This window comes from Actinomadura sp. NPDC049382 (assembly GCF_040677125.1).
Taxonomy (GTDB): domain Bacteria; phylum Actinomycetota; class Actinomycetes; order Streptosporangiales; family Streptosporangiaceae; genus Spirillospora; species Spirillospora geliboluensis.
Map to the genome: position 1 here is coordinate 56538 of NZ_JBFARO010000014.1, position 55665 is coordinate 112202.

General features: G+C 73.7%; 54 protein-coding genes. 30 read left to right on the plus strand and 24 right to left on the minus strand.

What is annotated here, in order from left to right; all coding sequences use genetic code 11:
* Positions 1 to 231: 231 nt before the first annotated feature.
* A complete protein-coding gene (locus AB0K34_RS12150; protein WP_364547792.1) occupies positions 232 to 1017 on the plus strand; it encodes a lytic polysaccharide monooxygenase in 786 nt (261 codons plus the stop codon).
* A 71-nt stretch (positions 1018 to 1088) separates the two neighbouring features.
* Here the strand turns inward: AB0K34_RS12150 and AB0K34_RS12155 are convergent, their stop codons facing one another.
* Positions 1089 to 2018: an alpha/beta hydrolase gene (locus AB0K34_RS12155; RefSeq protein WP_364547795.1), complete on the minus strand. Its 930-nt coding sequence runs from the start codon at positions 2016 to 2018 to the stop codon at positions 1089 to 1091.
* 7 nt (positions 2019 to 2025) lie between these two features.
* Positions 2026 to 2802, minus strand: a complete 777-nt coding sequence (locus tag AB0K34_RS12160) for a glucose 1-dehydrogenase (RefSeq protein ID WP_240808323.1) — start codon at positions 2800 to 2802, stop codon at positions 2026 to 2028.
* Positions 2803 to 2850: 48 nt separating this feature from the next.
* On the opposite strand from AB0K34_RS12160, the gene AB0K34_RS12165 reads away from it, so the two are divergent.
* A complete protein-coding gene (locus AB0K34_RS12165; protein WP_138639847.1) occupies positions 2851 to 3453 on the plus strand; it encodes a PadR family transcriptional regulator in 603 nt (200 codons plus the stop codon).
* Positions 3454 to 3470: 17 nt separating this feature from the next.
* Here the strand turns inward: AB0K34_RS12165 and AB0K34_RS12170 are convergent, their stop codons facing one another.
* Both AB0K34_RS12170 and AB0K34_RS12175 read right to left on the minus strand, forming a co-directional pair.
* Entirely contained in the window at positions 3471 to 5066 is a 1596-nt protein-coding gene (locus tag AB0K34_RS12170; RefSeq protein WP_138639848.1) for a FadD3 family acyl-CoA ligase, read from the minus strand.
* A 163-nt stretch (positions 5067 to 5229) separates the two neighbouring features.
* On the minus strand, positions 5230 to 5817 hold the full coding sequence (locus AB0K34_RS12175; protein WP_138639849.1) for a PadR family transcriptional regulator: 588 nt from the start codon (positions 5815 to 5817) through the stop codon (positions 5230 to 5232).
* 93 nt (positions 5818 to 5910) lie between these two features.
* Here AB0K34_RS12175 and AB0K34_RS12180 point away from each other — a divergent pair, with 93 nt between their 5' ends.
* Together AB0K34_RS12180 and AB0K34_RS12185 are read left to right on the plus strand one after the other, a co-directional pair.
* A complete protein-coding gene (locus AB0K34_RS12180; protein ID WP_138639850.1) occupies positions 5911 to 7041 on the plus strand; it encodes an LLM class flavin-dependent oxidoreductase in 1131 nt (376 codons plus the stop codon).
* Positions 7038 to 7787, plus strand: coding sequence for a glucose 1-dehydrogenase (locus AB0K34_RS12185; RefSeq protein WP_138639851.1), 750 nt, complete (start codon positions 7038 to 7040; stop codon positions 7785 to 7787). The genes AB0K34_RS12180 and AB0K34_RS12185 overlap by 4 nt, the downstream gene beginning before the upstream one ends.
* Positions 7788 to 7851: 64 nt before the next feature.
* Here the strand turns inward: AB0K34_RS12185 and AB0K34_RS12190 are convergent, their stop codons facing one another.
* Together AB0K34_RS12190 and AB0K34_RS12195 are read right to left on the minus strand one after the other, a co-directional pair.
* The gene (locus AB0K34_RS12190; RefSeq protein WP_301174547.1) at positions 7852 to 8844 is read right to left on the minus strand and encodes a tyrosine-protein phosphatase; all 993 of its coding nucleotides are present in this window, start codon (positions 8842 to 8844) and stop codon (positions 7852 to 7854) included.
* Between the two features lie 118 nt (positions 8845 to 8962).
* Positions 8963 to 9904, minus strand: a complete 942-nt coding sequence (locus AB0K34_RS12195) for an IclR family transcriptional regulator (protein WP_138635419.1) — start codon at positions 9902 to 9904, stop codon at positions 8963 to 8965.
* A 141-nt stretch (positions 9905 to 10045) separates the two neighbouring features.
* Between AB0K34_RS12195 and hsaA the strand changes: the two genes are divergently transcribed.
* The 9 genes from hsaA to AB0K34_RS12240 all read left to right on the plus strand — a co-directional run bounded on the left by hsaA (position 10046) and on the right by AB0K34_RS12240 (position 18666).
* Positions 10046 to 11212, plus strand: coding sequence for a 3-hydroxy-9,10-secoandrosta-1,3,5(10)-triene-9,17-dione monooxygenase oxygenase subunit (gene hsaA / locus AB0K34_RS12200; RefSeq protein ID WP_138635420.1), 1167 nt, complete (start codon positions 10046 to 10048; stop codon positions 11210 to 11212).
* 49 nt (positions 11213 to 11261) lie between these two features.
* The gene (locus tag AB0K34_RS12205) at positions 11262 to 12149 is read left to right on the plus strand and encodes a VOC family protein (protein WP_138635421.1); all 888 of its coding nucleotides are present in this window, start codon (positions 11262 to 11264) and stop codon (positions 12147 to 12149) included.
* Positions 12146 to 12616, plus strand: coding sequence for a flavin reductase family protein (locus AB0K34_RS12210; RefSeq protein WP_240807324.1), 471 nt, complete (start codon positions 12146 to 12148; stop codon positions 12614 to 12616). Before AB0K34_RS12205 ends, AB0K34_RS12210 begins: the two co-directional genes overlap by 4 nt.
* An 11-nt stretch (positions 12617 to 12627) precedes the next feature.
* Positions 12628 to 14307 (plus strand): FAD-dependent oxidoreductase, encoded by a 1680-nt coding sequence (locus tag AB0K34_RS12215; RefSeq protein WP_138635423.1) that lies wholly within the window; start codon positions 12628 to 12630, stop codon positions 14305 to 14307.
* Complete coding sequence (locus tag AB0K34_RS12220; protein WP_138635424.1) at positions 14304 to 15452, plus strand: Rieske 2Fe-2S domain-containing protein; 1149 nt, start codon at positions 14304 to 14306, stop codon at positions 15450 to 15452. The genes AB0K34_RS12215 and AB0K34_RS12220 overlap by 4 nt, the downstream gene beginning before the upstream one ends.
* Positions 15453 to 15457: 5 nt before the next feature.
* Entirely contained in the window at positions 15458 to 15688 is a 231-nt protein-coding gene (locus AB0K34_RS12225; protein WP_138635425.1) for a hypothetical protein, read from the plus strand.
* Entirely contained in the window at positions 15685 to 16461 is a 777-nt protein-coding gene (locus tag AB0K34_RS12230) for a glucose 1-dehydrogenase (RefSeq protein ID WP_338072536.1), read from the plus strand. The genes AB0K34_RS12225 and AB0K34_RS12230 overlap by 4 nt, the downstream gene beginning before the upstream one ends.
* A gap of 115 nt (positions 16462 to 16576) precedes the next feature.
* The gene (locus AB0K34_RS12235; RefSeq protein ID WP_171068895.1) at positions 16577 to 17128 is read left to right on the plus strand and encodes a TetR/AcrR family transcriptional regulator; all 552 of its coding nucleotides are present in this window, start codon (positions 16577 to 16579) and stop codon (positions 17126 to 17128) included.
* Positions 17125 to 18666, plus strand: a complete 1542-nt coding sequence (locus AB0K34_RS12240; RefSeq protein WP_171068896.1) for an MFS transporter — start codon at positions 17125 to 17127, stop codon at positions 18664 to 18666. Before AB0K34_RS12235 ends, AB0K34_RS12240 begins: the two co-directional genes overlap by 4 nt.
* An 11-nt stretch (positions 18667 to 18677) precedes the next feature.
* Here the strand turns inward: AB0K34_RS12240 and AB0K34_RS12245 are convergent, their stop codons facing one another.
* Both AB0K34_RS12245 and AB0K34_RS12250 read right to left on the minus strand, forming a co-directional pair.
* Positions 18678 to 20198: a HEAT repeat domain-containing protein gene (locus AB0K34_RS12245; protein WP_138635427.1), complete on the minus strand. Its 1521-nt coding sequence runs from the start codon at positions 20196 to 20198 to the stop codon at positions 18678 to 18680.
* Positions 20199 to 20275: 77 nt separating this feature from the next.
* Positions 20276 to 20962 (minus strand): YoaK family protein, encoded by a 687-nt coding sequence (locus AB0K34_RS12250; protein WP_138635428.1) that lies wholly within the window; start codon positions 20960 to 20962, stop codon positions 20276 to 20278.
* A 266-nt stretch (positions 20963 to 21228) separates the two neighbouring features.
* Between AB0K34_RS12250 and AB0K34_RS12255 the strand changes: the two genes are divergently transcribed.
* Positions 21229 to 22551, plus strand: coding sequence for a DUF2776 family protein (locus AB0K34_RS12255; protein ID WP_138635429.1), 1323 nt, complete (start codon positions 21229 to 21231; stop codon positions 22549 to 22551).
* Between the two features lie 36 nt (positions 22552 to 22587).
* On the opposite strand, the gene AB0K34_RS12260 is transcribed toward AB0K34_RS12255, so the two are convergent.
* A complete protein-coding gene (locus AB0K34_RS12260; protein WP_138635430.1) occupies positions 22588 to 23376 on the minus strand; it encodes an SAM-dependent methyltransferase in 789 nt (262 codons plus the stop codon).
* 162 nt (positions 23377 to 23538) lie between these two features.
* Between AB0K34_RS12260 and AB0K34_RS12265 the strand changes: the two genes are divergently transcribed.
* The 3 genes from AB0K34_RS12265 (at position 23539) to glgX (ending at position 26874) form a co-directional block, all read left to right on the plus strand.
* Positions 23539 to 24087, plus strand: coding sequence for a DUF4262 domain-containing protein (locus AB0K34_RS12265; protein ID WP_138635431.1), 549 nt, complete (start codon positions 23539 to 23541; stop codon positions 24085 to 24087).
* Positions 24088 to 24126: 39 nt separating this feature from the next.
* On the plus strand, positions 24127 to 24699 hold the full coding sequence (locus AB0K34_RS12270; protein WP_138635432.1) for a GNAT family N-acetyltransferase: 573 nt from the start codon (positions 24127 to 24129) through the stop codon (positions 24697 to 24699).
* Positions 24700 to 24780: 81 nt separating this feature from the next.
* Positions 24781 to 26874 carry a glycogen debranching protein GlgX gene (gene glgX, locus AB0K34_RS12275; protein WP_138635433.1) on the plus strand — a complete coding sequence of 698 codons (2094 nt, stop codon included), beginning with the start codon at positions 24781 to 24783 and terminating at the stop codon, positions 26872 to 26874.
* A 20-nt stretch (positions 26875 to 26894) separates the two neighbouring features.
* On the opposite strand, the gene AB0K34_RS12280 is transcribed toward glgX, so the two are convergent.
* Positions 26895 to 27296 (minus strand): hypothetical protein, encoded by a 402-nt coding sequence (locus tag AB0K34_RS12280; RefSeq protein WP_138635434.1) that lies wholly within the window; start codon positions 27294 to 27296, stop codon positions 26895 to 26897.
* A 148-nt stretch (positions 27297 to 27444) separates the two neighbouring features.
* Between AB0K34_RS12280 and AB0K34_RS12285 the strand changes: the two genes are divergently transcribed.
* Positions 27445 to 28164 carry a pyrimidine reductase family protein gene (locus AB0K34_RS12285; RefSeq protein ID WP_138635435.1) on the plus strand — a complete coding sequence of 240 codons (720 nt, stop codon included), beginning with the start codon at positions 27445 to 27447 and terminating at the stop codon, positions 28162 to 28164.
* Here the strand turns inward: AB0K34_RS12285 and AB0K34_RS12290 are convergent.
* Positions 28146 to 28844, minus strand: coding sequence for a dihydrofolate reductase family protein (locus AB0K34_RS12290; protein ID WP_138635436.1), 699 nt, complete (start codon positions 28842 to 28844; stop codon positions 28146 to 28148). The genes AB0K34_RS12285 and AB0K34_RS12290 overlap by 19 nt on opposite strands.
* A gap of 65 nt (positions 28845 to 28909) precedes the next feature.
* Here AB0K34_RS12290 and AB0K34_RS12295 point away from each other — a divergent pair, with 65 nt between their 5' ends.
* Positions 28910 to 30001 carry an ATP-dependent DNA ligase gene (locus AB0K34_RS12295; protein WP_138635437.1) on the plus strand — a complete coding sequence of 364 codons (1092 nt, stop codon included), beginning with the start codon at positions 28910 to 28912 and terminating at the stop codon, positions 29999 to 30001.
* Between the two features lie 54 nt (positions 30002 to 30055).
* Here AB0K34_RS12295 and AB0K34_RS12300 read toward each other — a convergent pair whose 3' ends face one another.
* The gene (locus AB0K34_RS12300; RefSeq protein ID WP_364547815.1) at positions 30056 to 31741 is read right to left on the minus strand and encodes an alkaline phosphatase D family protein; all 1686 of its coding nucleotides are present in this window, start codon (positions 31739 to 31741) and stop codon (positions 30056 to 30058) included.
* A gap of 218 nt (positions 31742 to 31959) precedes the next feature.
* Here AB0K34_RS12300 and AB0K34_RS12305 point away from each other — a divergent pair, with 218 nt between their 5' ends.
* Positions 31960 to 34353, plus strand: coding sequence for an ATP-binding domain-containing protein (locus AB0K34_RS12305; protein WP_138635439.1), 2394 nt, complete (start codon positions 31960 to 31962; stop codon positions 34351 to 34353).
* On the opposite strand, the gene AB0K34_RS12310 is transcribed toward AB0K34_RS12305, so the two are convergent.
* Entirely contained in the window at positions 34336 to 35031 is a 696-nt protein-coding gene (locus AB0K34_RS12310; RefSeq protein WP_138635440.1) for a FadR/GntR family transcriptional regulator, read from the minus strand. The genes AB0K34_RS12305 and AB0K34_RS12310 overlap by 18 nt on opposite strands.
* A gap of 196 nt (positions 35032 to 35227) precedes the next feature.
* Between AB0K34_RS12310 and leuA the strand changes: the two genes are divergently transcribed.
* Positions 35228 to 36976: a 2-isopropylmalate synthase gene (gene leuA / locus AB0K34_RS12315; protein ID WP_138635441.1), complete on the plus strand. Its 1749-nt coding sequence runs from the start codon at positions 35228 to 35230 to the stop codon at positions 36974 to 36976.
* Here leuA and AB0K34_RS12320 read toward each other — a convergent pair.
* The gene (locus AB0K34_RS12320; RefSeq protein WP_338072537.1) at positions 36973 to 37200 is read right to left on the minus strand and encodes a DUF4236 domain-containing protein; all 228 of its coding nucleotides are present in this window, start codon (positions 37198 to 37200) and stop codon (positions 36973 to 36975) included. The two genes, leuA and AB0K34_RS12320, sit on opposite strands and share 4 nt — an antisense overlap.
* A 213-nt stretch (positions 37201 to 37413) precedes the next feature.
* Between AB0K34_RS12320 and AB0K34_RS12325 the strand changes: the two genes are divergently transcribed.
* Positions 37414 to 39354, plus strand: coding sequence for a Xaa-Pro dipeptidyl-peptidase (locus AB0K34_RS12325; RefSeq protein ID WP_364547821.1), 1941 nt, complete (start codon positions 37414 to 37416; stop codon positions 39352 to 39354).
* A gap of 79 nt (positions 39355 to 39433) precedes the next feature.
* On the opposite strand, the gene AB0K34_RS12330 is transcribed toward AB0K34_RS12325, so the two are convergent.
* Both AB0K34_RS12330 and AB0K34_RS12335 read right to left on the minus strand, forming a co-directional pair.
* Complete coding sequence (locus AB0K34_RS12330) at positions 39434 to 40204, minus strand: MBL fold metallo-hydrolase (protein WP_138635444.1); 771 nt, start codon at positions 40202 to 40204, stop codon at positions 39434 to 39436.
* 71 nt (positions 40205 to 40275) lie between these two features.
* Complete coding sequence (locus AB0K34_RS12335) at positions 40276 to 41361, minus strand: DNA polymerase domain-containing protein (RefSeq protein WP_138635445.1); 1086 nt, start codon at positions 41359 to 41361, stop codon at positions 40276 to 40278.
* 65 nt (positions 41362 to 41426) lie between these two features.
* On the opposite strand from AB0K34_RS12335, the gene msrB reads away from it, so the two are divergent.
* Positions 41427 to 41828 carry a peptide-methionine (R)-S-oxide reductase MsrB gene (msrB, locus tag AB0K34_RS12340; RefSeq protein ID WP_138635446.1) on the plus strand — a complete coding sequence of 134 codons (402 nt, stop codon included), beginning with the start codon at positions 41427 to 41429 and terminating at the stop codon, positions 41826 to 41828.
* A gap of 38 nt (positions 41829 to 41866) precedes the next feature.
* Positions 41867 to 42421 carry a TIGR04222 domain-containing membrane protein gene (locus tag AB0K34_RS12345; RefSeq protein WP_138635447.1) on the plus strand — a complete coding sequence of 185 codons (555 nt, stop codon included), beginning with the start codon at positions 41867 to 41869 and terminating at the stop codon, positions 42419 to 42421.
* A 63-nt stretch (positions 42422 to 42484) separates the two neighbouring features.
* Here AB0K34_RS12345 and hemQ read toward each other — a convergent pair whose 3' ends face one another.
* Together hemQ and hemG are read right to left on the minus strand one after the other, a co-directional pair.
* Entirely contained in the window at positions 42485 to 43183 is a 699-nt protein-coding gene (gene hemQ / locus AB0K34_RS12350; protein WP_138635448.1) for a hydrogen peroxide-dependent heme synthase, read from the minus strand.
* Positions 43140 to 44612, minus strand: a complete 1473-nt coding sequence (hemG, locus tag AB0K34_RS12355; protein ID WP_138635449.1) for a protoporphyrinogen oxidase — start codon at positions 44610 to 44612, stop codon at positions 43140 to 43142. The genes hemQ and hemG overlap by 44 nt, the downstream gene beginning before the upstream one ends.
* Positions 44613 to 44764: 152 nt before the next feature.
* Between hemG and AB0K34_RS12360 the strand changes: the two genes are divergently transcribed.
* The gene (locus AB0K34_RS12360) at positions 44765 to 45871 is read left to right on the plus strand and encodes a hypothetical protein (protein ID WP_138635450.1); all 1107 of its coding nucleotides are present in this window, start codon (positions 44765 to 44767) and stop codon (positions 45869 to 45871) included.
* Positions 45872 to 46048: 177 nt separating this feature from the next.
* Positions 46049 to 47047 carry a DUF4349 domain-containing protein gene (locus tag AB0K34_RS12365; protein ID WP_301177460.1) on the plus strand — a complete coding sequence of 333 codons (999 nt, stop codon included), beginning with the start codon at positions 46049 to 46051 and terminating at the stop codon, positions 47045 to 47047.
* Here AB0K34_RS12365 and hemE read toward each other — a convergent pair.
* Complete coding sequence (hemE, locus tag AB0K34_RS12370; protein ID WP_301177466.1) at positions 47044 to 48057, minus strand: uroporphyrinogen decarboxylase; 1014 nt, start codon at positions 48055 to 48057, stop codon at positions 47044 to 47046. The two genes, AB0K34_RS12365 and hemE, sit on opposite strands and share 4 nt — an antisense overlap.
* A gap of 229 nt (positions 48058 to 48286) precedes the next feature.
* Here hemE and AB0K34_RS12375 point away from each other — a divergent pair, with 229 nt between their 5' ends.
* The 4 genes from AB0K34_RS12375 (at position 48287) to efeU (ending at position 51708) form a co-directional block, all read left to right on the plus strand.
* Complete coding sequence (locus tag AB0K34_RS12375) at positions 48287 to 48562, plus strand: hypothetical protein (protein ID WP_301177461.1); 276 nt, start codon at positions 48287 to 48289, stop codon at positions 48560 to 48562.
* 157 nt (positions 48563 to 48719) lie between these two features.
* Entirely contained in the window at positions 48720 to 49286 is a 567-nt protein-coding gene (locus AB0K34_RS12380; protein WP_138641947.1) for a DUF3000 domain-containing protein, read from the plus strand.
* 220 nt (positions 49287 to 49506) lie between these two features.
* Positions 49507 to 50748 (plus strand): ribonuclease D, encoded by a 1242-nt coding sequence (locus AB0K34_RS12385; RefSeq protein WP_138641949.1) that lies wholly within the window; start codon positions 49507 to 49509, stop codon positions 50746 to 50748.
* Between the two features lie 99 nt (positions 50749 to 50847).
* A complete protein-coding gene (efeU, locus tag AB0K34_RS12390; RefSeq protein WP_138641946.1) occupies positions 50848 to 51708 on the plus strand; it encodes an iron uptake transporter permease EfeU in 861 nt (286 codons plus the stop codon).
* On the opposite strand, the gene AB0K34_RS12395 is transcribed toward efeU, so the two are convergent.
* From AB0K34_RS12395 to AB0K34_RS12415, 5 genes are all read right to left on the minus strand, one after another.
* Entirely contained in the window at positions 51705 to 52067 is a 363-nt protein-coding gene (locus AB0K34_RS12395; RefSeq protein ID WP_138641945.1) for a hypothetical protein, read from the minus strand. The genes efeU and AB0K34_RS12395 overlap by 4 nt on opposite strands.
* Before the next feature lie 77 nt (positions 52068 to 52144).
* Positions 52145 to 53338, minus strand: a complete 1194-nt coding sequence (locus AB0K34_RS12400) for an ABC transporter permease (protein ID WP_138641948.1) — start codon at positions 53336 to 53338, stop codon at positions 52145 to 52147.
* Positions 53335 to 54042, minus strand: coding sequence for an ABC transporter ATP-binding protein (locus tag AB0K34_RS12405; RefSeq protein ID WP_301177462.1), 708 nt, complete (start codon positions 54040 to 54042; stop codon positions 53335 to 53337). Before AB0K34_RS12405 ends, AB0K34_RS12400 begins: the two co-directional genes overlap by 4 nt.
* Positions 54039 to 55070, minus strand: a complete 1032-nt coding sequence (locus AB0K34_RS12410; protein WP_301177463.1) for a peptidoglycan-binding protein — start codon at positions 55068 to 55070, stop codon at positions 54039 to 54041. Before AB0K34_RS12410 ends, AB0K34_RS12405 begins: the two co-directional genes overlap by 4 nt.
* Complete coding sequence (locus AB0K34_RS12415) at positions 55067 to 55498, minus strand: hypothetical protein (RefSeq protein ID WP_301177464.1); 432 nt, start codon at positions 55496 to 55498, stop codon at positions 55067 to 55069. The genes AB0K34_RS12410 and AB0K34_RS12415 overlap by 4 nt, the downstream gene beginning before the upstream one ends.
* Positions 55499 to 55665 lie beyond the last annotated feature (167 nt).

The following is a 55665-nucleotide window of genomic DNA, read 5'->3' on the forward strand; positions in this document are numbered from 1 at the left end:
GTCCTCGCAACAAGCAATATATCCCCCACGGCGCCACGGAATTCGAGTCACTCGGGAAAGTAGCCCCCTAAGCCCGATTTCCGCAAGTCCGAACGACACGGACGACCATTTGCGCGGCGACGTTATATTTCGCTGATGCGTCGCTTAAGAATGCCTGAAGAGGAGTTATGGACTGCCATTCGCGGCGGTAGCGTCTGCCCCCATCGAACAACACTTTCCGATGGGAGCCCGATGAAGACCTGCGCCGCGACCCTCCGTCGCGCCTCGACCGCCGCCGGAGTGACCGCCGTGCCCGTGCAGATCATCCCCGACGGCCGGCTGTGCAGTGCGGGCGTCCCCGCCTTCCGCGGGCTGGACCTCCCCCGGGCCGACTGGCCCGCCACGGAACTGGCGGCGGGCACCGCCCGCACGCTCCGCTACAAGGTGACGGCACCCCACCGGGGAACGTTCCAGCTCTACGTCACGAAGGACGGCTACGATCCCCGCAAGCCGCTCACCTGGGCGGACTTGGAGAGCAAGCCGTTCCTGACCAAGAGCGACCCGGCGGTCGCCGACGGAACCTACCTGCTGCCGGGCCGGCTGCCCGCCGGGAAGAAGGGCCGCCATCTCATCTACGCCATCTGGCAGCGCAGCGACAGCCCGGAGGCGTTCTACTCCTGCTCCGACGTCGTCTTCGGCGGCAAGGGCACCGCGGCCGCCCCCGGCGCCTCCACCCGCTCCAAGCCCGCGACCGGCTCCGCCTCCGGGACCCCCTCGACGCGCCCGTCCGACCCCGCCGCGAAGCTCGGGGCCGACAAGCCGGCTTCCGCCCCGGCCGGCGCACCCGCCGTCCACGACCACCATCGGGCAACCCCGGCCACCACCGTGAAGTCCGCACCGGCGGCGGAGAACTCGTCCGATGGGGACGGGAGCGTCCCCGGCATCGCCATGATCACCGGAACGATCGGGCTCACTCTGGGCGGAGCCGCGGGTCTCCTGCTCACCGGACGCCGCTTCTGGCGCCGCGACTACCGATAAGAGGGGCGCGGCGGGGGCTCGCGCACCACCCACGCGACGAACCCGCCGCCCGACCCGGACGTTCGGCGCCGTCAGGTGAGTGCGTCGCGCAGGGCGGAGGCGGCCAGTTCTCGTGCGCGGGCGGCGGCGGGGAGGGCGTGGTCGAGTCCGTAGAAGCCGTGGAAGGTTCCGGGGAATCGATGCGCCCGCACGGGCACTCCGGCCTCCGACAGCCGTGCGGCGTACGCTTCTCCCTCGTCGCGCAGCGGGTCGCATTCGGCGGTGATGACGCAGGCCGGCGGCAGCCCGGACAGGTCGGCGGCGCGGAGCGGGGACGCGCGGTGGTGCAGGCCGTGCGAGGGGTGGGGCAGGTACTGCTGCCAGTACCAGCGCATGGCCGCCGCGGTGAGGAAGCCTCCCTCCGCGTGCTGCCGGTAGGACGCGGTGTCCTGTGCCGCGTCGGTCACCGGATAGATCAGGAGCTGGAAGGCGATCGGCGGGCCGGCGGCGTCGCGGGCGTCCAGGCAGGTCACCGCGGCCAGTGCCCCGCCCGCGCTGTCCCCCGCCACCGCCAGCCGCTCCGGGTCGCCGCCGAACGCGGCCGCGTGCGCGCGGGCCCACGTCACGGCGGTGCGGGCGTCGTCGGCCGCGGCGGGGAAGCGGTGCTCGGGCGCGAGGCGGTAGTCGACGGAGATCACGATCGCGCCGGTGTCGGCGGCCAGCGCCCGGCACGGCCGGTCGTGGGTGTCCAGCCCGCACAGGGTGAAGCCCCCGCCGTGGAAGAAGACCACGACGGGAGCGGGCGCCGGTGCGTGCGGCCAGTAGATCCGGACGGGCAGCCGATGGGGGCCGGGCAGCAGGAGGTCCTCCGTCGCGGCGACCGGGAGGGGGTCCAGGTCCGGCCGCGGGGCGGCCGCCAGGATCCGCCGGGCCTGCGCCGCGTCGGTCACCCGGGTGCCGAGCTCGGGGAATCCGGCCGTCATCGCGGCCGCGATGACGGCCGCGCGGGGGTCGAGGGCCACGGCGTCCTCAGCCGCCCGCGTTCGCCATCATGACGACCTCGCCGGCGGTCCAGCCGCCGTCCACGGCCAGTTCGGCGCCGGTGACGTACCGGGCGGCGTCGGAGATCAGGAAGGACACCGCCTCGCCGATCTCCCGGGGTTCGCCCACCCGGCCGAGCGCGGCGAGCGGGAAGTTGCCCTCGCCGAGCTCGGCGCCGTGCTCGGCGGTCATCGGCGTGTACGTCATCCCCGGATGCACCGAGTTGACGCGGATCCGGTAGCGGCCCAGCTCGACCGCCGCGATCTTGGTCAGGCCGCGCACGCCCCACTTGGACGCCCCGTAGCCCGAGGTCAGCGGGAGCGCGGTCAGCCCGGCGGCCGAGGAGATGTTGACGATGGAGCCGCCGCCGGCCGCCCTCATCGGCTCGATGACCGCCTTCAGGCCGAGGAACACCCCGGTCAGGTTGATCCTGACGACCCGCTCGAAGTACTCCAGGGTCTCGTTCTCCAGCAGGGAGTTGGAGGCTATCCCGGCGTTGTTGACCAGGCCGTCGATCCGGTCGTAATTGTCCAGGGCGGCGTCGGTGACGGCCCGCCAGCCGTCCGGATCGGTCACGTCGTGCCGGACGAACAGGCCGCCGATCTCCGCGGCGGTCGCGGCGCCCGCGTCCTCCAGCAGGTCCGTCACGACGAGCCGCGCGCCGTCCGCGGCCATGCGCGCGGCGGCCGCCGCGCCGAGGCCGCGGGCGCCGCCCGTGACGATCACGACCTTGTCCTTGAGCTGCGACTCGCGGGAGTCGGGCACCCGGGCCTCCTTGTGTCGAAGGGGATCGATCATGGTTACGCTGGGCTCATGGTGAGCTCCCCCGAACCGCCCGCCGCCCGGCTGCCCGCCACCGCGTGGGCGGTGCTCGGCATCCTGTCGTTCGGCGCGGAGCTGACCGGCTACGAAGTGCGCAAATGGGTCGGGCACATCCTCCGGTTCTTCTACTGGAGCCCGGCCATGAGCCAGATCTATACCGAGCTCAAGCGGCTGGAAACCCTCCGGTACGCCGCGTCGCGGACGGTCACCGCCGAGGACGGCCGGTCCCGCCGCCTCTACCGGATCACCGAGGAGGGGCGCGAGGCCCTCGGGGGCTGGGCAGCGGGCGCTCCGGTCGAGCCGCCGGTGCTCAAGCACGGGCCGATGCTGCGGGTCTGGCTGGGGCATCTGGCGACGGCGGGCCGGCTGCGGCACATCGTGACCGAGCACCGGGACGCCGCGCAGCGGCTGGCCGCCGAGGCGGAGAGCTCCCGGGAGACCGCCGCGGGTGATCCCGCCTGGGCGTATCCGGAGCTGGTGGCGCGCTGGGCGACCCGCTACCACGGCATGGAGCGCGACCTGGCGGAGCAGATGCTGGCCGACCTGGACGCCCTCGCCGCGTCCGGGCGCACGGCGGGCCCCGGGCCGCGCTGACCCGCGCGCACCCGGCCTCACAGCAGCTTCCGGAGCTCGTGCTTGGCGACCTTGCCGCCGGCGTTGCGGGGCAGGGTGCTCAGGACGCGGAAGTGGCGTGGCACCTTGAAGTTGGCGAGCCGTCCGCGGAGCCAATCGCTCAGCCGGTCGGCGTCGATCTCGGCCCGGGTGACCAGGAAGGCCGCGCCGACCTCGCCCAGCCGGGCGTCGGGAACCCCGACCACGGCGGCGTCCACCACCGCGGGGTGCTTCACCAGGACGTTCTCGATCTCGGCGGGGTAGGCGTTGAAGCCGCCCACCACGAACATGTCCTTGATGCGGCCGGTGACGGTGAGGTAGCCGCGTTCGTCGAGTGACCCGACGTCGCCGGTGTGCAGCCACCCGTCGGCGTCGATGGCCCGGGCGGTGGCCTCCGGGTCGTCGAGGTATCCGCGCATCACGTTGTAGCCGCGCACGCAGATCTCGCCCGCCGCGCCGGGGGGCTGCTCCCGTCCGGACGGGTCCACGATCCGGATCCGCGTGCCGGGCAGGGCGGGGCCGGTGGTGCGCGCGACCGTCTCGGCGTCGGCGTGCACCGGGCAGACGGAGACGACGCCGCACGACTCGCTCAGCCCGTAGGCGGTGAACACGTCGGGGATGCCGAGGTCGCGGCGGATGCGGCGGATCAGGTCGACGGGGATGTCGGCCGCGCCGGTGCCCGCCAGGCGCACCCGGTGCGGCGGCCGGCCGGGCAGTTCCAGCAGCGAGGTGAAGAGCGTCGGGGGGCCCATCAGCACGGTGACGCGTTCGGCGGCGAGGCGTTCGGCCGCCCGCCGCGCGTCGAAGACCGGCTCAGGCAGCATCGTGGTGCCGTTGAGCAGGCACGCGAGCACGCCGGCCTTGTATCCGAAGGTGTGGAAGAACGGGTTGACCAGCAGGTAGCGGTCACCGGGCCGCAGGGTGGCCACTCCGCTCCAGGCGGCGAAGACCCGGAGCGTCTGCCCGTGGGTCGCCATGGCGCCCTTCGGCCGCCCCGTCGTGCCGGAGGTGAAGACGATGTCGCAGACGTCGTCGGCGCGGACGGCGGCGGCCCTGTCCCGGGCGGTCTCCGCGCTCACCGCCGCGCCGCCGGCGAGGAAGCCGGCCCAGTCGGACTGGGGCGGGCCCGCCGAGGGGGCGCCGGGCGTCCCCGACAGCAGCACGACGCGCCGGAGGTCGGGGAGGTCGGCGCCGGACGCGGCGAGCATCGCGGGGTAGTCGTTGCCGAGGAAGCCGCGCACGGTGAACAGGGTGCTCGCGCGGCTGCGGCGCAGGATGTCGGCGGCCTCGGGCCCCCGGTACCGGGTGTTGAGCGGGACGAGGACGGCGCCCGCGCCGACCAGGCCGAGCGCGCCGGCGATCCATTCGAGGCCGTTGGGCGCCCAGATCGCCGCCCGGTCGCCCGGCTCGATCCCGCCGGCGATGGCGGCCCGGGTCACCGCCTCGATCTCGGCGTGCAGGCGGCGGAACGTCCAGCGGACCGTGCCCCGCTCCGTCTCGGCCACCACCGCCTCCCGGTCGCCGTGGACGCGCGCGGCGTGCCGGACGAGTGCGGGGACGGTGTCGGGGACGGGGTCGGGCGCGTCTGCCTGCATCGGCTGCTCCTTCGGGCCGTGCCGCGGGGGCGGCGCCCTGACATGGAACCACACCATGCTCCTAATAGGAATATTCCTAACCGAAGTATTTAGGAGCGCAGCGCTCAGCCAGGGCAAGGCACGCGAGGGAGGCGGGGTCGGACGCGGGGGCCCGGTGGCGCGGTCAGCGCGCGGCGGGCGCGTCGCCCCGCCGGTCGGCGAGTTCGTCGAGGTCGGCGAGCATCTGGTCGACGAGGTCGCGCTCGGCCGCGTAGTAGCGCGCCGACCACCGCAGGACCAGCTCGGGGTAGGCCCACTCGGCCACCGTCGCGGCGCCCGCGGCGTCCGCCTCGGCATGGCGGCTCATCTTGTCGGCGTAGTCGCGGTGCTGCTCCAGCACCTCGCGAAGGCGGTCGGGCTCCATCACGTGGCCGAGCCAGACCCGCAGCATCACGCCGTGCTTGAGGACGGGCGGCTCGACCGGCGACTCCCGCGCCCAGCGGGCGACCGCGGCCATCCCGTCCTCGGTGATCGCGTAGACGCGCTTGCCGCGCGTGCTCTCGGTCAGCTCGACCCGGGACGTGGCGTAGCCGACCTTCTCCAGCCGCTTCAGCTCGCCGTAGATCTGGCTGAACGACGGGCTCCAGTAGAAGAACTTCAGGCTCCAGTCGGCCCATTTCTTCAGGTCGTAGCCCGACAGCTCCTCCCCGAACGACAGCAGGCCGAGCACGGCCCAGCTCGTCGGGGGAAGTTTCGGGGGCTCGTCGCTCACCCGGCCAGCCTACCGCCGCACTGCCGGACCGGCATGTGGCGCGACGCCAATATGTCTGTTAGAAATATTCCTATTCGGAATACAGGAGGACCGATGGACTTCTCGATGATCTTCGAGGCCCAGCTCACCGACCCCACCCCCGAGCGCGAGCGGCGGCTCCTGCTGGACAGCGTCGAGCAGGCCGTCTACGGCGAGGAGATGGGCTTCGACCGCGTCTGGGCCGTCGAGCACCACGGGCTGGAGCGCTACGCCCACATGACGGCCTCGGAGATCTTCCTGACCTGGGTCGCCGCGCGGACGTCCCGGATCCGGATCGGGCACGGCGTGGTCTGCATGCCGTTCAAGTACAACCACCCCGTCCGGGTCGCCGAGCGCGCCGGCATGCTGGACACGCTGTCGGGCGGCCGCCTGGACCTCGGCGGCGGACGCGGCTCCACCCGCATGGAGATGGGCATGTACGGGGTCGACCCGTCCGACACCTATCCGCAGCTGGAGGAGTCCCTGCGCTTCCTGGCCGGCGCCTGGCGCGCCGACCAGGTGGACTGGCACACCGATCTGCTGGACGTCGGGCCCGCCAAGATCCTCCCGCGTCCGGTCCAGACACCGCACCCGCCGCTGTACATGGCGTGCAGCAAGCGCGACACCGTCGAGCTCGCCGCGGAACTCGGCGTCGGCGCGCTGGTCATGGGCTTCGCCGGGCCCGAGGAGGTCAAGACGATGTACGACCTCTACCAGCGGACGATCGAGACCCGCGGCGGCGACCGGCTCGTCTCCACCGAGACCAACGACCGGTTCGTGGCGCTGTGCCCCACCATCGTGCTGGACGACGGGGACCGGGCGCTCCGGATCGGCGCGCGCGGCCAGCGCTTCTTCGCCGAGGCCATCGCGCACTGGTACGGCAACGGCCCCGCGCCGAGCGAGGACACCGAGGACGACGACAACATCGCCGCGCTCGCCCGCGACAAGGAGGCGCTGGTCGCCAAGCTCAGCGAGGCGAACATCCCGGCCCGGCCGCAGGACACCGGCGCCTTCAACGCCGAGCACGCCTACGGCACCGCCGACTACGCCATCGAGTACGTGCAGCGGCTCGCCGACATCGGCGTCGACGAGATCATGTGCCTGATCCAGATGGGCACCGTGCCGCAGGAGGCCTGCCTGGAGACGATCCGGCAGTGGGGCGAGAAGGTGATCCCGCACTTCCGCGCGGAGGGCGGGCGGGCGTGAGCGGCGGTCCGGTCCGGCTCGACGGCAAGACGGCGATCATCACGGGGGCAGCGCGCGGGCAGGGCGCGGCCGAGGCGCGGATGTTCGCCGCGGCCGGAGCCCGCGTGGTCGTCGCCGACGTGCTGGAGGAGGAGGGGCGGGCGGTCGCGGCGGCGATCGGCCGCGCGGCCGTGTTCGTCCGGCACGGCGTGACGTCGCAGGAGGACTGGGACCGGGCGGTCCGCACCGCGCACGAGGCGTTCGGCGGCGTGGACGTGCTGGTCAACAATGCCGGGATCTGGAGCACCGCGCCCGTGGAGGAGGAGACGCGCGCCCGGTTCGAGAAGATGCTCCAGGTCAACCTGGTGGGGCCGTTCCTGGGCGTGCGGGCCGTCGCGCCCGCCATGCGCGCCCGCGGGGGCGGCTCGATCGTCAACGTCTCCTCCACCGCCGGGCTGCGCGGCCTTCCCGGGCACTCCGCCTACGGCGCGAGCAAGTTCGGGCTCCGCGGGCTGACCCGGTCGGCGGCGCTCGACCTGGCGGCCGACGGCATCCGGGTCAACTCGGTCCACCCCGGCATGGTGGACACGCCCATGATCGCCGAGATGGGCGTCGCGCGGGGACCGGGCGGAGCGCCGCGCGTCCCGCTCGGCCGCACCGGCGTCCCCGAGGACGTCGCGAGCCTGGTGCTCTTCCTCGCCTCGGACGCCGCGGCCTACATCACCGGCACCGAACTGGCCGTCGACGGCGGGCTCACCACGCGGTGAGGGCCGCCGGGCGAAAGACCCCGGCGGCCCCGACCCCGGCCCCGTCAGACCAGGCCAGACCAGGTCAGCGGGTGAGCAGCCCGCGCCACAGCCGCGCGCGGGTCCCACCGTCCAGGCCGAGCCCGACCCGCAGGTAGCGGTCGACCGACCCGTAGGAGCGCCGCACCTGGTCGAGCGCGGCGTCGAGGTAAGCGGGACGGACCTCATGGACGGGGATCAGCAGATCGGGATCCCGCATGTATCCGCCGGCCTTCAGCCCCTCTCTCGTCCTGGCGTCGGCGGCGGCCCGGTACTGGTTCGACAGCAGGAAGTCCCGCCGGGCCGTGGCCTCGGGGACGCCCAGCGAGCGCAGCAGCAAGTAGCCGAGCCATCCGGTCCGGTCCTTGCCGCTCGTGCAGTGGAAGACCATGGGCCTGGACGGCGCGTCGGCCAGCTCGCGCAGCGTCCCGCCGAACGCCGCCCGGGACTCCGGGTCGGTGACGAAGCTGCGGTAGAGCGTCCGCATGATCTCCTCACCGCGCCCCGCGCCGAGGACGGCCTGCTGCCTGGCCGGGTCCTTGGAGCCGATGGCCGCGGTCACGGCCGCGTACATCCCGGTGTCGCCGATCGGGCGGCGGGTGACGGCGAGGTCGGCGGGCAGCCGGTCCGGGCCGTCCTGCGCGACCTCCAGGGGGGTGCGGAGATCGACGACCCGCTGGACGCCCAAGCCCGCGAACGTCGCGAGGCCGGCGTCGGTGAGGTGGTTGAGCGCCTCGGCCCGGTACACCAGACCGGCCGCGACGCGGGCGCCGGAGAACGTCCGGTAGCCGCCGAGGTCGCGGAAGTTGACCGTGCCCTCGACATCGATGCGGCCGACCGGGCGGTCCGGTAGGCCGTGCGCGGACGGCGGGGCGGGCACGGACGGCGGGGCGGGCACGGACGGCGGGGCGGGCACGGACGGCGGGGCGGGCACGGACGGCGGGGCGGGCGCGGACGGTACGGCGTGCGCCTCCGGCGCGATGAACAGGGCGCCGGCCGTGACGAGCACGGCGGCGCCGACCAGGGGGTGGGAACGCATGGCGTCTCCAGGAAGAGCCGGACAGGGGCCCACAACGTAAGGAGGCGCCCCCGGCCCCGCCCCGGGACCTTCCCGATGAGCGGGAGACCGCGTCGGCCCCGGCCGGTTCCGGTCTCGCTCAGATCCACTCGGTGAACTTGGGCCAGGCCACCATGGTGTCGAGCGTCCCGTCCGGCCAGTCGGCCGGAGCGGATCCGGCGGGCGCCGCCCCTGTCGCAGCACTGGCCGCCGCCCTGGACGCCGCACCGGACGCGGGGGCGGCCGGCGGCGCGGCGGGCTCGGGCCGGGGGCGCGCCGGAGCGACGAACAGCGTCCGCCAGAGGCCGCGCACCGCCGTCAGCAGCGGCGGCACGAGCCGCGACGTCATCTGCTCCGTCGGGCCGGAGACCGAGACGGCCGCGACCGGCCGCCCGGCCCCGTCGCGCACCGGCGCGGCGATGCACACGATGCCCCGGTGGCTCTCCTCACGGTCGAAGGCGACGCCGTGCTCGCGGATCCGCGCCAGTTCGCGCCGCAGCCGGTGGGCGCTGGTGATCGTGTACGGGGTGCGCGGGAGCAGCCCCGCGTCCAGCACCTCGGCCGGGATGTCCGCGCCGGTGAACGCGAGGATCGCCTTGCCCGCGCCCGTGCAGTACGCGGGCTGCCGGTCGCCGAGCCGGGAGGGGACCCTGCCGCCGCGGCGCCCGCCGATCTTCTCCAGGTAGACGATCTCGTGGCCGTCCAGGATGGCCAGGTGCACCGCCGTGCCGGTGCTCTCGTGCAGCGAGCGCAGGTGCGGCAGCGCCGCCTCGCGCAGCCGGTTCTGGTGCGCGGCCTGCGCGCCGAGCTCCAGCAGGCCGAGGCCGAGCCGGTAGCGCGGCCCCGTGCGCTCCAGGGCGCGGAGCTGGACGAGCTGGTCCAGGATGCGGTGCACCGAGGACCGGGGCAGCCCCGTGCGACGGACGACGTCGCTCATCGACTGCTCCGGCGTGGTGCTGGTGAAGGAGTACAGGATGCGGGCCGCGCGGGCCAGCATCGACGCCTCCAGGTGCGGCTCGGACGCCGCGGCCGGTGCCGCCATCAGGTGAGCTCCCCCTCCCCCGGGCCAGATGATCTTCCCGCTCAACGGGAAGAGGCTTATTTCTAATTGGAACACCTCGCCTACCGTGCTCGCAAGCCCGCCCGTGAGCCGCCTCACACGGGATCACAGCAAGGAGCGAGTATGAGTGACCAGGTTCTGGACGCGGTGCGCGACCTCGCGCCCGCGATCGCCGAGCGCGCGGCGGAGGCCGAGGAGGCGCGCCGCGTCCCCGAGGCCACGATCAAGGAACTGGCCGGGACGGGGTTCTTCCGGCTGCTGCAGCCGAAGGCGTTCGGCGGGTACGAGGCCGACCCCGCGACGTTCTACGCGGCCGTCCGGGAGATCGCCGCGGCCTGCGGCTCGACCGGCTGGGTCGCCTCCGTCGTCGGCGTGCACCCCTGGCAGCTCGGGCTGTTCCCGGTCGCGGCGCAGGAGGAGGTCTGGGGCGCCGACCAGAACACCCGGATCAGCTCGTCGTACGCGCCGACCGGCGAGGTGACCCCGGTCGAGGGCGGTTTCCGGGTCAGCGGCCGGTGGAGCTTCTCCTCCGGCTGCGACCACGCCGACTGGGTCTTCCTCGGCGGGCTGGTCCGCGGCGCGGACGGCAACCCGGTGGACATGCGCACGTTCCTGCTGCCGCGGGCCGACTACCGCATCGACGACGTGTGGCGGACGGTCGGGCTCCGCGGCACCGGCAGCAACGACATCGTCGTCGAGGACGCCTTCGTCCCCGAGCACCGCACGCTGAGCTTCGCCGACACCTCGGCGTGCCGCTGCCCCGGCCAGGAGGTGAACCAGGCGCCGCTGTACCGGCTGCCGTTCGCGGCCGTGTTCAGCACCACGATCAGCATGCCGATCGTGGGCATCGCCCAGGGCGCCCTGGACGCCTACCTGACGGCCACCCGGAACCGCGTCCGCGTCTCCTACGGCGGGCAGAAGGTGGCCGAGGACCCGCACGCGCAGGTCCGCATCGCCACCGCGGCCGGGGAGATCGACGCGGCCTGGGTGCTGATGGAGCGCAACATTCGGGACCTCGTCCGGGCCGCCGAGGCCGGCCGCGAGTTCCCGCTCAAGCTGCGGCTGCGGACCCGGCGCGACCAGGTCCTCGCCACCGGCCGCGCGATCCGGGCGGTCGACCTGCTGTTCGAGAACGCCGGGGGCCGCGCCCTCGCCGAGGGCGACCAGGTCCAGCGCCGCTGGCGGGACGCCCACGCCGGCCGGGTGCACGCCGTCAACGACCCGGAGCGGGCCCTGACCCTGTACGGCCAGGGAGCGCTCGGCCTCGAGGTCACCGACGTGATGATGTGACGCCCGCCGCGCCCCCGATCGACACACCGCCACCCTTGGAGGACATCCCGTGATCCATTCACTCGGCTACCTGCGCTTCGAGACGCCCGAGGCCGGCGCCTGGCGCGACTTCGGCACCGGCGTGCTCGGCCTGGCCACCGCCGACGGGCCGCGCTCCGACGCCGTCTACCTGCGGATGGACGAGCACGCCGCCCGGCTCGTGTTCCTGCCCGGCGACACCGAGCGGCTGCTCGCGGTGGGCTGGGAGCTGCCGAGCGGCCGCGCGCTCCAGGAGACCGTCCGGCGGCTGGAGGCGGCCGGGCACCCCGTCAAGGCGGGCACCGCGGAGGAGGCCGCCGACCGGCGCGTGGAGGAGCTGTTCCACGTGGACGACCCGAACGGCAACCACCTGGAGCTGTACCACGGGCCCGCGCTGGACCACACCCCGCTGGTCACCCCGTTCGGCGACCGGTTCGTGGCCGGCGACCTCGGCCTCGGCCATGTCGTGCTGCCCGCGCCCGACATGGAGGCGTCCTTCGACTTCTACACCGCGCTGCTGGGCTTCCGGCACCGCGACTCGATGCGGCTGCCCGCCGCCCTCGCCGGCGGGCGGCCCGAGGACGGCCTGGTCTGGATGCGGTTCCTCGGCTGCAACCCGCGCCACCACAGCCTCGGCCTGTTCCCCGGCGAGGTGCCCGGCGGCATCGTCCACTTCATGCTGGAGCTGGAGACCCTCGACGACGTCGGCCGCGGCCTCGACCGCTTCCTCGAGCGGGAGATCGCGATCCAGTCCACGCTGGGCCGGCACACCAACGACAAGATGGTCTCCTTCTACGCCGCCACCCCCGGCACCGGCGCGGTGGAGTACGGCACCGACGCGATCCTCGTCGACGACGCGACCTGGTCGGTCAAGGAGATCACCGCCGACGCGTACTGGGGGCACCGGTGGGGCGGGTGACCTCCTTCCGCGACGCGCTCGGCCGGTTCGCGTCCGGCATCACGGTGATCACCTCGGTCGGCGTCGACGGCGCCCCGGCGGGCTTCGCCTGCCAGTCGTTCTCGTCGCTGTCGCTGGACCCGCCGCTGGTGCTGTTCTGCGTGGCCCGCACGTCCACCAGCTGGCCGAAGATCGCGGCGACCGGGCGGTTCGCCGTGAACATCCTGGCGGCCGACCAGCGCGACGTCTGCCGCGCGTTCGCCGCGAGCGGCGGCGACAAGTTCGCCGGCGTCGACTGGACCCGGTCCCCGCACGGCACCGCCCACCTGGACGGCGCCCTCGCGACCATCGACTGCGCCATCGCCGACGTGCACGAGGCCGGCGACCACCTCATCGTGATCGGCGACGTCCGGGAACTGCACGCCCAGCGCGAGCACGGGCCGCTGCTGTACTTCCGCGGCGGGTACGCCGCCGGCGCCGTCCACTAGCCGGAGGACACATGGACTGGGAGCACGAGTACGACGTCGTGGTGATCGGTTCCGGCGCGGGCGGCCTCACCGCGGCCGTCACGGCGCGGGCACGCGGCCTGTCCGCGCTCGTCGTGGAGAAGACCGACCGGTTCGGCGGGTCGACGAGCCTGTCCGGCGGCGCCATCTGGGTGCCGAACAACCTGTACCTGGAGCAGGCCGGCCGGCGTGACACGCCCGAGAACGCCCGCGCCTACCTGGACGCGACGGTCGGAGACCGGGTGCCCGCCGAACGCAAGGACGCCTACCTGGCGCGCGGCCCGGAGATGCTGCGCTTCCTGCACGACAACACCCGCTGGGTCCGGTTCGTCTACACGCCGGGCTACTCCGACTACTATCCGGAGCTCCCGGGCGGGGAAGCGGAGGGCCGGTCCGTCGAGCCGTGCATCGTCGACGGCCGCAAGCTCGGCCCGGAGTTCGGCAGGCTGCGTCGCGCCGGCCTGCCGACCTACGGGCTCACCATGACCTCCGCCGACTTCGGCAAGCTCAACATGGTCACCCGCACCTGGAAGGGCAAGCGGACCGCCGTGCGGGTCGGCATCCGCGCCGCCGGCGCCCTGCTGACCGGGCGCAGGCTGCTGTCGCTCGGCGAGGCGCTGGTGGCCCGGCTCCGGCTCGCGCTGGCCGAGGCGGGCGGCGAGCTCTGGCTGTCCAGCCCGTTCACCGACCTGGTCATCGAGGACGGGCGGGTCACCGGCGTCCGCCTGCACCGGGGCGGCCGCGAGGTCGCCGTCCGGGCGCGGCGCGGAGTCGTCCTGGCGGCCGGCGGGTTCTCCCACGACCAGGCGCTGCGGGAGAAGTACCTGCCCTCGCCCACGAAGACCGAGTGGACGCACGCCGCCGAGGGGCAGACCGGCGACGCCCTCCAGGCCGGACTGCGGGCCGGCGCGGCCGTCGACCTGATGGACAAGGTCTGGGGCGCCCCGTCCGTCCCCACCCCCGACGGCCCGCCGTTCTTCCTCGTCGCCGACCGCGCCGTCCCCGGGATGGTCATCGTCGACGGCGACGGGCGGCGGTACGCGCGCGAGTCGCTGCCCTACCACGAGTTCGTCGACCGCATGTACCGGCACGGCGCGCCCGCGATGAACTCCTGGATGATCGTCGACTCCCGCGCCAAGTCGCGCTACATCATCGTCGGCCTGTTCCCCGGGCAGAAGTTCCCCAAGCGGTGGCGCGAGACCGGCGCCGTGAAGACCGGCACGACCCCCGCCGAACTGGCGGCGGCGATCGGCGTCCCCGCCGCCGATCTGGAAGCCACCATCGAGCGGTTCAACGAGTTCGCCCGCGCCGGAAAGGACGCCGACTTCGGGCGAGGCGACAGCGCCTACGACAACTACTACGGCGACCCGACGCTGCCCAACCCCAACCTCCTCCCGCTGGAGAAGGGGCCGTTCTACGCGGTGCCGGTCGTCCCGGGCGACATCGGCACCAAGGGCGGCCTCGTCACCGACGCCGACGCGCGCGTCCTGCGCGAGGACGGCACCGCCATCGAAGGGCTGTACGCCACCGGCAACTGCTCGGCGGCCGTCACCGGCGAGACCTACCCCGGCCCCGGCGCCACCATCGGACCCGCCATGACCTTCGGCTACGCCGCCGCCACCCACATCGCCGCCACCGCCGAACCCGCGATCACGCAAGGAGACAAGGCATGAACCACCGCGTCATCGAGGCCGCCCCGCCGCCCGAGCGGTTCGCGCGAGGCTGGCACTGCCTCGGCCCGGCCGACTCCTTCAAGGACGGCAAGCCCCACGCCGTCGAGGCGTTCGGCACCAAGCACGTGGTCTTCCGGGGCGAGAACGGGGCGCTGAACGTCCTCAACGGCTACTGCCCCCACATGGGCGGCGACCTGGCCCAGGGCACCGTCAAGGGGGACGCCATCGCCTGCCCCTTCCACGACTGGCGCTGGGGCGGCGACGGCAAATGCGCCGGCATCCCCTACGCCAAGCGGGTGCCGCCCGCCGCCCGCACGCGCGCCTGGCGGACGCTGGAGGAGAACCGCCAGCTCTTCGTCTGGAACGACCCGCAGGGCAACCCGCCCCCGCCCGAGGTGACCATCCCCCGCATCGAGGGCGCGTTCAGCGACGAGTGGAGCGACTGGTCCTGGAACACCCTGCGGGTGGACGGCTCCCACTGCCGCGAGATCGTCGACAACGTCGTGGACATGGCGCACTTCTTCTACGTCCACTACTCGCTGCCGACCTACTTCAAGAACGTCTTCGAGGGCCACGTCGCCACCCAGTACTTCAACGGCACCTCCCGCGACGACGCCTACCTCGGGCTCGTCCCGGGCGCCACGCAGAAGATCGACCAGCGCTCCGAGGCGGCCTACCACGGGCCGTCCTACATGATCGACTACCTGTGGAACACGGCCGAGGGGATGACCGTCGAGACCGTGCTGATCAACTGCCACTACCCGATCAGCCCCAGCTCGTTCATGCTGCAGTGGGGCGCGATCGTCAAGAAGTTCCCCGGTATGTCCGACCAGGAGGCCGACACCATGGCCGCGCAGGTCGCCGAGGGCGTCGGGCTGGGCTTCATGCAGGACGTGGAGATCTGGCGGAACAAGACCGCGATCGACAACCCCCTCCTGTGCGACCAGGACGGCCCGGTGTACCAGCTCCGCCGCTGGTACCAGCAGTTCTACGTGGACGTCGAGGACGTCGCCCCGGAGATGACCAACCGGTTCGAGTTCGAGATCGACACCTCCCGCGCGGTGCGGACGTGGCGGCGCGAGGTCGCCGACAACGTCGCCAACGGGGTCTCCTTCTCGATGATCCCCGAGTCCCTGCGGAGCTGACCGACATGCAGCCGGTCGACTGCCGGGCGTGCGGGACCCGGGTCCTGGTCAGCAAGAACAGCCCTCCGCACACCAGCGTGCAGTGGACGACCGACGCCGGCGCCACCTGCGGGGAGTTCGCCCCGCGGGTGGCGGCCGGCGAGCCCGCCGCGCGCATCCCGCACTGCGCGGCGCTGCGGTCCTCCATCGAGCACGCCGTGGCCGAAGGACTCGTACGGATCGGACCCGAGGAATGAGCGGAGAAGAGGGCACCATGGGACGGCTGGACGGCAAGGTCGCACTCATCACCGGCGGGGCGCGGGGCATCGGCGAGGCCCACGTGCGCCGGTTCGTCGCCGAAGGCGCCGAGGTGGTCTTCGGCGACCTCCTGCGAGACCGCGGGGGGGCGCTCGCCGCGGACACCGGCGCGGAGTTCGTCCACATGGACGTCACCAAGCAGCGGGACTGGGCCCGCGCCGTGGACACCGCGGTCGAGCGCTTCGGCACCCTGAACGTGCTGGTCAACAACGCCGGGATCCTCCGGTACCGGCTGCTGTCGGACATGACCGAGCAGGAGCTCCGCCAGGTCCTCGACGTGAACCTCGTCGGCCCGTGGCTGGGCGTCAAGGCGGTCGTCGAGCCGATGAGGGCAGCGGGCGGAGGCGCGATCGTCAACACCTCCTCCATCGAGGGCTACGCCGCCGCCGCGGGCCTGTCGGCGTACGCGGCCAGCAAGTTCGGCGTTCGCGGCGTCACCAAGGCCGCCGCCCAGGAACTCGGCGCCTTCGGCATCCGCGTCAACTCCGTCCACCCCGGCGGCATCGCCACCGAACTCGCCCTCGACCCGGACGTCGCGCAGGGCGTGGCCATCGACGGGGACGCCTTCTTCAAGGCCCTGCCCATCCCCCGCTGGGGCGAGCCGGACGACGTCGCCGGCGCCGTCGTGTACCTCGCCTCGGACGAGTCCGCCTACTGCACCGGCACCGAGATCCTGGTCGACGGCGGCCTCCTCAGCGGCCCCGGCTACTGAACCGCGACGCTCACCGGGGCCGTCGCCTCTGCCCCACTTGATCACGCGCGACGCTGGATGAGCCGTCGATGCGTCCTTTGAGACATTGATGTCTCATTTGACATATAATCGTCTCATGGCTGTCGATCGAGACCAGGTGCTGCGCGCCGCCGCGGCCCTGCTGACCAGGAAGTCCACCGCGACCATGGACGAGGTGGCGCGGGCCGCCGGGATCAGCCGGGCGACGCTGAACCGCCACTTCCCCGGGCGGGACGCCCTCATCCGCTCCCTGGAGGCGCTCGGCATCGCCGAGTGCGAGGCCGCCCTGGCGGCGGCGCACCTGGACGAGGGCGCGGCGGCCGGCGCCGTGCGCCGCCTGGTCCGCGAGATCGAGCCGTCCGCCGGCCTGCTCGCCTTCCTCTACACCGAGAACCAGCTCTTCGAGGGCGACGGGATGAACCAGGGCTGGGAGCGCATCGACACCCGGCTGACCGCGCTGTTCCGCCGCGGCCAGGAGGACGGCGAGTTCCGCCTCGACCTGAGCCCGGCCTGGCTCACCGAGGCGCTCTACGGCCTGCTGGCCTCCGGCGCCTGGGCGGTGAGCGAGGGCCGCGTGGCCCGCAACGACATCACCTACATGATCGTCGAGCTGCTGCTCGGCGGCGCCGCCCGGAAGGAGGGATCGTGACCGGGACGCTGCGCACGCCCGGCACGCCCGGCACGCCCGAGGCGGTGAAGCGGCCCGGCCGGTGGGCGGCGCTCGCCGTCCTCGTCCTGGCCGTGCTCCTGGTGGCCGTCGACGTGACCGTCCTCGGCCTGGCGACCCCCTACCTCAGCGAGGACCTGCGGCCGTCCGGCACCCAGCTGCTGTGGATCGGCGACGTCTACTCCTTCGTGATCGCCGGCCTGCTGGTGTCCATGGGCAGCCTCGGCGACCGCATCGGCCGCAAGCGCATCCTGCTGGTGGGCTCCACGGCCTTCGGCGCGGTATCGGTGCTCAACGCCTACGCGACCACGCCCGAACTGATGATCGCGGCCCGCGCGCTGCTCGGCGTCGCCGGCGCCACCCTGATGCCCGCCACCCTCGCCCTGATCCGCAACCTCTTCCACGACCCGCGCGAGCGCAGCCTCGCCATCGGCGTCTGGGGCGCCGCCGCCTCCGCCGGCATGGCGGTCGGCCCGATCGTGGGCGGCCTGCTGCTGGAGCACTTCTGGTGGGGCTCGGTGTTCCTGATCAACCTGCCGGTGATGGCCGTCCTGGTCGTGGTCGGCGCCAGGCTGCTGCCCGAGTCGCGCAACCCGGACGCCGGCCCGTGGGACCCGGTCAGCGTCGTGCTGTCGCTGGTCGGCATGGTCGGTGCCGTGTACGCGGTCAAGGAGGCCGCCGCGCACGGGTTCGGATGGGGCCCGCTCGCGGCGGGCCTGGTGGGCGCCGCCGCCCTGTACGGATTCGTCCGCCGGCAGCGGGTCCTGCCGGTCCCGCTGCTGGACCTGCGGCTCTTCCGCAGCCGCGGCTTCAGCGGCGCGGTGCTGGCCGACCTGATGACCGTCCTGGGGCTGTCCGGGCTGATCTTCTTCCTCTCCCAGTACCTGCAGCTCGTCCAGGGCAGGCAGCCGCTGGAGGCCGGTCTGGCCGAGCTGCCCGCCGCCGCCGGCGCGGTGGCGGCGGGGCTGATCGCCGGGCGCGCGGCCCGGCGCCTGTCCGTGCGCGCCGTGGTGTCGGGCGGGCTGGCCGCCATCGCCCTGGCGCTCGCCGCGCTCACCGCCATCGGCGAGTCCACCGGCTACCCCGTGCTCGGCGGTGCGCTGCTGGTCGTCGGCCTCGGTGCCGGGTTCTCGTTCACCGTCACCGCCGACGTGATCCTCTCCAGCGCCCCCAAGGAGCAGGCGGGCGCCGCCTCCGCGGTGTCCGAGACCGCCTACGAACTCGGCGCCGCCCTCGGCATCGCGCTGCTCGGCTCCGTGGTGACCGGCGCCTACCGGGGCTTCAGCGGGCCGCCCGGCACTCCGGACACCGCCCGCGAGTCCCTGGGCGGGGCCGTCGACGCCGCCGCGCACATGCCGCCCGGCGCCGGTTCGCAGCTCCTGGACGCCGCCCGCCAGTCCTTCGTCGACGGACTGGCCATCGCCGCCGGCGCCGGAGCGGCCGTCCTCCTGGCCGCCGCCGTCGCGGCCTGGTTCCTGCTGCGCGGGCAGGGACTCGACGGCCGGCCCGGCGAGCACTGAGACCCGGACGGTCACGCCGTCCGGCCGGCGGCGGACCGGTCGAGGCGCGCCAGGGCGTCGGCCGCCCAATCGCGGACGAAGGAATCCTCGTCGTCCCGCGCACGTTCGAGTCCGGCACGCACCGCCCGCCGATCGGCGGGCGAGAGGTCCGCGCTCCCCGCCAGCGACCGGAGGTCGGACACCACTTCCGAGCGCACAGGCAGATGGGGATCGTCCAAGAACCGCAGCTTGGTCGCGAGGTCGATGCCGCCGAACTTACGGGCGAGGTACAGCGCGGTGGCACGCACACGCCCGACGCGGTGTTCGAGGAGCTGCGGCAGCATCGGGCGCACCTCCGGGATCGACCACAGTGCGCTGTGGTAGGCGTCGGCGTTCTCCACGTCGGCGATGAGCTCGCGCACCAGCCGGACGGCCGACCGGCGCGCGAGCTCCCGGACCGCGTCCTCGGCGGGCGGGGCCGGCACCCCGGGGACGCGGCCCGCGCGCCACCGCTCCAACCGGCCGAGCAGGGAGTCGCCGGCCCGCTCGAAGAAGGCGGCCAGCCCGGCGGCCGCGCCCAGGCGCACCGGTTCCGACCGTGCGCCGAGCAGCCCGTACAGCCACTCGGCCTCCGCGATGCCGCCCGCCGCGCCCAGCGCCCGCAACGCCTCGCGGCGCAGTGCGGCGTCGTGCCGTCCCGCCGCGAAGCGCCGCAGCACGTCGATGGCCTCGGTGGTGCCGGCGGCGCCCAGCGCGGAAGCCGCGGCGGGACCGCACGCGGGATCGTCCAGCCAGGCCGCCGCCGGCCCGACGGCGTCCGGTACACGGTGTCCGGCCAGCGCGCGGAAGAGGTTGTGCCGCGCTCTCGGCTCGGTCTCCTCCACGAGGGCGGCCAGCAGCGCCCGGACGACCCGCGGCTCGGGCTCCCAGAACCGCTTCCAGGCCGCCACGTGCACCTCTTCCGGGGCGCCGTAGCCCAGGCCGGGAACACCTGCCTTCGGGGTGTCCAGCATGTCCAGCGCGATGTGGCGCACCCTGCCCGAGGCGGTCCGCGCCAGGTCGGCGAAGACGGCGTCGGCTTCGGGGAGCAGCCGCAGCAGGAACCGGGCGCGCGCCCAGATGAGGTCGTCGCGGTGGGCGAGCAGCGGTACCAGCGACGCGGCGGGCACGGGCACCTCGGCCTGCAGCAGCCATTCGAGGACGACCGTCCGGTTGCGCAGTCCGGCGTCCTCGACCAGCCCGGCGAACGCCGCGGTCACCTCGGGCCCGGACGCGCCGAGCTGGACGAGCGTGTTGACCGCGCGCCGCCGGACCTCGGCGTCGGGGTCCGAGCACAGCGCCACCAGCGGCTCGGCCGGCACCGCCGCCCGCTGCCGGCCGAGTCCCAGGGCCGCCGCCGCCCGGACCTCAGGAGCGGGGTCCGTGACGAGGGCGAGCAGTTCCCCGGCATGCCCGGGGGCACGGCTCAGCCCCTTCGCCGCGGCGGCGCGGCGCGCGGGATCGGGCGAATCCAGCTCCCGCAGGAAGAACGCGACCTGATGTTCGGCGACCATGGCCTCCCCCGCGACGGCTCCATAAGGGAGACGTTCCGGACGAATCGCCGGTTGACCCGCGTCCGCTACGACGCCCTTCACCGCCACGTGTCGGCGTTCGGCCGACGCGCGGTGATGAAGGCGGCCGACGCGACCACGACCAGCACCCCGGTCGCGCACCAGAGCGGGGCCGCGATCGAGACGTTCTGGACGAGCACGGCGCCGACGGCCGCGCCGAGGAGCAGGGCCGCGACCGACAGGCCCCGGCGCACGACCCGCTCCTTGACCTCGGCCTTGTCGGCGACCAGCGAGGTGAGCGTCGTGGTGACGACGACCGTCCGGAAGTCGGGCACTTCGAGCCGCCGGACGATCGCGTACTGCCAGCCCATCGAGACCGCCAGGACGCCGATGGCCACCTGGCGGCGGGGATCGCCGACATGGTCGAGACCGGTGACGATGAGCGCGGTGACGGCGAGGGCGCACGCCTGCGTGGCGGTGGCCGCGCCGAGCAGGCGGCCGCGGTGCGTGATCCCGTTGAAGGCCGCGTGCCCACCGGTGGCGGCCCCGGCACAGAAGCACGTGACCGACAGGGCGATCGAAAGGATCTTCCCCACCACGCCCGGGCCGCCGCCGAGCCCCAAACCGAGAAAAATGATGTTCCCGGTCATATTCGCCACGAAGACAGTGCCGAGTACCAGATAACTGACGGAATCGACCAGCCCGGCCATGATCGTGAGCAGGACGAGCAACGGAGGCAGCGGTCCGTGGTCACGGGCTTCGGGCACCCGTGAATTGTTCCAGGCGGCGAAGGAGATCCGGAGAGCACGACCTTGGCATGTCGCGAACGGACAAGGCACGCCGCAGGCCAGGACAGGCGGCCGATTCCCGGCAAATGGAAGCCGGCACTAACTTGATCGATCCTTGACGGGACGCTCCTTTGCCGGGTCGGCCCCAGGGAATCGTGTCGGTGCCGGCTCGCCGCCGGACCACGAAACCAGCGCCGAAATCACGGGTATCCGGCCGGGACACGCCACCATTCCTCAGGGGCTTGATGAACTACGAAATCAGCGTCCTGTTCCGAGCCATACCCGTGCTCATGGGTGCCGTGTCGGCGGGATTGGGCGGCTACGTGCTCGGGCACGCATCCGGTCCGAGCGCGCGCGTCGCGGGTCTGGTGCTCATCTTCCTGGCGGCCATCTGCCTCTGCCTGTTCGCCACCGCGGCCACGATCATCAGGCAGCTCATCGGCCGCTACACCGAGCTGGACCGGCTGCTCTACCCGGCGTTCGGGTTCGCGGTCAGCTGCGTCCCCACGGGGTACGGGCTCTACCTGCTCAGCGGCCCCCGGACGCCGCCGCCCGATTTCGTCGCCGGGCATGTGGTCTTCGGCGTCGGCATGGTCTGCGCGTGCGTCTCCTGCGTGGCCACGGTCTCCACCCGGTTCCTCCTGATCAGCGAGAACTCGGCACTGCCCGAGGGATCGCCGCCGCGCGCGCCGGCGCCGTTCAGCCCGCTCACCGCGCGGATCCTGACGACGCTGCCGGTGCTCGCGGCCCTCGCCACCTGGACGTGGGCCCTCCTCCTGCTGGCGGGCGGGGGCGGCGGAGCCGCGGCGGGGCGGTTCACCTCCGGGCACGTGATGAGCGGCCTGGCGCTCGTCTGCACCTGCCTCATCGGTCTGGTGGCCAGCATCCTGCGGCAGATCCAGAACACCTACACCCCGCGAGAGCGCACGCTCTGGCCGGGAACGGCCGCCGCCCTCGGCGCCATCGGCATCGTGTGGGCGCTGATCGTCATCGCCGTGCACACCCGGTCCACCCAACTGGCCGCCGCCTACGTGCTGGTCGGGCTGGGCCTCATCTGCTGGAGCATCCTCAGCAAGGTGCTGCTGCTCGCGCTCGTCTGGCGGCGCGACGCCCCCCTGGCGAACCGGGTCCCGCTGATCCCGGTCGGCACGGCCCTGCTCTGCCTCTTCCTCTCGGCGTTCCTCTTCGAGTCGGCCGATCCCGCGGTGCTCGTCGCGGCCCGCGTCCTGGTGGGCCTCGGCTGCATCTGCTTCTCGCTGTTCTCCATCGTCTCCATCCTGGAGAGCGGAACCAGCGGCGCGGGAGGGGACGGGGACGGGAACGGCGGGAGCGCCTCACCGGCCGGCGCCGCCGGCGGGCGGGCGTTCCCGGACGACGACGACCCGGCCGGCATCATGGCGGCCTTCCGGGAGCGGCTGGCCCCCGGAGCGGATCGCGTCGTTCTTCGCGGGCTCCGAGCTGGTCGAGCCGGGCTGACCCGGCCGTGGAAGTGGCGGCCGGAGTATGGCCCGTCGGGCCCGCAGACCGACTCCCTCTACGCGGCCCTGGGCCGGCTGCCGGCCGACTGACCCCTGCCACCGCCGCCGCCCACCCTCAGGGTGGCGTCAGGGCTTGCGGGCCACGGCGCCGTAGGCGTCGATGGGGGCGGGCGTGACGTCCGGGCGCCATTCGCTGATCGGGACGAGCCCCGGCTCGGCCATCTCCAGGCCCTCGAAGCACCGCGCGAGCTGCTCGGGGCTGCGCAGGACGTACGGGACGCCGCCGCTCTCCACCAGCTTCTCGGCCCCGTCGACGACCTCCGCGCCCGTGTCGGTGCCGTCCCATAGCACCAGGTGGCTGCCGGACGGAACCGCGTCCATCACCCGGCCGACGATGGCTCGGACCACCGCGAGGTCGGGCTCGTAGCCGAGCACGCCCATGAACATGACGGCGATGGGCTGGTCGAAGTCGAGCGTCTCGCGGGCGCCGTCGAGGATCCGGTCGGGCTCGTGGTAGTCGGCGTGGACGTAGGTCGTGGAGCCCTCCCCCGTGGTGCTGCCCAGCAGCGCGCGGGCGTGCACGAGCACCAGGGGGTCGTTGTCGACGTAGACGATGCGCGACTCCGGCGCGATGCCCTGCGCGACCTCGTGCGTGTTCTGCATGGTGGGGAGGCCGGTGCCGATGTCGATGAACTGCCGGACGCCGCACTCGGCGGCGAGATGGCCGACCGCGCGGATGAGGAACCGCCGCGACAGCCGCGCCATCGTCACGATCTGCGGGTACACCTCGGCCACGGCGTCGCCGGCGGCGCGGTCGGCGGCGTAGTTGTCCTTGCCGCCCATCCAGTAGTTCCAGATGCGCGCCGCGTGCGGGATCCCCGAGTCGAGCGCGGCCGGGTCGATGGATTCGGTCATGGGGGCTCCCCTTCGGTCGCGGCGGCGGACCTTCCCGCGCGATGCGCGCGTGGTGAGCATTCTGTCGTAGAAAAGGCGCCGCTCACATGCCGTTCCGGTGATGACCGGCAAAGGGGGACGACGGGCGCCGACCCTGGGTCGATTGATCGTAAACTGAGGGTCATGTCCGGCGACCGCCCCTCGTGCACCTGCGTGATCTGCCGTGACTACGGCGACCGCGACCGCCTGGACAACTTCCAGCTGCGCACCATCGTCCACATCACCCAGTACGGGTGGAGCGTCGTGCTCGTGCAGCCCGACGCCGACGGGCCCGGCTGGGCGTACACGATCGGCCTGTGGCACAGCCACGGCGCGCCCGAGCTGGCGATGTTCGGCGGCGACGTGTACGAGACCGAGGAGGTCCTCAACGCGCTCGGCCGGCAGACCGCCGGGGGCGGCGTCCCGGTGGACGGCGAGCGCCGCGACGGCGTCGTCCGGGGGCAGCAGGCCGCGTTCCGGGACGTCGACCCGCGCTGGTACGACGGCCTGTTCCGCGGGGCGGTGGCGTTCTACCGGCGCCCGCCGCTGCCGATCCTGCAGGTCGTCTGGCCCAACCGGGACGGGCTGTTCCCCTGGCAGCCCGGCACCGACCTGCCGTTCCGGCACGCCCAGCCCTGGCTGTGGCTCGACCCGAAGCAGCACCCGGCCGGCGTCTGGACACGGCGGCTCTGAAACCGGGCCGGCGGCGGCCCGGCGGCATACGATCGGCGGGTGTACGGGCCGATCGCCGACGCCATCCGGACCCCGCGCCTCCTGCTGGAGCCGCTGGCGGTCCACCACGCGGACGAGATGGCGCCCGTCCTGGACGATCCGCGCCTGCACCGCCACATCGGCGGCGAGCCCCTCACCCGGGACGAGCTGCGCGCCCGCTACGCGCACCTGGTCGCCGGCCCGGCGCCGTTCCACCAGGAGTGGTGGCTGAACTGGATCGTCCGGCGTGTCCGGGACGGGCAGGCCGTCGGCTACGTCCAGGCGACGGTCCAGCCGGCCGCGCCGGGGTTCACCGTGGGGCCCGCCTCCGCCGGGTCGACGGTCACGCCGGGCCCGCCCCGGCACCTGGCGTCCGTCGCCTGGGTCATCGGCATGCCCTACCAAGGCTTCGGCTTCGCGACCGAGGCCGCCCGCGCCGTGCTGGACTGGCTCCGCGCCCACGGCGTCGGCGAGATCGTGGCGACCGTCCACCCGGACAACCGCGCCTCCGCCGCCGTCGCGTCCAAGATCGGCATGGTCGCGACCGGCGAGACCCGCGACGACGAACTCGTCTGGCGCCTGCCGCCCGGGTGACACTCTCCGGGTGACACAGTGATCGGCGCGGGGTAGGCGACAATCGACGGGACCAGGATTCACCGGCCGGAAGGGGACAGCATGCGGGAGGTCTGGCCCGGGGACCCCTATCCGCTCGGCGCCACCTGGGACGGGACGGGCACCAACTTCGCCCTGTTCTCCGAGGTGGCGCGGCGCGTCGAGCTGTGCCTGTTCGACGCCGACGGCACCGAGACCCGGCGGGAGCTGCCGGAGGTCGACGGGTTCGTGTGGCACGGCTACCTGCCGGGGGTCGGGCCCGGGCAGCGGTACGGGTACCGGGTGCACGGCCCGTTCAGCCCGCGGGACGGGCACCGCTGCAACCCGTCCAAGCTGCTGCTCGACCCGTACGGCAAGGCCGTGGAGGGCGGCGTCCGCTGGCACGAGTCGCTGTTCTCCTACCGGTTCGCCGACCCCGACGCGCTGAACGAGGACGACAGCGCCCCCTACATGCCGAAGAACGTCGTCATCAACCCGTTCTTCGACTGGGCGGACGACCGGCCGCCGCGGGTCCCCTACCACGAGAGCGTCATCTACGAGGCGCACGTGAAGGGCCTGACCCGGCTGCATCCGGGCATCCCGGAGGAGCAGCGCGGCACGTACGCGGGCCTCGCGCACCCGGTGATGATCGACCATCTGCTCGACCTCGGCGTGACGGCCGTGGAGCTGATGCCGGTGCACCAGTCGGTGCCCGAGCACGCGCTGGTGGCGCGGGGCCTCGACAACTACTGGGGCTACAACACGATCGGGTTCTTCGCGCCGCACAACGCCTACAGCTCGTCCGGGCAGTCCGGGGAGCAGGTGCTGGAGTTCAAGGCGATGGTCCGTGCCCTGCACGAGGCTGGGATCGAGGTCATCCTTGACGTCGTCTACAACCACACCGCCGAGGGCGACCACCTGGGCCCGACGCTGTCGTTCCGGGGAATCGACAACGCGTCCTACTACCGGCTGCGCGACGACGACAAGCGCTACCACCTCGACTACACCGGCTGCGGCAACTCGCTGAACGTCCGCAACCCGCACGCGCTGCAGCTCATCATGGACTCGCTGCGCTACTGGATCCTGGAGATGCACGTCGACGGGTTCCGGTTCGACCTGGCCTCCGCGCTGGCCCGCGAGCTGCACGACGTCGACCGGCTGGCCGCGTTCTTCGACCTCGTCCAGCAGGACCCGGTCGTGTCGCAGGTGAAGCTGATCGCCGAGCCGTGGGACGTCGGCGAGGGCGGCTACCAGGTGGGCAACTTCCCGCCGCTGTGGACGGAGTGGAACGGCAAGTACCGCGACACCGTCCGCGACTTCTGGCGTGGGTCGTACGCGACCATGCCGGAGTTCGCGTCCCGCCTCACCGGGTCGTCGGACCTGTACGAGCACAGCGCGCGGCGGCCGTTCGCGTCCATCAACTTCGTGACGTGCCACGACGGGTTCACGCTCACCGACCTGGTCTCCTACGACCACAAGCACAACGAGGCCAACGGCGAGGGCAACCGGGACGGGACGGACGACAACCGCTCCTGGAACTGCGGCGCCGAGGGCCCGACCCGCGACCCCGCCGTCCTGGAACTGCGCGCGCGCCAGCGCCGCAACTTCCTGGCGACGCTGTTCCTGTCGCAGGGCGTGCCGATGCTCTCCCACGGCGACGAGCTGGGCCGCACGCAGAAGGGCAACAACAACGCCTACTGCCAGGACAACGAGACCGCGTGGGTGCACTGGGAGGACTCCGACGACATGGAGTTCGTCCGGATCCTGTCGCGGCTGCGGCACGACCACCCGGTGTTCCGGCGCCGCCGGTTCTTCACCGGGCGGGGCAGCGGCGCCGCCGCCGACATCGCCTGGCTCACCCCGGCCGGCGACAGCATGACCGACCAGGACTGGAACGTCGGCTTCGCGAAGTCGCTCGGGGTGTTCCTCAACGGCGACGCCATCACCGAGCCCGACCCGCGCGGCCGCCGCGTCCGCGACGACTCGTTCCTGCTGCTGGTCAACGCCGGGTCGGAGCCGGTCGAGTTCACCCTGCCCGGCGCCGAGTACGGCGAGCGCTGGGAGTTCGCCCTCGACACCGCCGAGCCCGGCACCGTGGGCGAGCGCCCCCGGGTCAAGGCCCGCGACGTCGTGCGCGTCACCGACCGCGCCCTCCTCGTCCTGCGGCGGCTCCCCTAGGCGGCGGCCCCCAGGCGGCCCTAGGCGCCGGCGGCCTGGAGCGCGGCCAGGAAGACCAGCACGACCGTGGTGACCGCCACCGCGCCGTGGACGGCGACCGCGGCGGCCGGGAACGCCTGCTCCGCGCCGCGCGCGTGCCGTCCGCCCCGCCCGACGAGCCAGCGGGTGAACAGCGCGAAGCCCTGCAGGACGACGACCAGCAGCACCGCGAACGCGGCCCACGCGTAGCCGGCGCCCCCGGTGGCCAGGTGGGCGAGCCACAGGGCGAGGCCCGCCACGGCCGCGAGCGGATGCCCCACCACGACCAGGACCGGGAACCGCGTCACCTTCGTCGAGCGCCCGCCGTTCAGAAACCAGATGACCAGCAGGTAGCCGCCCGCCGCGGCGGCGAGGATCCACGCGCACAGCGCCGCGTACTCCACCCCCCGCTCCCTTCTGTGGAATTCCCGTCCCCGTCCCCGCGGGCAAGTGTTGCTTCCGGACGCTCCCGGCATGACGGATTTCTACAGATTGATGCACAACCGGTCATCCGGCCGGTCGGACGGGCGCGTGCAGTAGCTTGGGTGATCTATGCGCCCTTTGTCTCCGGAGCCCGGCGAGGCCGACCTCGCCGAGCGCTACGCGTACCCGCCCGACGGCACCTGGCTGCGGGCCAACATGGTGGCCAGCCTCGACGGGGCGGCACAGCGCGACGGGCGCAGCGGCGGCCTCGGCAACGCCGCCGACCGGCACCTGTTCCTGCTGCTGCGCGGCCTCGCCGACGTCGTCATCATCGGCGCGCAGACGGTGCGCGCCGAGGGCTACGGGCCGGTCAAGCCCAGCGAGGGCTGGGACGGCGTCCGGGAGGGGCGCACCCCCGTCCCGCCGATCGCGATCGTGTCCCGCAGCCTCGACCTGGACTTCGAGGCCCCCATCTTCACCGAGGCCGAGGTGCCGACGATGGTGCTGGCCACCGCGTCCGCCGACCCGGCCCGGCTGGCGGCGGCGCGGGAGCACGCCGACGTCATCATCGCGGGGAAGGACTCGCTGGACTTCGCCGTCGCCGTCCGGGAGCTCGCCAAGCGCGGCCACCGGCGGCTGCTGTGCGAGGGCGGGCCGTCGGTGCTCGGGCAACTGGTGGCGGCCGGGCTGCTGGACGAGCTGTGCCTCACCCTGAGCCCGATGCTGCTCGGCGGGAACCCGACCCGGATCCTGGACGCGCCGCCGGTGCCCGTCCCGCTGGAGTTGAAGCTCGCCCACGCCCTGCAGGACGAGGAGTTCCTGTTCCTGCGCTACACCCGCAGCCGGTAGCGGACGAACAGCACGCCCTCATCGATGTAGAGGGCGGTGGGGTCGAGCGGTACCTCGGTCTCCAGGCCGTCCAAGAGGCGGGTGTGGCGAGGGCTTCCAAGCAGGGTCGGGGCAATGCTGAGGCATAGCTCGTCGACGAGCGACGCCCGGATCAGCGCGGTCGCCAATGCGGGGCCGCCCTCGCAGAGCAGATGCTCGTAACCGAGGTCTTCGCGGAGCGTCCTGATGGCGGCGGGCAGATCGACGTTGTCCTCCCCCTCCACGACCGCCTGGATGCCACTCGGCACGTTCTTCCGGCCGCTCTGCGACGTCACCACGATCGTGGGTGTCTCGGCCTTGGTGAACAGCGGGAGCGTCCAATCGAGGTCGGCGGAGCGGCTCACCACGACGATGGGCGCGGGTGGCCGACCGCGGCGCGCGCGCAGATCGTGGCGTAGGCGGGCGGGGCCGAGGCGTCCCGTCCGGACGGTGCCGGCGCCCACGAGGATCGCGTCGGCCAGCGCCCGCAGGCTCCGGAGGACGCGGAAGTCGGCGTCGCCGCCGAGACCGTCCGTCCAGCCCTCGGCGTCGGTGGCGGACCCGTCCACGCTCACGACCATGCCGAGCCGCAGCCCGGGAAGGTCGCCGTAGCTCTCGTACGGGTCGACGCCGGCGGCGGGCTCCGGCAGCAAACGGCGCATGACCTGCACGTTACCGAACACCCCCGGGCTGTCGTTCTGTCGGTGCCGTGGCGCAGGATGGGGGCATGGACCTGCCGATCAGCCCGCCGCTGCCGCCGATGCTGGCCAAGGCGGTCAAGACCATGCCCAAGGGCGACCTGCTGTACGAGCCGAAATGGGATGGCTTCCGCTGCATCGTCTTCCGCGACGGCGACGAGGTGGAGCTGTCCAGCCGCGGCGAGAAGCCGCTCACCCGCTACTTCCCCGAGCTCGTCGAGGCGGTGAAGCGCGAACTGCCCGCACGGTGCGTGGTGGACGGCGAGATCGTGCTGCCGAGGGGGACGCGCCTCGACTTCGACGCGCTCCAGCAGCGCATCCACCCGGCCGCGTCGCGGATCACGCTGCTGGCGGAGGAGACGCCCGCGTCGTTCGTGGCGTTCGACCTGCTGGCGCTCGGCGGCGAGTCGCTGCTCGAGGTGCCGCTCGGCGAGCGCCGCCGGCGGCTCACCGAGACGCTCGCGGGGGTGAAGGCGCCGATCCACGTCACGCCGGCGTCCGACTCCTACGAGCTGGCGCTGCGCTGGTTCGACGAGTTCGAGGGCGCCGGGCTGGACGGCGTCATCGCCAAGCCGCGCGACACCGTGTACGAGCCCGACAAGCGCGTCCTGTTCAAGGTCAAGCACGAGCGGACCGCCGACTGCGTGGTGGCGGGCTTCCGCTGGCACAAGTCGGGGCCGATCGTGGGGTCGCTGCTGCTCGGGCTCTACAACTCCGCGGGCAAGCTCCAGCACGTCGGGGTCGCCGCGTCCTTCACGATGAAGCGGCGCGCCGAGCTGGTCGAGGAGCTGCAGCCCTACCGGTTGGAGGACCTCTCCGCCCACCCGTGGGGCGAGTGGGCGCGCCAGAGCGAGGCGACGGCCGACCGGATGCCCGGCGCCGTCTCCCGCTGGACGGGCAAGAAGGACCTGAGCTGGGTGGCGCTGCGTCCCGAGCTGGTGGTGGAGGTCGCGTACGAGGCGATGGAGGGCGACCGGTTCCGGCACACCGCCCGGTTCCGCAACTGGCGCCCCGACCGCACGCCCGAGTCGTGCACGTACGAGCAGCTCGAGGTACCGGTCGCCTACGACCTGGCCGACATCCTCTCCGGCCCGGCGACGAGCCCGCGCGTCGACCGCTGAGCGCGCGCCGCCCCGGGACGCGCCGGCGGGCGCGTCCCGGGGCGGCGGCGGAGGTCAGGGCTGGGTCTCGTTGGCGACGGTCTGCTCGATCAGCTCGCCGTCGGGCTGCGCCGCGGCCTTCGGCGACGCGAAGGGCCGCAGGTAGGTCTGATTGACGCCGGGGACGCGGTCCTCGATGACGAACGTCGCCTTGGTGGAGATCCCGGCGCCCGGCGTGCGGACGGTCGGCAGCGTCTTGAAGTCGGCCTTCATCTCCTCCTTGCCGATCGTCGTCATCACGTAGCCGCGCTGGTTGTTGTAGAAGCGCAGATGCGGGTTGATCTTGAGGAAAGGGTGGTCGGCGGGGTCGGAGTCCTTGCCGTCGCCGGTGCTGGTGATGGACGTGCACACCAGCTCCGAGCCCACGGTCTTCGAGCCGGGGTCGTCGTAGTCGGCCTTCAGGTCGCCGGCCCAGTGCGCGTGGACGTCGCCGGTGAGCACGACGGGGTTGCGCACCTTCGCGTCCAGCCATCCCCTGGTGATGCGGTCGCGGGAGGCGACGTAGCCGTCCCAGGAGTCCATCGAGGTCTTCTTGACGGGCCCTTCGGTGTTGTCGCGCTGCGCGAAGAACACCTGCTGCCCCAGGACGTCCCAGCGCGCGCGGGAGCGGCGGAAGCCGTCCAGCAGCCACGCCTCCTGCCGGTCCCCCGTGATGGAGCGCTTCGGGTCGGTGGCCTCGGGGCAGTCCTTGTAGCCGTCGCCGCAGCCCTGGTCGTCGCGGAACTGGCGGGTGTCGAGCATGTGGAACGTGGCGAGCCGGCCCCACTGGACGCGCCGGTAGATCTGGATGTCCGGCCCCTTCGGGACGGACGTGCGGCGCAGCGGCATGTTCTCGTAGTACGCCTTGAAAGCGGCGGCGCGGCGGGCGCGGAAGGCCTCGTAGGACGGGGTGTCGGAGTTCGCCTCGGGGATGTCGTCGGCCCAGTTGTTCTCGACCTCGTGGTCGTCGAACACGACCAGCCACGGCGCGGCCTCGTGCGCGGCCTGGAGGTCGCGGTCGGACTTGTACTGGGCGTGCCGCAGCCGGTAGTCCGCGAGGGTGACCGTCTCGGGGCCCTCGTGGTCGCGGACGTTGCCGCCAGGGATGTTGTAGACGCCCTTCTTGTACTCGTACTGGTAGTCGCCCAGGTGGAGGACGATGTCGGGGTGCTCCTCGGCGAGCCGCCGGTAGGCGGTGAAGTAGCCGTGCTCGAACTGGCTGCAGGAGACGAACGCCATCGCGAGCGCGGGCCCGTAGGTCGCGGGGTGCGGGGCGGTGCGGGTCCGGCCGGCCGGGGAGACGTGCGCGCCGGTGCGGAACCGGTACCAGTAGTCGCGGCCGGGGCGCAGGCCGTTCAGCTCGACGTGCACGGAGTGCGCGGCCTCGGGCCGGGCGGCGGCGGTGCCGCGCCGCACGACGCGGCGGAAGCGCTCGTCGGTCGCGACCTCCCAGCGGACGGGGACGGTGCGCGAGGGCATGCCGCCGAGGCCGTCCTCGGCGAGGGGGTTCAGGGCGAGCCGGGTCCACAGGACGAACCCGTCGGCGTCGGGGTCGCCGGACGCGACGCCGAGGGTGAACGGGTCGCCGGGCAGGGTGCGCGGGCGCGGGGCGGCGGCGTGCGCGGTGCCCGGGACGAGCGGGCCGGCGGCGGCGGTGGCGGTGGCGAGACCACCGGCGACCAGGAAGGTTCTCCGGTTCAGCGGGTGCGCGGAGTCGGCCATGGAGGAGCGACCTTTCGGAGGGGTCCGGCAGTGATCGCCGGACAGCCTCACGAAGATCGGTGACCGCGGGGCACCGTGCGGATGACGCCCGTCCCAACAAAGACGATCTTTTGACCGGGGCCAGAAGATCATCCGGCGGGCAGGAAAGGATGCTAGGCTGGCGACTTACGAATTGCGCACAACAAACCTCACCCTATGTATAGGAGTGTAGTCGAAGCATGGGACTCCGTCAAGCGGACGCTGTCAACCCCGACCGCGAGAATGCCGAACGCGAGACCGCCGCGCCGCTGCGCGCGGAGCAGGCGCGGGTGTCCCGGATCTACGCGCGGCTCGACGCCGAGCGGGCGAAGGCCGAGGCCGCGCTGCGCGACGGGCCGGGGGCGGGCGGCGGCGCCGCGTTCCAGGCGCGGGTGGAGAGCGCCGTCGCGACCGACGAGGCGGCCCGCCGCCTCGCACGGCTGAACGCGGTCGAGAACGCCCTGTGCTTCGGCCGGATCGACCACCGGGGCGGCGCCGACGGCCCCGGCGACACGTTCTACATCGGCCGGATCGGGCTCCGCGACGCCGACCACGAGCCCCTCCTGATCGACTGGCGCGCCCCCGCGGCGCGGCCGTTCTACACCGCCACGCCGGGCGCCCCCGGCACCCTCGCGCGCCGCCGCCACCTGCACCTGCGGCGGCGTGAGGTCGTCCGGCTGGACGACGAGGTCTTCGACCTGGAGGGGCTGGCCGAGCCGGAGCGGCGCGCCGTCGTCGGCGAGGCCGCGCTGCTGGCCACCCTGCGCCGCGGCCGGACGGGCCGGATGAGCGACGTGGTCGCGACCATCCAGGAGGAGCAGGACCAGGTCATCCGCTCGGGCCTGCACGGCGTGCTCGTCGTCCAGGGCGGCCCCGGCACCGGCAAGACGGTCGCCGCCCTGCACCGCGCCGCGTACCTGCTCTACACGCACCGGGACGTCCTCGAACGGCGGGGAGTGCTCGTCGTCGGCCCGAACGCCACGTTCCTCCGCTACATCGAGCAGGTGCTGCCCGGCCTGGGCGAGACCGACGTCGCCCTGGCCACGGTCGGCGAGCTCTACCCCGGCGTCAAGGCGACGGCCAGGGACACCCCCGAAGTCGCCGTCATCAAGGGCGACCACCGCATGGCCGACTTCGTCCGGGCCGCCGTCCACGACCGGCAGCGCGTGCCCGCCGGCGGCCTCCGCCTCGACATCGACGACTTCACCGTCGTCGTGGACGCCGAGAAGTGCGAGCAGATCCGCGACCGGGCCCGCGCGCTGCGCCACCCGCACAACATCCAGCGGCGGCGCTTCGTCCACGACATGCTGGAGGCGCTCGCCGTCAACCGGGCCGAGCAGTACGACCGCCTCATGGACGAGCCCCTGGAGGAGATGGCGAAGGCCGGCGGCATGCCCGGCTGGCTCCAGGAACTCATCGACGAGGCCGAAGACGAACCCCTCCTGGACGAGACGGACCTCCGCCTCGCCAAGGAGGAGCTCTGGCAGAACCCGGCCGTCAAGAGGGCCCTCCACGAGCTCTGGCCCGAGCTGACCCCGCAGCGTCTCCTGACCGACCTCTACGCCGACCCCGGCGCCCTCGCCCGCGTCGGCGCCCAGGTCGGCATGGACTGCGCGGCTCTGCACCGTCCGGCCGGCTCGCCCTGGACCGTCTCCGACGTCCCCCTCCTCGACGAGGCCGCCGAGTACCTGGGCAAGGACGACTCCGCCGACCGGGCCCGGGAGCGCGCGGCGGCCGCCGCGCGGGCCGAGGAGGAGCGCTACGCGCGCGAGGTCATCGAGTCCGCCGGCACCACGGACCTGCTCTCGGCCCGCGACGTGATCTCCGCGAGCGAGCTGGCCGACCGCCACCACGACGGCGGCCCGCCCCTCACCACCGCGCAGCGCGCCCTCGCCGACCGCCAGTGGGCCTACGGCCACGTGATCGTCGACGAGGCGCAGGAGCTCTCCGAGATGGCCTGGCGCACCGTGATGCGCCGCGTCCCGACCCGCTCCCTCACCGTCGTCGGCGACATCGCCCAGACCGGCAGCGCCGCCGGCGCCACCACCTGGGGCCAGATGCTCGACCGCTACGTGCCGGGCCGCTGGCGGGAGCAGCGCCTCCTCGTCAACTACCGGACCCCGGCCGCGATCATGCGGGTGGCGGCCGGCGTCCTCGCCGCCGTCGATCCGGGCCAGACGCCGCCCGAGCCCGTCCGCGACGACGGCCCGCCGCCCGCCGCGCTCGCGCTCCCGGTCGCGGAGCTGCCGTCCCTCGTCGCCGCGGAGCTGTCCCTGGTCACCGACGACGCGTCCGCCGAGGGCCGCCTCGCCGTCATCGCCTCCGGCGCCCGCCACGCCGAAGTCCTGGAGGCCCTCCCGGACGCCGCCGTCGGCGCCACCCCCGAGGCCCTCGACTCCCCGGTCGTCGTCCTCACCGCCGAGGAGGCCAAGGGCCTGGAGTTCGACTCCGTCGTCGTCGTCGACCCGGCCGGCATCGTCACCGAGTCACCGAAGGGCGGCCAGGACCTCTACGTCGCCCTGACCAGGGCCACCCGCCGCCTGACGATCGTCCACGACAACGACCTCCCGCCCCTCCTAGCCGCTCTGGAGTAGGGCCCGGAGGGTCTGGGCGAGCTCGGTCTTGATGATCTCGCCGGCGGCCGCGGGGTCGCCGGCGCGGACGGCGTCGACCAGGGCGGCGTGGGCGGCGCGGCCGTGGGCGGTGTCGGAGGCGCGGACGTCGACCAGGGCCGCCAGGTCGAGGAGGCCGTCGCGCAGGACGGGGACGAACTCGGCGAACAGGTCGGCGAGGACCGGGTTGTGCGCGGCGCCCACGACGGCGGTGTGCAGGGCGATGTCGGCGTCGATGAACGCCTCGGTGGAGGGGCCGGCGAAGGCCGCGTCGCGGGCGGCGAGGGCCGTGTCGAGGGCGGTGAGGTCGGCGCCGGTGCGGCGCTCGGCGGCCAGTTCGGCGGCGCGGACCTCCAGCATCATGCGGATCTCGTAGACGTCGGCGACGGAGGCGCGGCGCAGCCGGGCGGGCCAGTCCTCGTCCGGCTCGGCCGCGATGACGAATACGCCGGCACCCTGGCGGGCCTGGACGAGGCCGGCGCCGGCGAGGGCGCGCAGGGCCTCGCGGACGGTGGAGCGGCCGACGCCGAGCTCCTTCGCGAGCGTCGTCTCGCCGGGCAGCTTCGTCCCGACCGGCCAGGAGCCGTCCGCGATCTGGTCGCGGAGGCGCTGGGCGGCCTGCTCGACGAGCGGGCTGGGCCGGAGCCGGGCGAGTGGCATGCGGGTTCCTTCGGGTGGGCGGGCGGTCAGGATACCGTCCGCTCAGCTTGTCTGAGGAGCTGAGGTGTGGTTGGGTGGCGGTCATGTCGTGGCGGGTGCTTCTCCTCGGTCGCCGCGGCGGGGCCTGATCCGACCGGCACCCCGCCGCGGGGTCCGGTGCTGCCGGTCGTCCCGGCGATCGTGAGGACAACGCCCCATGACCTTCCCGACTCTGCGCACCCCGTCCGGCCCGGTGGCCGGGCCCTTCTGGAATCCGCAGCGCGGCAGCTCCATGCCGTTCCACCGCTACCGGTCCGTCCACGAGCGGGTGCCGTCGCCCGTGCCCGAGGTCGAGCGCGCCTGGCCGTCGGCGCGCGTCGCGGAGGCGCCGCTGTGGGTGCCCGTCGACCTGCGGGACGGCAACCAGGCCCTGGCCGAACCCATGGACACCGCGCGCAAGCGCCGGATGTTCGACCTGTTCGTGGCGATGGGCTTCAAGGAGATCGAGGTCGGCTACCCGTCGGCCAGCCAGACCGACTTCGACTTCGTCCGGCACCTGGCCGAGGCGGGCATCCCGGACGATGTGACGCCCGTGGTCTTCACGCCGGCCCGCAGGGAGCTGATCGAGCGGACGTTCGCGTCCATCGAGGGGCTGCCCCGGGCGGTCGTCCATCTGTACACGGCGACGGGCCCGGTATGGCGGGACGTCGTGCTCGGTACCGGACGGGACGGGGTGAAGCAGCTGATCCTGGACGGTGCCGCCGACGTGGCGCGGCTCGCCCGGCCGGGGGTGCGGTTCGAGTTCTCCCCCGAGACGTTCAACTTCACCGAGCCGGACTACGCGCTGGAGGTGTGCGACGCGGTCACCGCGCTGTGGGACGCCTCCCCCGACCGGCCGGTGGTCCTGAACCTGCCGGCCACGGTCGAGATCGCCACCCCGAACGTGTACGCCGACCAGATCGAGTACATGCACCGGCACCTGGCGCGCAGGGACGCGGTGATCCTGTCGGTCCATCCGCACAACGACCGCGGGACGGGCGTCGCCTGCGCCGAGCTGGCGGTGCTGGCGGGCGCGCAGCGGGTCGAGGGCTGCCTGTTCGGCAACGGCGAGCGGACGGGCAACGTCGACCTGGTCACGCTCGCGCTGAACCTGCACGCGCAGGGCGTCGACCCGCGGATCGACCTCTCCGACATCGACGAGATCCGCCGGACGGTCGAGTTCTGCAACCGGCTGCCCGTCCACGAGCGGCACCCGTACGCGGGCGACCTGGTCTACACGGCGTTCTCCGGGACGCACCAGGACGCGATCGGCAAGGGCATGGCCCGGCACGCCCGGCTCGCGGAGGAGGCGGGCGTGCCGCCGGGGCGGCTGCCGTGGGACGTCCCGTACCTGCCGATCGACCCGGCCGACGTGGGCCGCGGGTACGAGGCGGTCATCCGGGTCAACAGCCAGTCCGGGAAGGGCGGCATCTCCTACCTGCTGCGGACCGGGTACGGGCTCGACCTGCCGCGCCGCCTGCAGATCGAGTTCTCCCGGGTCGTGCAGCGGGAGACCGACGGCAGCGGCGCGGAGGTCACGGCGGCCGAGCTGTGGGAGCTGTTCCGCGCCGAGTACCTCGAACCGGACGGCCCGGTGTCGGTGGCCGGCTGGCGCACCTCCGGCACCGGCCCGGCGCGGCACGACTTCACCGGCGTCGTCCGCGTGGACGGCGACGAGCGCGAGCGCACCGGCTCCGGCAACGGGCCGATCGACGCGCTCACCGACGCCCTGGCGGGCGCCGGGATCAAGGTGGACGTCCTGCACCTGACCGAGCAGTCCACCGGTGCGGGCAGCGACGCCATGGCCGTCGCCTACGCCGAGTGCCGGGTCGGCGGCGCGGTCGTGTGGGGCGCGGGGCGCGACACGTCCGTGCTGGCCGCGTCGGTGGAGGCCGTCCTGTCGGCGGTGAACCGCGCCGGGCGCTAGTCGCGGCGGCGGCCGAGCGAGCGCCGCCAGGACAGGCCCGTCCCGGGGATCCGGAACGTCACCTGGCGGCGCCCGTCCGCCGACCGCGTGTAGCGGGCGCCGCGCGCGCCGACGCTGTGCCCGACGCCCTTCTTGGACAGGTTGATGCGGAACGGTCCCATCCGTATTGCTTTCCGATAGCTCCAACCCATGCGGAGGGGGATGCCCGGAGGACCGCCGAGCATCCTCCTCCCCCGTCTCGGACGGACCGAGACCCCGGTTTCGGCCAGCCCGGGGGACGCAAGGGCAGGAGGTGACCAAATCCGGGCCGAGTTCGTCGCGCAGCGCCCTTTACCCGGCCGCGCCCGGCGAGGAGCGTGTGGCTGCGTAGAGATCGTTTTCTCAGCTCCCGGAGGTGCGGGTTGGCCAGGCGACCCCTGAGACGGACCCGGCGGACGATGACGCTGGCCGTACTGACCAGTGCGGCGCTCGCGGGCGCGGGCGGCGGCGCGGCGGCGCTGGCCCAGCCGTCCCCCAAGATCGTGGTGAAGGACGGCGTGACCCAGCCGGTCTTCTCCTACAAGGACGCGATCCGCGAGCACGTGTACGTCGAGTCCAGTGTGGACAGCGACGGCGACGGCAAGAAGGACCGCGTCAACGTCGACATCATCCGGCCGAAGGAGACCGAGCACGGCCTCAAGGTCCCGGTGATCATGGACGAGAGCCCGTACTACGACAACGCGGGCCGCGGCAACGAGAGCGAGCTGAAGACCTACGACGCCGACGGGAACCCCGTGAAGTTCCCGCTCTACTACGACAACTACTTCGTCCCCCGCGGGTACGCGTTCCTCGCCGTGGACATGGTCGGGACGACCCGCTCCGACGGCTGCCCGGTCAGCGGCGGGCCCACCGACGTCCTCGGCGGCAAGGCCGTGGTCGACTGGCTCAACGGCCGCGCCAAGGCGTTCAAGGCGGATGGCACCCCGGCCAAGGCCACCTGGACCACCGGCCGCACCGGCATGATCGGCAAGTCCTACGACGGGACGCTCGCCAACGGCGTCGCCGCGACCGGCGTCGAGGGGCTGGAGACGATCGTCCCGATCTCGGCGATCAGCAGCTGGTACGGCTACAGCCGGATGAACGGCGTGAAGTACTGGACGGACGAGCAGCCCTGGCTCGCGAGCTACGTCGACACCGACCCGCCCGCCAAGTGCGCCGAGGTCAACGCCGGCCTCGACGAGGGCGAGGACGACGCGACCGGGAACTACAACGCCTACTGGAAGACCGCCGACTACCGGGACGGCACGATCGCCCGCGCGTCCCGCGTCCGGGCGAGCATCTTCGCCGCCCACGGCGTCAACGACCTGAACGTCAAGGACGACCAGTTCGCCGAGTGGTGGAACGCCCTCGCGCGGCGCGGCGTGCAGCGCAAGGTGTGGCTTTCGCAGCGCGGCCACGTCGACCCGTTCGACACCCGCCGCGACGCCTGGGTGACGACCCTGCACCGCTGGTTCGACCACGAGCTGCAGAAGATCCCCAACGGGATCATGCGGGAGCCGCGCGCCGACATCGAGATCGGCCCGGACCAGTGGATCACCCAGCGGGACTGGCCGTCCCGCGACGCCCGCGACATCGTGCTGCGGCCCGGCGCGAACGGCGTCCTCGGCCTGGAGCGGGCCGCCAAGGGCGCGACCGCCGCGTTCACCGACGCGCCCGGCCCGCGCGGCGACGGCCTCTCCGAGAGCGCGATGGTCGCCGACCCGACGGCCGCGCAGCCGTACCGGGCCGCGTTCGTGTCCGCTCCCCTGCCGCGGACCGGGCGCCTGTCCGGCACCCCCGAGGCCCGGCTCCGGATCAAGCTGGACAAGCCCACCGCCAACCTCACGGCGCTGCTCGTCGACTACGGCGAGGACACCCGGGTGAACTACCTCGGCGCGGGCTCCGGCATCCGGACCCTCGGCACCGAGGACTGCCACGGCGAGAGCACGCCCGCCGACGACGCCTGCTACAGGCAGACCGAGGTCACGACGGTCACGTCCCCGGTGAACGTGGTCGCCCGCGGCTGGCTCGACGCGCAGAACGCCCACTCGCTGAGCCGCCCGAAGCCGCTGGAGCCGGGTAGGTACCACACCGTCCGCTGGGAGACGCTCAGTCAGGAGTACCTGCTGAAGAAGGGCCACCGCCTGGCGCTCGTCCTCGCCGGGACGGACGCCGACTACAACACCGAGACCCCCACGGGAGCGCAGGTCACGGTGGATCTGCGCGGCAGCTCGATCAGCATCCCCGTGGTCGCCGCCGAGGACGACCCGGCCGCCCTCGTCGCCCCGCCGCAGCCGCCGGCGACCTGGCGCGGACCGGCGGAGGTCACCCTGCCCGTCCAGGAGCGCGAGCTCTACTGACGGGCCCGGCCCGCCGCCCGGGGAGCCGGGCGGCGGGCCGCACCGCCGTCACAGCACACCACCGTCACGGACACGGCCGTCACAGCGCGACGGCGCCGCCCTGGTCGAGCAGGTGGAGGCGGTCGCCGAGTCCGGCGCCGGCGAACGCGGGTGCGAGGGTGTCGCGGCCCTGGGTGAAGTGCGCCCAGCCCTCGAAGTGCAGTGGGACGATCTTCGCGGCGCCGAGGATGGCGGCGGCCTCGGCGGCGCCGTCGCTGGTCAGCGTCAGGTAGGCGTCGCCGAGCGGCGGCGTCCGCACCGCCCCCGCGAAGATCACTGCGACGTCGACCGGCGCGAACCGGTCGGCGATCGCGCGGACGACGTCGAGGGAGGCGTTGTCGCCGCTGACGTACACGGTCGGCAGCCCCTCCCCGGACAGGACGAACCCGGTGACCGGGCCGGTGAGGTGCTCGGTGCCGTCCGGGCCGTGCTGCGCGGGGACGCCGGTGACGCGGAGGGTCCCGCCGCCGGGGCGGGGCAGGTCGGTGTGCGCCCAGTTCGGCAGGGCGCGGGCGGTGCCGCCGAGGCGCTCGGCGGCGGCCTCGGTCGTCAGGGTCAGCGGGACGCCGCCCAGGTAGGCGCGGCCGCCGGCGTCGAGGTTGTCGGGGTGCTGGTCGTGGGAGAGCAGCACCGCGTCGACCGGCCCCACCTCGTCCTGGCCGACGACGGCGCCGATGGTCTTCGTCAGCGCCCGGTCGCCGACGGGGTGGTCGCCGGGCGGGTCGAACGTCGGGTCCGTCAGCAGCCGCACACCTCCGATCTCCAGGATCGCGGTCGGGCCGCCGAGGTACCGGACGTTCAACGAGGACATGGTGCCGCCTTCGGATCGATCAGCCGGATGCTCCGCTCCCATCATCGCGCGGCCCCGCGCATTCCCGCCGGTCACGCGCGATTATCGGTGTCCTTGCTGGGCTGCACGCGCTTCGGCTCGCCGGGCATCTTGGGATAGTTCGGTGGATACGGCATGTCGCCGAGGCCGTGGTCCTTCTCGTCGCGGTCGGCGAGGTCGAGGAGGCCGTCGAGGGAGAAGGCCGCGTCGTCGATGGAGGCGTGCAGGTCGCCCAGCTCGGCGAACCGGGCCGGCATCGTCGCGATGGTGAAGTCGCGGGGGTCGGCGTCGGCCAGCTCGTCCCAGGTCAGCGGCGCCGAGACCGGGGCGTGCGGGGCCGGGCGGACGCTGTAGGCGGAGGCGATCGTCCGGTCACGCGCATTCTGGTTGAAATCGATGAAAATTTGTTCGCCCCTTTCCTCTTTCCACCATTTTGTGGTGACCTCGGAAGGGCTGCGGCGCTCGACCTCGCGGGCGAAGGCGAGCGCGGCGCGGCGGACCTCGGTGAACGTCCAGCGGGGCTCGATCCGGACGTAGATGTGCACGCCCGCCTTGCCGGACGTCTTGACATAACCGGTGTAGCCCAGCTCGTCCAGCAGCTCGCGGGCCGGGCCGAGCGCCACCCGGACGGCGTCGGAGAAGTCGGTGCCGGGCTGCGGGTCGAGGTCGATGCGCAGCTCGTCGGGGTGGTCGACGTCGCCCTTGCGGACGGGCCACGGGTGGAACGTCAGCGTGCCGAGGTTGGCCGCCCAGGCGATCACGGCGGGCTCGGTCGGGCACACCTCGTCGGCGGAGCGCCCGCTGGGGAAGGCGATGCGCGCCGTCCGCACCCAGTCGGGCGCGCCCTTGGGGATGCGCTTCTGGTAGAACGCGTCGGACTTGCCCGCGCCCATGCCGGCCTGGCCGCGCGCGTAGTCCTCGCGGGTGGCCATCTTGGCGCCCTCGAAGACCCCCGCCGGCCACCGCTCCAGGGTCGTCGGGCGGTCGCGGGTCGCGCGCAGGATGCCGTCGCCGACGGCCAGGTAGTACTCCACCAGCTGCCGCTTGGTGTAGCCGTGCTCCGGGAAGTACACCTTGTCGGGATTGGTCACCTTGACGAGCCGATCCCCGACCGGGATCTCGATGAAGGGCGAGGCCATGACTGCACGTTAACCCACGTGTACGACAGTCCTCCGGAACGTCCCCGCCGGGTACCGTCGATGGCATGGAGAAGATCCGCAAGAGCGAGGACGAGTGGCGGGCGCAGCTCAGCCCCGAGGAGTACCGCGTGCTGCGGGAGGCCGGCACGGAGAAGCCCTTCACCGGCGAGTACACCGACACCAAGACGGTCGGCGTGTACCGGTGCCGCGCCTGCGGGACGGAGCTGTTCCGGTCGGAGACCAAGTTCGAGAGCCACTGCGGCTGGCCGTCGTTCTACGAGCCGGCCGAGTCCGACAAGGTCACCCTGATCGAGGACCGCTCGCTCGGCATGGTCCGCACCGAGGTGCGCTGCGCGGTGTGCGACTCCCACCTCGGGCACGTCTTCCACGGTGAGGGCTACGACACCCCCACCGACGACCGCTACTGCATCAACTCGGTCTCGCTGACCCTCGAACCCGCCGAGTAGCGGGCCGCTCACCCCCCTCCCCCGCACTGGGACGTCGCATGGACGAGTTCGACCACTACACGACAGCCATCCTCTGCGGAGGGCCGACCCGGGTCGCCCAGGTCGCCGTGCTCCTGCTGCGGGACCGGCACCGCATCCGGATCTTCCGCGGGACGCACCGGGTGGAGGTGCTGCGGCGCGACGGCGACGCCGACCCGGTCCAGGCGGCGGTGCTCGACGAGATCCCCGGCGCCGGGCGCCCGCTCGGGCAGGTGATCGCGGCGGTCGCCGCGTCGCCGGAGGTGGACGCCATCGGCGAGGCCATGCGCGAGACGGGGCTGATGCGCGGCCGGCGGCGGCGCCGCCCGACCCGGCAGGGCCGGGCGCTGCGCCTGCAGCTCGCCGAGGAGCCCGTCGAGACCCCGCCGGAGCTGCTCGCCCTGCACGGCCCCGCCGGTCTCGAGGACGCCTGGATGCGGGAGGTGCTGGAGTCCGCCGACCCGGAGCCGGTCGCGTTCGGCCGCCGCCGGTGGCGCGGCCACCGCGACCTCGAGGCCAGCGGCCTGTCCGACCGGCAGTACGACGGCGGGCTCGGCGGCGGCTCGGACTTCTAGCGGCCTCCGGTCGGCGGGCCCTCACGGTGCCTCGGGTACGGCGGGGCCCGCCCTCGGGCCGGATCAGGCCAGGCCGGCGACCAGTTCGGCGACCGGCTTGCGGCGCCCGGTGTAGAACGGGATCTCCAGGCGGGTGTGCAGCCGCGCCTTCGCGCCGCGCAGGTGGCGCATCAGGTCGACGATGCGGTGCAGCTCGTCGGCCTCGAACGCCAGCATCCACTCGTAGTCGCCGAGCGCGAACGCCGCGACCGTGTTGGCCCGGACGTCGGGGTAGTCGCGCGCCATCTTGCCGTGCTCGGCGAGCATCGCGCGGCGCTCGTCGTCCGGCAGCAGGTACCACTCGTAGGACCGCACGAACGGGTACACGCACACGTAGTTCCGCGGCTCCTCGTCGGCGAGGAACGCGGGGATGTGGCTCTTGTTGAACTCCGCCGGGCGGTGCAGCGCCATCTGCGACCAGACCGGCTCACTAGCGCGGCCCAGCGCCGTCCGGCGGAACCGGGTGTAGACCTCCTGGAGGTCGTCGGACGTCGGCGCGTGCCACCAGAACATGTAGTCGGCGTCCGCGCGCAGCCCGGCGACGTCGTAGGCGCCGCGGGTGGTGACGTCCTTCTGCGCGGCCTGGTCGAGCAGGTCCTGCACCTCGGCGGCGTCCTGCTCGCCGAGCGTGCCGGGCTTCGCGACCCGGAAGACCGACCACATCGTGTAGCGGATGACGTTATTGAGTTCGCGTGCCTTCGGCTTGCCCGCCTGATCGGCCATGTTCCACTCCTTCTCGACTGCGCAGATGGTCCAGCACCCGGGTCGCCGCCGCGCGCGCCGAGGCGATGCACGCGGGGATGCCGAGCCCGTCGTAGGCGGCGCCGGCGACGGCCAGCCCCGGCGTCCCGGCGACCGCGGCCCGGACCTTGGCCACGCGGTCGGCGTGGCCCACGTTGTACTGCGGGAGGCCGCCGCCCCACCGGGTCACCCGGCTCTCGGCGGGCAGCTCGGTGACGCCGCACGTCGCGGCGAGCTCGGCCATGGCGGTGGCGGCCAGCTCCTCGTCGCTCCGCTGGAGCGTGCGCTCCTCGCCGAGCCGCCCGACGGAGCAGCGCACCGCGATGACGCCGGGGTCGCGCTCGCGCAGGTGGGGCCATTTTACCGAGCTGAACGTGACGGCCTTGACGCCCCGGCCGCCGCGCTCGGGGTCGCTCTCCACGGCCGGGACGAGGTAGCCGCTGCCCTTCGGCAGCCGCGGGAACGCGGTGGGGCGGTAGGCCAGCGTGATGATCGCCATGCTGGCGTACTCGATGCCGGCGAGCTCGCGCGCGGCGGCGGGCACGTCCGGCTCCAGGAGCCGGGCCGCGGGCGCGGCCGGGACCGCGACCACCACGGCGTCGGCGTCCAGGTACTCGGGGTCGCGGGTGGGGCCGATAGTGAGCCGCCAGCCGTCCTCGCGGCGGCGCAGCTCGCGCACCGTCGCGCCGGTGCGGACCGTCCCGCCGGCGGCGGTGATGTCGTCGGCGACCAGGTGCGGGAGCGTGCCGAGGCCGTCCGGCAGCGTGGCGAACACCGGGCCGGCGTCCGCGGGCGCGGCCTTCCGCATGCCCTGGACGGCGCTGATCAGCGACCGGTGCCCGCGCGCGGCGGCGGCGACGGCGGGCAGCGTCGCCTCGAACGACAGCAGCTCGGCCCGGCCCGCGTACACGCCGCCGAGGAGCGGCTCGACGAGCCGGTCGACGACCTCGCGGCCGACGCGGGCGCCGATGTAGGCGGCGACGGACACGTCCCCGCCGCGCGGCGTCTCCGGCAGCACGAGGTCGAGCGGGACGCGCGCGAGCCCGGCCGGCGACAGCACCTGGGAGGCGGCCAGCGCGCGCAGGTCGGACGGGACGCCCATGACCTGCCCGGACGGGAGGCGGCGCAGCGCGCCCCGGCTGAGGATGGCCGAGGAGGCGGTGCCGGGGTTCACCAGGTCGGCGGCGCGGCCGAGGCCGCGCACGAGGTCGAGGCCCTCGGGGCGGCGGGCCAGCATCGACTCGGCGCCCTCGTCGACCGGGACGCCGGCGATCTCGCTGACGCGCAGCTTGCCGCCGATCTGGGGGGAGCCCTCGAGCACGGTCACCCGCACGCCGTCCCGGGCGAGCATCCGGGCGGCGGCGAGGCCCGCGATGCCGCCCCCGACGACAACGGCATGGGACGTGGTCATGGCTCCAGCCTTCCAGACGGTCCGCCGGATCGCGCACCGGGGCGGCCGGAGCGGCGCGTGTCACACCGCCGGTTCGCGGACCGCCGCCGGACGCCCTTTTTATCGGAGAAGTGACAAGATCTCGAACACTCTGCCAGTGGATACTGGCACGCATGATCTCCTGGAAGGCTCCACTGGCCGCCGCCGCGGCCCTCCTGCTGGCCGCCGGGCTCGCGTCCCCGGCGGCCGCCGCGACCCGCGGCGACTTCAGACCGGTCTCCCTGCCGTTCTTCTGGCCGAACAACTACCTCTACGACGTCGACGCCGCCTCGCCCGACAGCGTCTGGATCAGCGGGCTCCAGGGGGAGATCGTCATCCCCGGCCCCATCCCCGGGACCGGGCAGACGATCCCCGGCAACCCCGTCGTGCGGCGCTGGCAGAACGGGCGCTGGGTCGAGTACGAGCTGCAGAACCTGTCCAGCCGCGCCTCGGTCTCCGACGTCGACGCCGTCGGCCCGGAGGACGTGTGGATCGGCGGCACCAGGGCCGGCGACGGGACCGCCGGGACGCGCGGCCCCTACCTGGGCCACTTCACCGGCTCGCGGTTCGAGGAGGTGGCCCTGCCGTCCGCGTCCAAGACCCTGACCGTCGACGCGCGCACGGACGGGGTCTGGGTGACCGTGGACAGCGGGATCTACCGCCGGACGGGCGCCACGTGGACGCACATCACCACGCTCCCGGACGTCTCCCTGCGCCAGTTCACCATCCGGGCCGACGACGACATCTGGGTCCTGAGCACCCCCGGCCCGTACGACCGGACGCTTGAGGCGCACCACTGGGACGGGCGGTCCTGGACTCAGGTCCCGGTGAACCAGCCGAACGACGGCATCCACGGCATCACCGACATGGTGGCCGTCTCCCCCACCGAAGCCTGGGCCGTCGGCACCAACTACGCCGCGTCCCCGGCCGCGCCCATCCTGGTGCACTGGGACGGCACCGCCTGGAGCAGCGTCACGCCGCCGCCCGGCTTCAACGCGCTCAACAGGATCGTCAAGGGCGAGGACGGGACGCTGTGGGCGCTCGGGCACCTGCTCGACGAGCCCGCCAAGCCCGGCCTGCTCCGCTACAGCGGCGGGACGTGGGAGCGGGTCCCGACCACCGCCGTGCCGAACCGCAGCAACATCTGGGCGACCGCCCTCGCGGTCGTCCCCGGCACCGGCGCCCTCTGGACGCTCGGGTCGGTGAACATCGGCGGTCCCGTCGTCCTCACCGACGGCTGACGCGGCCCGCCGGCCGGTCGGCGCGGCGCGGTCACGGCCCGCACGGGGGACGGGCCGTGGCCGCGCCGCACCGCGCCGCCTTCTCGCCACCTCCCCACCGCCTCCGTGCCGCCCCTTCGTGGCCTGATCGTGATTCGCCCGCCGGAACGGTGATCTGCGCCACCTCGTCCAAGCGCCATGCGGAACGTCAGGAACGTCACATGTGCGCTGGTCGTCCTGCTGCTGGCCGGGGTCCTGGCCGCATGCGGGGGCGGCGACTCGTCCGGTACGTCGGAGGCCGTGGACCGGGGCGGCGCGGCGGCCCCCGCGGCGCCGTCCCGGGCCGAGAACGGCACCGCGGGGAGCACCGGCCGCCAGGGGACCGCGAAGGGCGCGCGGGCGCCGCTGCCGACCGGGCGGGAGGTCGTGCACTCGGCGCGCCTGCGGGTCCGCGCCGGCGACGTGGAGGACGCCGCCGCCAAGGCCAAGCAGATGGCGGAGTCGGCCGGCGGCTACGTCGAGCAGGAGTCCAGTTCGAGCGAGCCGCCCCACTCGCAGATCACGCTGAAGGTCCCCGCCGACCGCTACTCCGACGTGCTGAACCGGCTCGGCACGCAGCTCGGCACCCGGATCTCGCTCTCCCAGGAGGCCGAGGACGTCACCGGCGAGGTCGCCGACGTCGACGCCCGCGTCCGGTCGGCGAAGGCCGCCCTGGAGTCGTTCCGCAAGCTGCTCGGCCGCGCGAACTCCGTCGGCGAGGTCATCCAGGTCGAGCAGGAGATCGCCCAGCGCGAGGCCGACCTGGAGGCGCTGCAGGCCCGGCTGAACACGCTCAAGCACCGCACCCAGTACGCGACCGTGACGCTGACGCTGGTCACCAAGGCCACCGCGCCGAAGAAGGACGACGACGAGCGCGGCGGCTTCGTCGGCGGCCTGCAGAACGGCTGGGACGCGTTCGTCGCGTTCGTCGGCGGCCTCGCCCTCGTCCTCGGCTGGCTGCTGCCGTTCCTGCTCGCCGCCGCCGTGATCGGCGTGCCGCTGTACCTGCTGCGGCACCGGCTGCGCGCCCGGTTCGGCGGGCTGTTCGGAGGCCGCCGGCGGCCCGTGCCGCCCGCGGTGCCCGCGCCGCAGCCCGCCCCGGAAAGGGCCGCCGCCGCCCCCGGCGCGTCGCAGCAGCCGCCGCCCCCGCCCGCCTAGGCCCGGTCTTCGCTGCTCGCCTCGTGGACGAGGTCCGCGAGGCGGGCCAGCATGTCCGGGTCGGTGGACGGAAGGACGCCGTGGCCCAGGTTGAAGATGTGCCCCTCGGCGGTGCGGCCCCGGGCGAGGACGTCGCGGGCGCGGCGCTCCACCGTCTCCCACGGCGCGAACAGGATCGCCGGGTCGAGGTTGCCCTGCAGGGCCTTGCCGGGCTCGACCCGGCTGACGGCCTCGTCCAGCGGGACGCGCCAGTCGACGCCGACGACGTCGGCACCGGCCTCGCCCATCGGGCCGAGCAGCTCGCCCGTCCCGACGCCGAAGTGGATGCGCGGCACGCCGAGCGGCTCGACCTCGGCGAAGATGCGGCGGGTGTACGGGAGCACCGACTCGCGGTAGTCCTGCGCGGCGACCGCGCCGACCCACGAGTCGAACACCTGCACGGCGCTCGCCCCGGCCGCGACCTGGATCTTCAGGAACGCGATCGTGAGGTCGGCGAGGCGGTCCATGAGGCGGCCCCACAGCTCCGGCTCGCCGTACATCATGGCCTTGGTGCGCTCGTGGTTCTTGGACGGCCCGCCCTCGATCAGGTACGAGGCGAGCGTGAACGGGCCGCCCGCGAACCCGATCAGCGGCGTCGCGCCCAGCTCGCCGACCAGGCCCCGCACGGCCTCGGACACGTACGGGACGTCGTCCGGGGTGAGGGGGCGCAGCAGGTCGAGGTCGGCCGCCGACCGGACGGGGTCGGCGATGACCGGCCCGACGCCCGGCTTGATGTCGAGGTCGACGCCGATCGCCTTCAGCGGCACCATGATGTCGCTGAAGAAGATCGCCGCGTCCACCGCGTAGCGGCGCACGGGCTGCATCGTGATCTCCACGATCATGTCGGGGCGGGTGCAGGACTCCAGCATCGGGACGCCCTCGCGCACCCGCAGGTACTCCGGCAGGGAGCGGCCCGCCTGCCGCATGAACCACACGGGCGTGTGCGGCACCGGCCGCCGCCGGCAGGCCAGCAGGAAGGGGCTCTCTGCGAGGGCGCCGTCGGCGGGCGTGCGCGCAGAGTCGTCGTTCGAACGGGCAGCGTCAGCGGTCACGTTGTGATGGTCCCATGGAACGCAGGTGGGACGGCACCGGAGGGGCCCCGGGGGCGAAACGAACTTCCGGACACGCCGAGCGAAGTCCCGCATTCTGTCACCGGCGCGTGCGAACGTGATGCGTGTCATAGCCGAGGGAGGTTCCCCCTTGTACTGCTCCACCTGCGGTGATGAACGCGTGTTCGAGCAGCCGCCGTGTCCCGACGGGCACGGCGTGGAGTGCCCCGAGCGGGCGTGCACCGAGTGCGGCACGGCCATCCTGGTCGGTCTGCCGCCGGTGACCGCCGCGCCCCGCGCGACCGGTTCCGGCCCGGCCCGCGCGACCGGCGCCGCGCCCGTCCCCGTCCCCGCGTCCGTCCCCTCGACCGCCCCCGCGACCGTCCGGGCGCCCGGCGGCGCCGCCACCGCGCGGGCCGTGGCCTGACCGGCCCGGCCCCCGAGACGAAACCACCTGTGCCGTGCCCGTTTCCCCTCCGCGTCCCCCCGTCGCCGCGCGCGCCGGGGCGCCGCCGCCCCGGCAGCACCGTCCCGCGCCGCCCCGCGGCGCTCCGCCACCTTCCCGCGACCAGGCCGGTCCATCCATGAACCCACCTGCCTTCCAGCGGGCCGTCGACACGCTCCGCGCGTTCCTCGACGGCCCCGCCGTCCGGCCGGAGCTCGACCTGGAGGACATGCCCGCCCCGCAGCGCCTCGCGCCCTACGCGGCGGCCATGTCCGGCAGCGTCTACCGCGACGACGACACCGAGGTCGCCACCGGGCGGCTCATCGTCCTGTACGACCCGGAGGGCAGATCCGGCTGGACGAACGGGTTCCGCGTCGTCGCCTACATCCGCGCCGACCTGGAGCCCGACATCGCCGCCGACGAGCTGATCGGCTCCGTCGCCTGGGACTGGCTGCTCGAGGCGCTGGAGCCCGCCGGGTACGCGAACGTGTCCGGGACGATCACCCGCGCGGTGTCGGAGAGCTTCGGCGACAAGCAGGGCGAGCCGTCCACCACCGAACTGGAGCTGCGCGCCTCGTGGTCGCCGACCGGCGACGACCTCGCCGGCCATGTCGCGGCATGGTGCGAGGTGATGTGCACCACGGCCGGGCTGCCGCCGTCCGGAGTCGCCGCGCTGCCCGACCGGCCCGGCGGCGGAGGGGGTTGACGGCGGGGCGGTCCAGGCGGTTGAAAGACGTACGGTAGGGGGCGTGAGCACAGCGTCCGGAATCGGATCCGGCATCGAGCAGGCGGCGGGGGAGAACACGGAAGCAGTGGGAGTGTCCGAAACGCGCGCCACCGGCCCCCAAGGGGAGTCCGGTGCGGAGGAGACGGCCGTAGATCAGCGGCCCGGGACCGTTCCCGAGCAGGCCGGGGCGGGGCGGGGCCTGCAGCGCACGGAGGACGACACCGGTCCCCCGGCCGTCCCCCTGCTGGAACCGCGCGAGGGCGTCCCGCCGGTGGTCGCGACGGCCGCCGGGCTCGAGCGCGTCATCGCGGCGTTCGCCGCGGGCACCGGTCCGGTGGCGGTCGACGCCGAGCGGGCCTCCGGCTACCGGTACGGGCAGCGCGCGTATCTGATCCAGCTGCGCCGCGCGGGCGCCGGCACGGCGCTGATCGACCCGATCGGCTGCCCCGACCTGTCCGGGCTCGACGCGGCGCTCGCCGACGCCGAGCTGGTGCTGCACGCCGCCAACCAGGACCTGCCGTGCCTGGCCGAGGTCGGGCTCGTCCCGCGCCGGCTGTTCGACACCGAGCTGGCCGGGCGGCTGCTCGGCTACCCGCGGGTCGGGCTCGGCTCCATGGTCGAGAACGTGCTCGGCTTCGTGCTGGAGAAGGGCTACTCGGCGGCCGACTGGTCCACCCGCCCCCTCCCCGAGGACTGGCTCCGCTACGCCGCGCTCGACGTCGAGCTGCTGGTCGAGCTGCGCGACGCCCTGCAGGAGGAGCTGACCGCCGCGGGCAAGCTGGAGTGGGCGCTGGAGGAGTTCGCCGCGATCCTCGCGACGCCGCCGAAGCCGCCGCGCCCCGACCCGTGGCGCCGCACGTCCGGCATCCACCGGGTGCGCAACCGGCGGGCGCTCGCCACCGTCCGCGAGGTGTGGACGGCCCGCGACAAGATCGCCCAGGAGCGCGACCTGTCCCCCGGCCGGGTGCTGCAGGACGCCGCGATCATCGAGCTGGCGCAGCAGGCGCCGAAGACCCCCGCCGAGCTGCAGGCCCTGCCGACCATGCGGGGGCGCGGCGCCCGCCGGCACCAGTCGGCGTGGCTGCGCGCCGTCGCCCGCGCCCGCGAGCTGCCGGACCGGGCGCTGCCGGAGTCGAACCTCCCCGGCGACGGGCCGCCGCCCGCGCACCGCTGGGCCGACCGCGACCCGGAGGCCGCCAAGCGGCTCACCGCCGCCCGCGCGGTCGTCGCCGCGCTCGCCGACGAGCACTCGATGCCGTCGGAGAACCTCGTCCAGCCGGACTCCATCCGGCGGCTGGCGTGGACACCGCCCGCGGAGTCGTCGCCGTCGGCGATCGGCGCCGCGCTCCGCGACCTCGGCGCCCGGAGCTGGCAGGTCGAGCTGACCGCCCAGCCGATCGCCAAGGCGTTCCTCCGGCTGGAGACCAAAGGAGAGCTCTGAGCCACACCCCCGGCCCCTTGCCGGGGGCGGGCGCGCGGGAGCAAACTGGCTTAGGTTAGCTTTGCCTAAAAGACCTGGGCCTTCCGGAGGAGCGCGGCGATGCTACTGGGCAACTTCCTCATCGGACTGCGCGAGGGGCTCGAGGCCGCACTGGTCGTGAGCATCCTGATCGCCTATCTGGTGAAGACCGGCAACCGCCGGGCCCTGCTCCCCGTGTGGGCGGGGATCGGCGCCGCCGTCGCGCTGGCGTTCGCCTTCGGCATCGCGCTGACCGCCGCGTCCTCGGAGATGCAGTTCAAGACGCAGGAGCTGTTCGGCGGCATCCTGTCGATCGTCGCGGTGGGGCTCGTCACCTGGATGGTCTTCTGGATGCGCAAGACCGCCCGGTTCATGAAGGCGGAGCTGGAGGGAAAGCTGGAGGGCGCGCTGGACATCGGGCCGCTCGCGCTCGCCGCCGTCGCGTTCCTCGCCGTGGGGCGCGAGGGCCTGGAGACCGCCCTGTTCCTGTGGACGAACATCTCCAACTCCTCCGAGGGCTCCACCCAGCCGATCATCGGCGCGGTGCTCGGCCTCGCCGTCGCGATCGCGCTCGGCTACCTGCTCTACCGCGGCGGCCTGAAGATCAACCTGCGGCGGTTCTTCACCTGGACGGGCGCCGCGCTCATCGTCGTCGCCGCGGGCGTGTTCGGCTACGGCTTCCACGACCTCCAGGAGGCCGAGGTCTTCCCCGGCCTGAACGCCGTCGCGCTGGAGCCGCACCTGTTCTTCGCCAAGTTCGGCACCGCGGGCGACTGGATGCAGACGGTGTTCCAGGGCGTCCTGAACGTCACCCCGCAGATCACCTGGCTGCAGCTGGTCATGTGGGCGGCGTACCTGGTCCCGGTGATGGCGCTGTTCCTGCGCAACCCGTCGACGCCGCGCCCGGCGCCCGCGGCGGCCACCGAGCCGGCGACGTCCTAGAGGTCGGGGAGCGGGTCGCGGGGCAGGCTGTCCCGGTCGAAGATCTCGGCGTCGGCCGCGTTCACGACCGGCACGTACTCGTCGTCGACCTCGAACACGGCGCCGGCGAACTCGAACGACGCGCCGGCGCCGGTCTCCACCGGCCCGATCCGGGTGCCGCGCGGGTAGCTGCCCCAGACCGTCCTCGGGGTGCTGCGGCTGAGCGGGCCGGTGCTGATCACGGCGACCTGGTCGTCGGTGACGACGAAGATGAACCCGGCGCCGCCGCCGTAGGCCATCGCGGGGAAGATGTAGCGGATCTCGCCGTCGATCCCGAGGAACTCCCGGCAGCGCTCACGGAGCGGACGTGTCACCGGCATGGCTGCGAGGCACCTCCCCCGGGGCGGAACACGGCGATGCCCCAATCATGCACCGGCCCGGCGCGGCGTGGCCAGAGTCAGACCGACGCGAGGGCGGCCGTCGGCGGCAGCCGCGCGGCCCGCACCGCCGGGTACAGCCCGGCGGCCGTGCCGATCACCAGCGTCGCGGCGAGCGCCCCGCCGAGCGCCCAGGCCGGCACGACGGGCGGCCACCCCTTCCACAGCGCGAACCCGGCGGTCACGGCCGCGCCGAGGACCGTCCCGGCCGCGCCGCCGGACACCGACAGCAGCAGCGACTCGGCGAGGAACTGGACGCGGACCTGCCCGCGGGTGGCGCCGAGGGAGCGGCGCAGCCCGATCTCGCGGCGCCGCTCCAGCACCGAGACCACCATCGTGTTCGCGACGCCGACCCCGCCGACCAGCAGCGCGACCGCGCCGAGCCCGAGCAGCAGCCCGGTGAACGCGCCGGTCGCCGCGGCCTTGGCCTCCAGCGCGTCCGAGGGGCGGCTGACCTGGACCTCCTCGGGGCGCTCGGGGTTGACCGTGCGGGCCAGCACGGCCCGGACGTCGTTCACCGACGCGTCCGTGGACCGCTCGTAGACCGTGGTCGGGTGCCCGTCGAAGGCCAGGTGGCGGCGGGCCGCGTCCCAGCCGACGAGTGCGGAGCGGTCGATCTCGGGGGCCAGCTCGGCGGGCCGCAGCACGCCGAGGACGGTGAACCAGCGGCCGCCGATCCACACCCGTCCGCCCGCCCGGTCCATGCCGAGGCGGCGCCCCGCCTCCGCGCCGAGCACGACGCCGGGGTAGCGGGCGGTGCCGGCGTTCAGCCAGGTCCCGCTCGCGGTCTCCGCGCCGAGCGTGCCGAGCAGCCCGGTCGTCGCGGCCTGCACGGCGATGCCCTGGGTGACCTCCGCCGGGATCTTGTCGGTCCGCCGGACGGTGGCGTCCACGGACCCGGTCGCGCCGACCGCCGTGACCGGGCCGATCCGCCGCACCATCTCCGGCGCCGACTCGGGGAGCTGCGCCTTGTCGCCGAACAGGGTGTCGCCGGGCTTGGCGGTGAGCAGGTTGGTGCCGAGCCGGTCGAGCCGCCGCAGCAGGTCCTCCTTGCCGGACGAGGAGATCCCGATGACCGCGACCATCGTCGCGATCCCGATCGCGACGCCGAGCGCGGACAGCACCGCCCGCGCCGGGCGGGCCCGCAGCCCGGCGAGGCCGAGGCGCAGCACGTCGCCGGGGCCGAGCCGCGCGGGCACGAGCGCCGCCCTCACCGCCCCGCCCCCGTCGCCCGCTCGTCCGCGACGATCAGCCCGTCCCGGACCCGGACCCGGCGCGGCGCCGCGGCCGCGACCTCCGCGTCATGGGTGATGATCGCGACGGTGGTGCCGGCCCGGTGCAGCTCGTCCAGCAGGGCGAGCACCTCGGCGCCCGCCGCCGAGTCGAGGTTGCCGGTGGGCTCGTCGGCGAGCAGCAGGTCCGGCTCGCCCGCGACGGCCCGCGCCACCGCGACCCGCTGCTGCTCGCCGCCGGACAGCTCGTGCGGCCGGTGCCCCGTCCGGTGCCCGAGCCCGACGCGGCCGAGCGCGGCCCGCGCCCGCTCCCGCCGCTCCCCCGGCCCGGCGCCGCCGTACAGCAGCCCGTCGGCGACGTTGTCGAGCGCGCTCACGCCCGCCGCCAGGTGGAACTGCTGGAACACGAACCCGATGTGCCGGGCCCGCAGCGCCGACAGCTCCCGGTCGCCGAGGCCCGCGACCTCGTGCCCGGCGACCCGCACCCGTCCCCCGGTCGGCCGGTCCAGCGTCCCGACCATGTGCAGCAGCGTCGACTTGCCCGACCCGGACGGCCCGGCGATCGCGACCAGCTCCCCCGGCGCGATCCGCAGGTCGACGCCCTTCAGCGCCGCGACGCCGCCCGCGTACTCCTTGGTGACCCCGGTCAGCTCGACGATGGGATCGCCCGTCTCCCGCGTGCTCATTCGGCCGGCACCCCGACCTTCATGCCCGCGCGGACACCGTCTCCGCTGATCTCGACCCGTCCGCCGCCGAACGCGCCGACCCGCACGGGCACGAGCCGCCGGTCGGCGGACTCGACACCGAAACCGCCCTCCCGCAGCGCCAGCAGCGCCTCGACCGGCACGGTCAGGACGTCCTCGCGCCGCTCGCTCTCCAGCTCGACGCCGACCGGGGCCTCGTCGAGCCGTCCCGTGCCGGCGCCGCCGATCGAGATGTCGACGCCGACCGTGGTCTTCTTGTCCTGCCCCGTCCCGCTGCTCTGCGCGACCCGGCTCACCTTGGTGATCTTCCCCTTCACCGTCTCTCCGCCGGGCAGCTCCACCGTGACGGCGGCGCCCTCCTTGGCGAGGTCCTGCTTGTCGGCGTCCAGATCGACATGGACGACGCGCCTCGTCCCGGCCACCGTCAGGACCGGCTGCCCCTGCCCGACGCGCTTGCCCTCGGGCGCCTTCACGTCCCGGACGCGAACGGCCCCGTCCAGGAAGACGACCTGCTCAGGGCCGACGGCGCCGGTCACGTCCAGGCCGCGATCGTCCTGCCACTCCTTCACCGCGGCCTCGGTCGCGCCGGTGAACTCGCGGTCCACCGTCATCCCGCCGTACCCGAGCGCCCGCAGGTTCTCTTCGAGCTGCCGGACGTCCTTGCCCGACACGCCGTTCCGCAACGTCCGGTACATGGGGCTGCCGCCGTACATCAGCGTGACCGGCTCGCCCGCCACCTTCAGCAGCGTCCCGCCCCGCTTGACCGCCGCGCCCTGCTCCGGCGCCCACGTCACCACACCGGACACCCCGCTCCACACCTCCCGCACGTCGTCGTAGGTGAGCTTCCCGTCCACCTTCTCGGTGTCGACGAGATCGCCCCGGGTCACGACGGCGGTGCTCAGCGCCGCCGGCGCGCCCTGCGCCTCGCCCCCGCCCGTCGTCCAGGCCAGCGCGCCCCCGCCGCCGGCCACCACCGCGGCGGCGACCCCGCCCGCGACCGCGCGCCTCACCGCCCGGCCCCCGGCAGGTCGGCCTTGCACGCGTCCCGCGCCTTCTCCAGCGCACCGGGGTCGACGTCCCCCTTCGGGAACTCGATCTTCCCGTCGGGCCCCGGGTCCGGGATGTTCACCCCGTGCTCGCGCATGCACTGCGCGAGCTTGACGAACTGGTCGCGCACCTTGGGGTCCTTGAGGTCGGGCATCTTCCCGCCCGCCTGCAACCACTGCCGGCACTTCTCCAGCGCGCCCTCCAGCTTCTTGCGGTCGCTCCCCTTCCCGAACCGCATCGCCTTCTCGTCCGCCGCACCCGGATCGGGGACGTCCACCCCGTTCTCCCGCATGCACTGCGCGAACTTCAGCCGCGCGTCCTCCGGCGACAGCGAGGCACTCGCCGACGCCGAAGCGGACGCCGTCGCCGCCGCACCCCCGGCAGTCGCCACCCCGCCACCGTCGTCACTCCCGCACGCCGCCGGCCCCAGAACCAGCGGCACCGCCAGCCCAGCGGCCCAAACCCGAATCGCCATCACGTCCTCTCCGCCAGGGCCCTGCACCCCAGCGAGAAGCCATGACACCCATCAAGGGGTTAAACCCGCATTAGACGGGTCGG

Coding starts and splice junctions, on each gene's coding strand:
- hemG (WP_138635449.1), bottom strand. CDS start 44,612: ATGACCACGTCCCATGCCGTTGTCGTCGGGGGCGGCATCGCGGGCCTC.
- AB0K34_RS12260 (WP_138635430.1), bottom strand. CDS start 23,376: ATGACCGAATCCATCGACCCGGCCGCGCTCGACTCGGGGATCCCGCAC.
- AB0K34_RS12245 (WP_138635427.1), bottom strand. CDS start 20,198: ATGGTCGCCGAACATCAGGTCGCGTTCTTCCTGCGGGAGCTGGATTCG.
- AB0K34_RS12305 (WP_138635439.1), top strand. CDS start 31,960: ATGGGACTCCGTCAAGCGGACGCTGTCAACCCCGACCGCGAGAATGCC.
- AB0K34_RS12395 (WP_138641945.1), bottom strand. CDS start 52,067: ATGCCGGTGACACGTCCGCTCCGTGAGCGCTGCCGGGAGTTCCTCGGG.
- msrB (WP_138635446.1), top strand. CDS start 41,427: ATGGAGAAGATCCGCAAGAGCGAGGACGAGTGGCGGGCGCAGCTCAGC.
- AB0K34_RS12235 (WP_171068895.1), top strand. CDS start 16,577: ATGGCTGTCGATCGAGACCAGGTGCTGCGCGCCGCCGCGGCCCTGCTG.
- AB0K34_RS12190 (WP_301174547.1), bottom strand. CDS start 8,844: ATGCGTTCCCACCCCCTGGTCGGCGCCGCCGTGCTCGTCACGGCCGGC.
- AB0K34_RS12225 (WP_138635425.1), top strand. CDS start 15,458: ATGCAGCCGGTCGACTGCCGGGCGTGCGGGACCCGGGTCCTGGTCAGC.
- AB0K34_RS12380 (WP_138641947.1), top strand. CDS start 48,720: ATGAACCCACCTGCCTTCCAGCGGGCCGTCGACACGCTCCGCGCGTTC.
- hsaA (WP_138635420.1), top strand. CDS start 10,046: ATGAGTGACCAGGTTCTGGACGCGGTGCGCGACCTCGCGCCCGCGATC.
- hemQ (WP_138635448.1), bottom strand. CDS start 43,183: ATGGCCGATCAGGCGGGCAAGCCGAAGGCACGCGAACTCAATAACGTC.
- AB0K34_RS12345 (WP_138635447.1), top strand. CDS start 41,867: ATGGACGAGTTCGACCACTACACGACAGCCATCCTCTGCGGAGGGCCG.
- AB0K34_RS12300 (WP_364547815.1), bottom strand. CDS start 31,741: ATGGCCGACTCCGCGCACCCGCTGAACCGGAGAACCTTCCTGGTCGCC.
- glgX (WP_138635433.1), top strand. CDS start 24,781: ATGCGGGAGGTCTGGCCCGGGGACCCCTATCCGCTCGGCGCCACCTGG.
- AB0K34_RS12320 (WP_338072537.1), bottom strand. CDS start 37,200: ATGCTCGGCGGTCCTCCGGGCATCCCCCTCCGCATGGGTTGGAGCTAT.
- AB0K34_RS12255 (WP_138635429.1), top strand. CDS start 21,229: ATGAACTACGAAATCAGCGTCCTGTTCCGAGCCATACCCGTGCTCATG.
- AB0K34_RS12290 (WP_138635436.1), bottom strand. CDS start 28,844: ATGCGCCGTTTGCTGCCGGAGCCCGCCGCCGGCGTCGACCCGTACGAG.
- AB0K34_RS12295 (WP_138635437.1), top strand. CDS start 28,910: ATGGACCTGCCGATCAGCCCGCCGCTGCCGCCGATGCTGGCCAAGGCG.
- AB0K34_RS12265 (WP_138635431.1), top strand. CDS start 23,539: ATGTCCGGCGACCGCCCCTCGTGCACCTGCGTGATCTGCCGTGACTAC.
- AB0K34_RS12405 (WP_301177462.1), bottom strand. CDS start 54,042: ATGAGCACGCGGGAGACGGGCGATCCCATCGTCGAGCTGACCGGGGTC.
- AB0K34_RS12195 (WP_138635419.1), bottom strand. CDS start 9,904: ATGGCGGCACCGGCCGCGGCGTCCGAGCCGCACCTGGAGGCGTCGATG.
- AB0K34_RS12325 (WP_364547821.1), top strand. CDS start 37,414: ATGACGCTGGCCGTACTGACCAGTGCGGCGCTCGCGGGCGCGGGCGGC.
- AB0K34_RS12335 (WP_138635445.1), bottom strand. CDS start 41,361: ATGGCCTCGCCCTTCATCGAGATCCCGGTCGGGGATCGGCTCGTCAAG.
- AB0K34_RS12215 (WP_138635423.1), top strand. CDS start 12,628: ATGGACTGGGAGCACGAGTACGACGTCGTGGTGATCGGTTCCGGCGCG.
- AB0K34_RS12285 (WP_138635435.1), top strand. CDS start 27,445: ATGCGCCCTTTGTCTCCGGAGCCCGGCGAGGCCGACCTCGCCGAGCGC.
- AB0K34_RS12180 (WP_138639850.1), top strand. CDS start 5,911: ATGGACTTCTCGATGATCTTCGAGGCCCAGCTCACCGACCCCACCCCC.
- AB0K34_RS12220 (WP_138635424.1), top strand. CDS start 14,304: ATGAACCACCGCGTCATCGAGGCCGCCCCGCCGCCCGAGCGGTTCGCG.
- AB0K34_RS12360 (WP_138635450.1), top strand. CDS start 44,765: ATGATCTCCTGGAAGGCTCCACTGGCCGCCGCCGCGGCCCTCCTGCTG.
- AB0K34_RS12330 (WP_138635444.1), bottom strand. CDS start 40,204: ATGTCCTCGTTGAACGTCCGGTACCTCGGCGGCCCGACCGCGATCCTG.
- AB0K34_RS12310 (WP_138635440.1), bottom strand. CDS start 35,031: ATGCCACTCGCCCGGCTCCGGCCCAGCCCGCTCGTCGAGCAGGCCGCC.
- AB0K34_RS12170 (WP_138639848.1), bottom strand. CDS start 5,066: ATGCAGGCAGACGCGCCCGACCCCGTCCCCGACACCGTCCCCGCACTC.
- leuA (WP_138635441.1), top strand. CDS start 35,228: ATGACCTTCCCGACTCTGCGCACCCCGTCCGGCCCGGTGGCCGGGCCC.
- AB0K34_RS12150 (WP_364547792.1), top strand. CDS start 232: ATGAAGACCTGCGCCGCGACCCTCCGTCGCGCCTCGACCGCCGCCGGA.
- efeU (WP_138641946.1), top strand. CDS start 50,848: ATGCTACTGGGCAACTTCCTCATCGGACTGCGCGAGGGGCTCGAGGCC.
- AB0K34_RS12365 (WP_301177460.1), top strand. CDS start 46,049: ATGCGGAACGTCAGGAACGTCACATGTGCGCTGGTCGTCCTGCTGCTG.
- AB0K34_RS12165 (WP_138639847.1), top strand. CDS start 2,851: ATGGTGAGCTCCCCCGAACCGCCCGCCGCCCGGCTGCCCGCCACCGCG.
- AB0K34_RS12230 (WP_338072536.1), top strand. CDS start 15,685: ATGAGCGGAGAAGAGGGCACCATGGGACGGCTGGACGGCAAGGTCGCA.